41 protein-coding genes are annotated in these 53,253 nt (G+C 42.6%); 24 read left to right on the top strand and 17 right to left on the bottom strand.

Annotated elements, in window-relative coordinates:
- On the top strand, positions 1–3,887 hold a 3,887-nt coding region (locus AACV32_RS07395), incomplete at its 5' end, for an Ig-like domain-containing protein (RefSeq protein ID WP_170895714.1).
- Between the two features lie 60 nt (positions 3,888–3,947).
- Here the strand turns inward: AACV32_RS07395 and AACV32_RS07390 are convergent.
- On the bottom strand, positions 3,948–5,141 hold the full coding sequence (locus tag AACV32_RS07390; protein ID WP_170895713.1) for a class I SAM-dependent methyltransferase: 1,194 nt from the start codon (positions 5,139–5,141) through the stop codon (positions 3,948–3,950).
- Between the two features lie 219 nt (positions 5,142–5,360).
- Here AACV32_RS07390 and yccX point away from each other — a divergent pair, with 219 nt between their 5' ends.
- Positions 5,361–5,639, top strand: a complete 279-nt coding sequence (yccX, locus tag AACV32_RS07385; RefSeq protein ID WP_170895712.1) for an acylphosphatase — start codon at positions 5,361–5,363, stop codon at positions 5,637–5,639.
- A gap of 55 nt (positions 5,640–5,694) precedes the next feature.
- Here yccX and AACV32_RS07380 read toward each other — a convergent pair whose 3' ends face one another.
- From AACV32_RS07380 to AACV32_RS07355, 6 genes are all read right to left on the bottom strand, one after another.
- Positions 5,695–6,024 carry a TusE/DsrC/DsvC family sulfur relay protein gene (locus AACV32_RS07380; RefSeq protein WP_047689503.1) on the bottom strand — a complete coding sequence of 110 codons (330 nt, stop codon included), beginning with the start codon at positions 6,022–6,024 and terminating at the stop codon, positions 5,695–5,697.
- A 126-nt stretch (positions 6,025–6,150) separates the two neighbouring features.
- The gene (locus AACV32_RS07375) at positions 6,151–6,819 is read right to left on the bottom strand and encodes a Bax inhibitor-1 family protein (protein ID WP_010318447.1); all 669 of its coding nucleotides are present in this window, start codon (positions 6,817–6,819) and stop codon (positions 6,151–6,153) included.
- Between the two features lie 204 nt (positions 6,820–7,023).
- Positions 7,024–7,791, bottom strand: coding sequence for an amino acid ABC transporter ATP-binding protein (locus AACV32_RS07370; protein ID WP_013856933.1), 768 nt, complete (start codon positions 7,789–7,791; stop codon positions 7,024–7,026).
- Positions 7,792–7,811: 20 nt separating this feature from the next.
- Positions 7,812–8,909, bottom strand: coding sequence for an amino acid ABC transporter permease (locus AACV32_RS07365; protein ID WP_026028006.1), 1,098 nt, complete (start codon positions 8,907–8,909; stop codon positions 7,812–7,814).
- A 1-nt stretch (position 8,910) separates the two neighbouring features.
- Entirely contained in the window at positions 8,911–10,116 is a 1,206-nt protein-coding gene (locus AACV32_RS07360) for an amino acid ABC transporter permease (protein ID WP_017044681.1), read from the bottom strand.
- A gap of 69 nt (positions 10,117–10,185) precedes the next feature.
- Entirely contained in the window at positions 10,186–11,214 is a 1,029-nt protein-coding gene (locus tag AACV32_RS07355; protein WP_026027113.1) for an amino acid ABC transporter substrate-binding protein, read from the bottom strand.
- A gap of 457 nt (positions 11,215–11,671) precedes the next feature.
- Here AACV32_RS07355 and AACV32_RS07350 point away from each other — a divergent pair, with 457 nt between their 5' ends.
- Both AACV32_RS07350 and AACV32_RS07345 read left to right on the top strand, forming a co-directional pair.
- Complete coding sequence (locus AACV32_RS07350) at positions 11,672–12,592, top strand: precorrin-2 dehydrogenase/sirohydrochlorin ferrochelatase family protein (protein WP_017049814.1); 921 nt, start codon at positions 11,672–11,674, stop codon at positions 12,590–12,592.
- A gap of 92 nt (positions 12,593–12,684) precedes the next feature.
- Entirely contained in the window at positions 12,685–14,640 is a 1,956-nt protein-coding gene (locus AACV32_RS07345; protein ID WP_170895711.1) for a tetratricopeptide repeat-containing diguanylate cyclase, read from the top strand.
- A gap of 49 nt (positions 14,641–14,689) precedes the next feature.
- Here the strand turns inward: AACV32_RS07345 and AACV32_RS07340 are convergent, their stop codons facing one another.
- The gene (locus tag AACV32_RS07340) at positions 14,690–15,172 is read right to left on the bottom strand and encodes a YajQ family cyclic di-GMP-binding protein (protein ID WP_010319065.1); all 483 of its coding nucleotides are present in this window, start codon (positions 15,170–15,172) and stop codon (positions 14,690–14,692) included.
- 27 nt (positions 15,173–15,199) lie between these two features.
- The gene (locus AACV32_RS07335) at positions 15,200–16,261 is read right to left on the bottom strand and encodes a 3-deoxy-7-phosphoheptulonate synthase (RefSeq protein ID WP_026028005.1); all 1,062 of its coding nucleotides are present in this window, start codon (positions 16,259–16,261) and stop codon (positions 15,200–15,202) included.
- Between the two features lie 206 nt (positions 16,262–16,467).
- On the opposite strand from AACV32_RS07335, the gene AACV32_RS07330 reads away from it, so the two are divergent.
- On the top strand, positions 16,468–17,358 hold the full coding sequence (locus AACV32_RS07330; protein WP_010319067.1) for a putative PEP-binding protein: 891 nt from the start codon (positions 16,468–16,470) through the stop codon (positions 17,356–17,358).
- Positions 17,359–17,477: 119 nt separating this feature from the next.
- The gene (locus AACV32_RS07325; RefSeq protein ID WP_026028837.1) at positions 17,478–17,957 is read left to right on the top strand and encodes a DUF4442 domain-containing protein; all 480 of its coding nucleotides are present in this window, start codon (positions 17,478–17,480) and stop codon (positions 17,955–17,957) included.
- Positions 17,958–17,971: 14 nt separating this feature from the next.
- Here the strand turns inward: AACV32_RS07325 and AACV32_RS07320 are convergent, their stop codons facing one another.
- Positions 17,972–19,324, bottom strand: a complete 1,353-nt coding sequence (locus AACV32_RS07320; protein WP_017044687.1) for a hypothetical protein — start codon at positions 19,322–19,324, stop codon at positions 17,972–17,974.
- Between the two features lie 98 nt (positions 19,325–19,422).
- On the opposite strand from AACV32_RS07320, the gene AACV32_RS07315 reads away from it, so the two are divergent.
- Positions 19,423–20,256: a CvfB family protein gene (locus AACV32_RS07315; RefSeq protein ID WP_013856923.1), complete on the top strand. Its 834-nt coding sequence runs from the start codon at positions 19,423–19,425 to the stop codon at positions 20,254–20,256.
- A gap of 204 nt (positions 20,257–20,460) precedes the next feature.
- Here the strand turns inward: AACV32_RS07315 and rsmF are convergent, their stop codons facing one another.
- From rsmF to AACV32_RS07295, 4 genes are all read right to left on the bottom strand, one after another.
- Entirely contained in the window at positions 20,461–21,882 is a 1,422-nt protein-coding gene (gene rsmF, locus AACV32_RS07310; protein WP_199485558.1) for a 16S rRNA (cytosine(1407)-C(5))-methyltransferase RsmF, read from the bottom strand.
- Positions 21,883–21,994: 112 nt separating this feature from the next.
- Positions 21,995–24,634 (bottom strand): MlaD family protein, encoded by a 2,640-nt coding sequence (locus AACV32_RS07305; RefSeq protein ID WP_170895710.1) that lies wholly within the window; start codon positions 24,632–24,634, stop codon positions 21,995–21,997.
- Positions 24,627–25,886 carry a paraquat-inducible protein A gene (locus AACV32_RS07300; RefSeq protein WP_013856919.1) on the bottom strand — a complete coding sequence of 420 codons (1,260 nt, stop codon included), beginning with the start codon at positions 25,884–25,886 and terminating at the stop codon, positions 24,627–24,629. The genes AACV32_RS07305 and AACV32_RS07300 overlap by 8 nt, the downstream gene beginning before the upstream one ends.
- 31 nt (positions 25,887–25,917) lie before the next feature.
- Entirely contained in the window at positions 25,918–27,714 is a 1,797-nt protein-coding gene (locus AACV32_RS07295) for an ABC transporter ATP-binding protein (protein WP_013856918.1), read from the bottom strand.
- Positions 27,715–27,805: 91 nt separating this feature from the next.
- Between AACV32_RS07295 and AACV32_RS07290 the strand changes: the two genes are divergently transcribed.
- The 14 genes from AACV32_RS07290 (at position 27,806) to rmf (ending at position 48,752) form a co-directional block, all read left to right on the top strand.
- Positions 27,806–28,279, top strand: coding sequence for a GAF domain-containing protein (locus AACV32_RS07290; RefSeq protein WP_017041971.1), 474 nt, complete (start codon positions 27,806–27,808; stop codon positions 28,277–28,279).
- A gap of 99 nt (positions 28,280–28,378) precedes the next feature.
- Positions 28,379–29,008: an RNA chaperone ProQ gene (gene proQ / locus AACV32_RS07285; protein WP_017044692.1), complete on the top strand. Its 630-nt coding sequence runs from the start codon at positions 28,379–28,381 to the stop codon at positions 29,006–29,008.
- A gap of 17 nt (positions 29,009–29,025) precedes the next feature.
- Complete coding sequence (gene prc / locus AACV32_RS07280) at positions 29,026–31,020, top strand: carboxy terminal-processing peptidase (protein WP_017044693.1); 1,995 nt, start codon at positions 29,026–29,028, stop codon at positions 31,018–31,020.
- A 141-nt stretch (positions 31,021–31,161) separates the two neighbouring features.
- A complete protein-coding gene (locus AACV32_RS07275) occupies positions 31,162–31,845 on the top strand; it encodes a hypothetical protein (RefSeq protein WP_013856914.1) in 684 nt (227 codons plus the stop codon).
- A gap of 210 nt (positions 31,846–32,055) precedes the next feature.
- Positions 32,056–34,662 carry an aminopeptidase N gene (gene pepN / locus AACV32_RS07270; RefSeq protein WP_170895709.1) on the top strand — a complete coding sequence of 869 codons (2,607 nt, stop codon included), beginning with the start codon at positions 32,056–32,058 and terminating at the stop codon, positions 34,660–34,662.
- Positions 34,663–34,727: 65 nt separating this feature from the next.
- Positions 34,728–34,946, top strand: coding sequence for a DUF2835 domain-containing protein (locus AACV32_RS07265; RefSeq protein ID WP_088728837.1), 219 nt, complete (start codon positions 34,728–34,730; stop codon positions 34,944–34,946).
- A gap of 182 nt (positions 34,947–35,128) precedes the next feature.
- A complete protein-coding gene (locus tag AACV32_RS07260; RefSeq protein ID WP_017044697.1) occupies positions 35,129–39,970 on the top strand; it encodes an NAD-glutamate dehydrogenase in 4,842 nt (1,613 codons plus the stop codon).
- A gap of 45 nt (positions 39,971–40,015) precedes the next feature.
- Complete coding sequence (gene pyrD / locus AACV32_RS07255; protein ID WP_013856910.1) at positions 40,016–41,026, top strand: quinone-dependent dihydroorotate dehydrogenase; 1,011 nt, start codon at positions 40,016–40,018, stop codon at positions 41,024–41,026.
- Positions 41,027–41,215: 189 nt separating this feature from the next.
- Positions 41,216–41,758 (top strand): cell division protein ZapC, encoded by a 543-nt coding sequence (locus tag AACV32_RS07250; protein WP_010320557.1) that lies wholly within the window; start codon positions 41,216–41,218, stop codon positions 41,756–41,758.
- Positions 41,759–42,234: 476 nt separating this feature from the next.
- Positions 42,235–44,364: a bifunctional 23S rRNA (guanine(2069)-N(7))-methyltransferase RlmK/23S rRNA (guanine(2445)-N(2))-methyltransferase RlmL gene (gene rlmKL / locus AACV32_RS07245; RefSeq protein WP_170895708.1), complete on the top strand. Its 2,130-nt coding sequence runs from the start codon at positions 42,235–42,237 to the stop codon at positions 44,362–44,364.
- Positions 44,365–44,367: 3 nt separating this feature from the next.
- The gene (locus AACV32_RS07240) at positions 44,368–44,616 is read left to right on the top strand and encodes a glutaredoxin family protein (RefSeq protein ID WP_013856908.1); all 249 of its coding nucleotides are present in this window, start codon (positions 44,368–44,370) and stop codon (positions 44,614–44,616) included.
- Positions 44,594–46,510 (top strand): ABC transporter ATP-binding protein, encoded by a 1,917-nt coding sequence (locus AACV32_RS07235; protein WP_094127630.1) that lies wholly within the window; start codon positions 44,594–44,596, stop codon positions 46,508–46,510. The genes AACV32_RS07240 and AACV32_RS07235 overlap by 23 nt, the downstream gene beginning before the upstream one ends.
- Before the next feature lie 9 nt (positions 46,511–46,519).
- Complete coding sequence (locus tag AACV32_RS07230; RefSeq protein ID WP_170895707.1) at positions 46,520–48,409, top strand: DUF3466 family protein; 1,890 nt, start codon at positions 46,520–46,522, stop codon at positions 48,407–48,409.
- Positions 48,410–48,578: 169 nt separating this feature from the next.
- Positions 48,579–48,752, top strand: coding sequence for a ribosome modulation factor (gene rmf / locus AACV32_RS07225; protein WP_010320553.1), 174 nt, complete (start codon positions 48,579–48,581; stop codon positions 48,750–48,752).
- Between the two features lie 136 nt (positions 48,753–48,888).
- Here the strand turns inward: rmf and fabA are convergent, their stop codons facing one another.
- Together fabA and AACV32_RS07215 are read right to left on the bottom strand one after the other, a co-directional pair.
- The gene (gene fabA / locus AACV32_RS07220; protein ID WP_013856904.1) at positions 48,889–49,407 is read right to left on the bottom strand and encodes a bifunctional 3-hydroxydecanoyl-ACP dehydratase/trans-2-decenoyl-ACP isomerase; all 519 of its coding nucleotides are present in this window, start codon (positions 49,405–49,407) and stop codon (positions 48,889–48,891) included.
- Positions 49,408–49,478: 71 nt separating this feature from the next.
- Positions 49,479–51,122, bottom strand: a complete 1,644-nt coding sequence (locus AACV32_RS07215; protein WP_017044702.1) for a S16 family serine protease — start codon at positions 51,120–51,122, stop codon at positions 49,479–49,481.
- Positions 51,123–51,286: 164 nt separating this feature from the next.
- Between AACV32_RS07215 and matP the strand changes: the two genes are divergently transcribed.
- From matP to AACV32_RS07200, 3 genes are all read left to right on the top strand, one after another.
- Positions 51,287–51,736, top strand: coding sequence for a macrodomain Ter protein MatP (matP, locus tag AACV32_RS07210; protein WP_026027109.1), 450 nt, complete (start codon positions 51,287–51,289; stop codon positions 51,734–51,736).
- A 13-nt stretch (positions 51,737–51,749) separates the two neighbouring features.
- The gene (locus tag AACV32_RS07205) at positions 51,750–52,067 is read left to right on the top strand and encodes a DUF3634 family protein (RefSeq protein ID WP_094165508.1); all 318 of its coding nucleotides are present in this window, start codon (positions 51,750–51,752) and stop codon (positions 52,065–52,067) included.
- A 128-nt stretch (positions 52,068–52,195) separates the two neighbouring features.
- Entirely contained in the window at positions 52,196–52,531 is a 336-nt protein-coding gene (locus AACV32_RS07200; protein WP_096036355.1) for a hypothetical protein, read from the top strand.
- A gap of 527 nt (positions 52,532–53,058) precedes the next feature.
- Here the strand turns inward: AACV32_RS07200 and AACV32_RS07195 are convergent.
- On the bottom strand, positions 53,059–53,253 hold a 195-nt coding region (locus tag AACV32_RS07195; RefSeq protein ID WP_170895706.1), incomplete at its 5' end, for a transposase.

Here is a 53,253-nt window from a genome sequence, read left to right as displayed (position 1 = left end):
CCTTCAATGCTGATGGCACCGTGACCTACACACCAAATGAGGACTACCACGGCAGCGACAGCTTCACTTACACAGTGACGACGGCGGCGGGCAATGTTGAAACGGCGACCGTGAATGTGACGGTCGGTGCGGTGGCGGACGGACCAATACTTGACATAATAAATCCTAGTACTCTCTCCGAGGAAGGCTTATCTGGTGGACTTCAAGATGATATTGGATCCTCAGATACAAGCGACGCAATTAAGGCATCTGGCAGCATCACAATTGATGATGTAGATAGCGATTCCGTAGGGATCACTCTTTCGGGCCCGGAGGGCATCACGTCGGGAGGTATGGAAGTCGTTTGGGAATGGGATGCTCAAAATCACAAGCTGATAGGTTCTACATCTGGGAGTGATTCTAAATCCGTTATTGAAATCGAACTTACTGCTCCTAATGCAAGTGGCAAGGGCGAGTGGAACTATACGGTCACTTTACTCAGCCCTGTCGACCATCCAGATGGCTCCCAAGAAGATACACTGAGTTTAGATCTCGGCGTATTTGTTTCAGATGGGCAAACCACAACGGAAAGCAAATTATCTATCATCATTGAAGACGATGCACCTAGCGACCATGCGATGGATCCAGTTGCTGCCACAGCAACTGACATCCCTGATGTGTTAACTGGCCAGTTTGATTTAACGAGTTACCGTGGTAATAGGACTACGATTGACGGTGGTCAATTTACTATTACTGCAAAAGGATTCTCTTCAGCTTTATCATCCACGTTAGTTAGTGCAAATATTAATGGTGACAGCGAAGGTATCGGCGTTAGTAGTAAGGATTCTCCGTACCATAATCTTGCTAATGAAGTTGATTTTCGTAAGTTTTCAGATGGCAGTTCTGCATCCGAAGAGTTGGTTATTAAACTCGATCCTAACACGGTAGCTTATGGTGCGAAAATTGAGTTCAGCAAAATGTTTGGCGGTGAGGGCGAAAGCGGGATTGTTGAGTTTTGGCGAGATGGAAAGCTGATTGCAACTCAAAGTTTTACCTCTGATGAAAATCGTGGAGATTACGCTAAAGACTTTTCTGTGCAGCAGGGTGGCTTTGATACGATGGTTATCAAAGCTACTGATAATGGTAACTCGTTCAATCACAAAGATAATAGTGACTTTACCGTTAAAAATATCGAGTTTCTTGGTTCGGATGCGCCGCAGCCAATTGCTTATGGTTCTGGTGTCGTTGAACCGCAATGGGGGGCCGATGGCCGAGGTGCACTGCAATTAGTTGGCCTGGATGAATCTGCGACACTCAAAACGGTTACTGGCTCTGACATTACTGTTGGGTTAGTAGGAGCAAATACTCTTACTGGTAAAGATGCAGAAGGGCATTTAGTCTTCAAACTCGAGTTTACACCGACAACGGGAAAATGGGAGTTTTACCAGTATCAAAATATACAATCGCCGTTAGGTGATGGAGACATTGATTTCCAAGTGAAAGTTACTGATGCCGATGGTGACAGTGCTGTGCTTGGTTTTGCGGTTAAGCCTGTGTCTCCACCGGTTATTGGTGAATTGACGCTCAATGTTTCTGAAGAAGGATTACAAGGCGGTATAGTAGATGACGAATCCGTCACTGGTTCACAAGACACGACTAACCAAGCTTCAGTTGATGGTCAGTTAAGTCTTTCCAACGTTACTCAATTGTCCATTGGTCTACCGAGTGATCGATACACATCTAATGGTGTCGCGATCACTTGGTCATTATCGCCAGATAAACAGATGCTCACTGGTTCTGCAAATGGTAATAAGGTTGTCGAGTTTGCGTTAGATGATCAAGGTAAAGTAAATAGTGTGTTACATGCACCTATCGATCATCCAGATAAGGCAGGTGAAGATCATTTAGCTATCGAGATCCCACTTGAAGCGAAAAATGCGGCAGGAGCAATCGGTACTGGTGTTGTTACTCTCGTCATTGAAGATGATGCGCCGTTAGCAAGAGACATTTTGCATGTCTTAGAATCAGAGACTAAACAAGGCGCCAATGTTCAGTTGATTTTAGACGTGTCGGGTTCTATGGCTTGGGAGGCTGGCAACGGTAAAACTCGTCTTCAAGTGATGAAAGAATCAGCGGTACAGTTATTAGATCAATATCAAGCTATTGGTCAGACTCAGGTCCAATTACTGTTATTTAATGCAACAGCTTCTCCTTACCATAATGGTTCTTCTTACTGGATGACGGTTGAACAAGCCAAAAACTACATAATGGGCCTAACGGCTTCTGGAGGTACAGATTATGATCACGCTATTGAATTGGCACAGAATCAATGGTCTGGTCTCGGTTATGGTGAGCCATTAAGTGGCGCTAGCAATGTGAGTTATTTCTTATCTGATGGTGTACCCGAAGGATACGATTGGAAAAATGGTGTGAAAAACTTTAACACCATAGAGAAAGATGAGCTTGATAGTTGGGTTAGTCATTTACAAGAAAACAAAATCACCTCTCTTGCTTATGGTATGGGGAATAATGTTCCGCAAGGAGAATTAGATAAGGTTGCTTATGATGGCCATTTAAATGTAGATACAGGCTCTATAGTAGTGTCTGACGTGACTCAGCTTCCCCCTATTTTATTACAATCTGTCATTCAACCTATCGGCGGGAATATTCTTGTACCTGTTGATGGTTATGGGATGGGAGCTGATGGGGGAGTGATAGCGAGTATTACTATCAGCGATGTTACCTATTTATTCGATGGCCAATCGATATCAGTTATGGGGACATCTTCATCTCTGACCCATAGTTTTGATCCTACAACCAATACTTTGTCAATTTATATTAATGATAAACACTCATTAATTATTGATTTGGATGATGGCAGTTACCAGTTCTTTGGGGCAACTATTTCATCGGATACCCAATTGGTTTTCGACTATACATTAAAAGATAACGATGGGGATACAAGCTCAAGTTCACTAACATTTGTTGTTGGGCACGACATTAAAGCTGAAGGAAATAGCATTGATTCGATACAGCTATACGATACCACTACGTCAAATCAAAAAGTGCAGTGGTCAACATCGGGTGCCGGTTCATCGTCGGTGACTTATCACGATCATGTTGAAAAAGGTTTAGTCGTGGATGTAGGCGATGGTGGTGATTATGTCTATCTCGGAAAAGGAGATGACATTATTTATCTTGGTGATACTCATGTTGACGGCTTGGATAATCATACACAGGCTCATCTAAAAGAGATGGCGGCTTCCGATCTTTTGGATCGTTTTGGGACTGGGCTTGATGGCTCTTGGCTACAAGATGCCAATAACGAAGACAGCGCACTCAATATCCCGGGAGCTAGTAATGCTTACGTCGATATAACTCATGGCGGTGGTGGCGATGATCGTATATTCGGCCAAGGAGGTACAGATCTCCTCTTTGGAGGCTCGGGTAATGACCATATCTACGGTGGCGAAGGGAACGATGGCCTTCGCGGTGGTACTGGTAATGATATTCTAGATGGTGGTGCTGGGAATGATGTTCTAATTGGCGGCTTAGGCAATGATATCCTTACTGGTGGTGATGGTGCAGATATCTTTAAATGGGTTGAGATGGAAACCGCGACTGACCGCGTTACTGACTTCCATCGTTCGGAAGGGGATTCGTTAGATTTCTCTGATTTGTTCGAAGACATGTCCAAAGACGAGATCACAGTATTACTTGATGGGCTGAGTAGTGCAGATCATCAAGGTGTTGTGGACGATGTATCTATCCGTGTTACAGGAAATGAACATGAATCGCACCTAACGATTGTCAAGTCGGGTCAAACATTGACCGTGGACTTTGATGGTGCGTCAGCTGCGGATATCACCAGTAGCTTGATGGATAACCTAAACCATTTAAAGGACTAAAATAACGAAAACCGGAGCTTGATAAGAGCTCCGGTTTTTCTTGCTGTCTATAAATACGGCTTACAAGACCTTACAAGCGAACCCTTTTAGATAAAACCCTTCAGGGTAGGCTGAATCTGTCAAGTGGTCAGCGGCTTGCTCGAACCTTTCAACAAATTTAACGCTGCGACCTGCATCAAGCGCCGCGTCCGCAATGATTTTTTGGAAGAGATCTGTGCCCATAAGGCCAGAGCATGAATAAGTGAGTAAAGTGCCACCGGGTTTTAAAATTTGCATTGCCAACATATTGATGTCTTTATAACCATTTGCACCAGAGGTCAGGTTATTTTTACTCGATACGAACTTAGGCGGATCCATAATCACCACATCAAACAGCGTTCCTTGATCACGGTATTCTCGCAATAATTTGAAAACATCGGCATTTAAAAATACCGCGCGTTTTTTGGCGATATCGAATTGATTGATCTCTGCATTGTATTTGGCGGTATCTAATGCAGGTTGTGAGACGTCGGCATTAATTACACGTTTGGCACCGCCTTTAAGAGCATACAAACCGAAGCCTCCGGTATAACAAAAGCAGTTAAGGACATCTTTATCCTTCACATATTTTATTGATTTCTGGCGGCTGTCACGTTGGTCTAGGTAAAAGCCTGTTTTGTGTCCACCAACAATATCGACGCTAATTTTTACGTCATTTTCTTCGATAATGACTGATTTTGGCGGCTCATCGCCATGCAGCACGCCTATGCGCTCTTCCAAACCTTCTTTTTTACGAACGGCAACATCTGAACGTTCGTAAACATGGCACTCTGGGAAAACGATTGTCAGCGCTTTAACAATATTCGTTTTATGGTATTCAGCCCCTGCGCTAAGCAGTTGGCATACTAGATAATCTTGATACTTATCGATAGTAATACCTGGCAACCCATCTGATTCTGCTGCAATCAGCCTAAAGCCTGTAAGACCATCTCGTTCAATAATCTCCTGGCGAACTAACAGTGCATCTTCGAGCCGTTTCACAAAAAAATCGACATTGATCTCCTGCTTCTCAAAGCTCCAGACGCGAGCTCGAATTTGAGAAGTAGGAGAATAGGCTGCTTTTGCTAACCACTGATTATCATGAGTATAAACGTCGACGGTCTCTCCAAGGCTAGGCTCACCTTCTACCTTGCTGATCCCTCGGGAAAAAACCCATGGATGTTTACGGCGCAAAGATTTTTCACGGCCTTTGACTAGATAGATTGCAGCTGTCATACATTACTCGATGAATATTCAAAATGGGGGCGTATTTTCATAGAAAAGGTAATGGAAAGCAAACAAAGAGCGAGCGTCATACGTAAATAAAGGAAATTGTTTGGGGAGAGTGTCTATGGGATGTACATCAAATTAACCCATTGTCATTTCTTTCATTATAGTGAACGACGCATTTTAGTAGATAAATGATTGAGTATTTAAACATAGAGAGAGATTCAAATGGCTCAACAGTGCGACAAGTTTATCGTGACAGGCAGGGTCCAAGAGGTTGGTTTTCGTTATCACACCGCTCATCAAGGACTAAAGCTAGGCTTAACAGGCTATGCTAAAAATTTACATAACGGCGAGGTTGAAGTCATCGCCATTGGGAATAGTGAAAATTTGGAGCAGTTTTATCAGTGGCTTCAACAAGGCCCCAAAACGGCGAAAGTAATGTCGGTGTCGCGTGAATCACTTCTTTCTTATACTGAAAAATATAGCGGATTCGAAATACTTTAAAAGTAGCACCGCTTTGTGCTTTGTATGGTTAAGTTGCTTGGAGCTTAGTTTCGCACTACAAGCATTTGGCAGGTTTTGGTAACCCAGCAAGTTTAGTTGCTTGTTTGGCAGGGCCTTTTTTAAAGAGTTTGAACAGATATTTACTATTGCCTTTTTCCGGACCATGCGCTTTTTCCATCGCTTTGACTAACATACGCACTGCGGGTGAAGTATTAAACTCTTCATAAAAGTGGCGCACGAACCAAATGACTTCTAGATGAGCGTCTGTTAACTCGATATCTTCCTGACTGGCCAGTGTCTGGATCATTCCTTCTTCCCATTGGGTATGGTCTAGGAGGTAACCCTGAGCATCAGTTTCGACGGTTTTACCATTGTATTCAAACATCTTTATTACTCGATTAAAAATCCGCGTTTAGGGTAGCGTAGTGAATGTGTGATCTCAACTGTTTAGAAAGCAAAAAGCCCGCAAGCTGTGGCTTGCGGGCTCGTTTGGACAAAATGTCGACGTAAATTAGTCGTCGTTCATAATGCCTAAAATAGCCAATAAGCTTGTGAACAAGTTCAGAATATTTAGATACATTGAGATGGTAGCACTAATGTAGTTTGTCTCTTCACCTCGTACGATGCGGCTTGTGTCAAATAGGATAAAACCAGAAAACACGAGCGCCGCGATGCTGCTGATCGCAAGTTGGCCAACGGTAGAACCAACAAAAATATTAATAATCGCCGCAACGATGACAATAATGAGGCCTGCCATTAAAAAACTTCTCATGAACGAAAAGTCTTTTTTAGTCGTAATGGTATAAGCGGATAAGCCCATAAAAACAAGGCCAGTAAGACCGAGTGCCTGAGCAATAATGCTAGAGCCATTCGGGATTGCCGCATAGTGATTAAGCATTGGGCCCAGAGCTCCGCCCATTAATGTGGTGAACACAAATGTCCACACTATACCAGAAGAAGAATTAATGGCTTTAGGCATCACGAAAAATAGAATACCGATTGCTCCCAACTGCATAGCGAGTGCCATGAATGGTGAAATCTGCATTGCCATTGTTGCCATCGCAGCAATAGCACTGGTGATAAGAGTCATTGAAAGCAAGAAGTAAGTATTCTTCAAGACTTTATTAGTTTGTAGTGTGCTCTCTAAGCTAGCTGAGCGAGTAAACATAGGGCTGTTCATAATCTTCCTCGTAAGGGTTTATGTTTGTTTGTACATTTATGGGGCTGAATGAGCTAAAAAGCAAGCCCTGTATCGTATTTGTTTTGTGTAAATTTTAATAAAAATAGTCACTTAGATGTTAAAGAATGTGTAACACCATGTGTCTATGCTCATAAACAAAGAGAGAGGTGATGTTCACCTCTCTCTTTGTTGGTCGTTAATCCATTAATGATGGAGAATTTGAGAGAGAAAATTGCGCGTTCTATCGGATTGAGGATTTTCAAAAAATTCAACAGGGTTATTTTCTTCAATGATCTCACCAGCATCCATGAAAATAACGCGATCGGCCACTTCTTTAGCAAAGCCCATCTCATGGGTAACACAAAGCATCGTCATGCCTTCTCCTGCGAGTTCAACCATAACATCTAATACTTCCCGTACCATTTCCGGGTCAAGTGCAGATGTTGGTTCATCAAATAACATAATCTGTGGGTTCATGCACAATGAGCGTGCAATCGCAACTCGTTGCTGCTGACCGCCAGAAAGTTGACCGGGATATTTGTCGGCTTGATCAGGAATCTTTACGCGTTCCAAATACTTCATCGCAACCGCTTCAGCTTCTCCTTTAGGCATCTTTTTTACCCAAATTGGAGCGAGTGTACAGTTTTCTAACACGGTTAAATGTGGAAAAAGATTGAAATGTTGGAAGCACATACCGACCTCGCGTCGCACGGCTTCGATATTTTTAAGATCTTCCGTCAGTTCGTTTCCCGCGACGACGATTTGTCCTTTTTGGTGCTCTTCCAAGCGGTTAATACAGCGAATCATGGTCGATTTTCCTGAGCCTGAAGGGCCACAAATAACGATCTTTTCGCCTTTTTTAACGGTAAGATTGATATTCTTTAGTACATGAAATTCACCGTACCATTTATTCATATCATTAATCTGAATCATGATTTCTTCAGAAGGTGCGAGGTTGCGTTGCTGCGTCATAATACGTCCTTGATTTGTAGTTATCGTTTGTGACCAGTATGGAGTTTGTTTTCAAGCCATATCGAATATCTAGACATAGAAAAGCAGAACACCCAGAACACTAACGCGACAAATATATAACTTTCAGTAGAAAAGCCTAACCAATCCGGATCGGTATTGGCAGCTTGTCCAATACCGAGCACGTCAAACATCCCGATAATGAGTACTAAGCTGGTATCTTTAAATAGGCCAATGAAGGTATTAACGATAGATGGGATCGTGATCTTCAGTGCTTGCGGCAAAATAATCAAACCGACTTTTTTCCAGTAACTTAAACCTAACGCATCGGCGGCTTCGTATTGACCTTTAGGTATCGCTTGTAAACCACCACGAACCACTTCTGCCATATAAGCCGAACTGAACATGACCACCCCAATTAATGCTCTAACCAATTTATCCGTTTCCGAGCCTTGCGAGAGGAACAGAGGCAGCATAACGGATGCCATAAACAAAACTGTAATCAGTGGCACACCTCTCCAAACCTCGATGTAAACGGTACATAGGCTGCGAATAATGGGCATCTCGGAACGCCGGCCCAACGCCAGTACAACGCCAATCGGTAACGAGACAACAATCCCAACTAAGGCAATAATCAGCGTAACTAATAAGCCTCCCCACTTATGCGTTTCAACCACTTCTAGGCCGAAAAAGCCGCCATAGAGTAACGCCGCGATAAGAAATGGGTAGATGTTGACAAAAAACAACCAAATCCACGTTTTTTTCGGTGTATTTTCATAGGCGAGCAACGCACTAAAAATAGCAAGAGTGAAATAGAAGAGGCGAGGTCGCCATAGCTCAGCTTCTGGATAAAATCCATACATAAACTGATCCCAGCGTACGCTAATAAACACCCAACACGCCCCCTCACGAGTGCAATCACTACGTTGTGTACCTACCCAATCTGCATTAATAATCGCCCAATCGACAGTATGCCAAACAAGCCAGAAGGCGAAATACCCTAAGATCAGTGTAACGATGGAATTGAGTGCGTTATTAAAAAGATTTTTGCGCAGCCACCCAATGAAGCCAACGGTATTGGCTGGCGGTGGCAAGTTAGGTTGAAACTGATGTACTTTCATCTTATCTCTCCACCAAAGCAACTTTACGGTTATAGATATTCATTAATGCCGATGTCGTCAAACTGAGAGTGAGGTAAACACCCATGGTCATCGCAATAATTTCAATCGCTTGACCCGTTTGATTGAGCGTTGTGCCGGCAAAAACAGAAACCAAATCAGGGTAGCCAATCGCCATCGCTAATGATGAGTTTTTGGTCAAGTTCAGATATTGGCTGGTGAGTGGTGGAATGATGATGCGTAGCGCTTGAGGAATGACCACGAGTTTTAATGTTTTTGAACGAGATAATCCTAATGACATTGCTGCTTCGGATTGACCATGGCTCACCGCATTAATGCCAGAACGGACAATTTCGGCAATAAATGCGGCCGTATAAATACTCAGTGCAATCAGCAGTGCGGCTAACTCAGGGATAATACTGATGCCACCTTGGAAGTTGAACCCTTGCAGTTGTGGATACTCTGCTGACACTGGACGGCCCATAGCAAAGTACACAATGACAGGAAGTAGGATGCACAAGATAGCCGCAATTCTACCCATAGGCGTCTGCTGACCTGTTAAACGCTGTTTGTTTCGAGCCCAAATGCCAATAATTAAGGTGGTTAGTAAGCCAGCAAGAAAGGCAATAAAGATAAATGTGCTGCCACTTTCGAAAATGGGAGCGGGGAAGAACAGACCACGTACATTGAGAAAAATAGAATCCCCTAACTGCATGCTTTGCCTAGGCGATGGTAGAGCCTGTAACACGGCAAAATACCAAAAGAAAATTTGCAGTAATAAAGGAATATTACGGAAGATTTCTATATACACAGCAGCAAGTCGACTGACTAACCAGTTGGAAGAGAGACGAGCAATACCGATAAAAAAACCTAAAAGGGTGGCAAATACAACGCCTAAAAAAGAAACTAGCGCGGTATTGAGTAAACCTATGATAAAAGTTCGCCCATAACTAAAGGTTTCATTGTATTCGATCAAAGTAAGGCCAATCCCAAAGCCAGCTTCTTGATCTAGGAAGTCAAACCCCGTGGCAATGCCTCGAGAGCTTAAGTTAGAAAGTGCATTGGTCACAATGGTGTAAAAGAAAAAAACCAGAACGAGAACAGCAATAATTTGAAAGGCGACTGAACGAAAAGTAGGATTGTAGAACAAATTTGCGCTTTTAGCCGAGGGAGCTCCTGAGCTAGCCGCAATAGTTTTAGTAGGTTTCATACAACTATAACCTCAAATCCATTTTTCCAAAAAGGCGGTTAAAACCGCCTATTTGGGATTGTGTGACTATTAACGAAGTGGTGGAGCGTACATAAAGCCGCCAGCATTCCACAACGCATTTGCACCTCGTGCGATTTGTAGTGGAGAACCTTTACCTACAGTGCGTTCAAAACTTTCACCATAGTTACCGACTTGTTTTACAATTTGGTATCCCCAATCATCGCGAATGCCCAAACCTTTACCTTTAGGACCGTCCAGGCCAAGTATGCGTTTGATATTAGGATCGCTAGATTTAAGCATTTCATCTGCATTTTTTGAGGTAATACCGTACTCTTCTGCGTTAACCATCGCATTGAGAGTCCATTTCGCCACGTTAAACCACTTGTCATCATCTTGACGAACAACGGGCCCAAGTGGTTCTTTAGAAATGATTTCAGGTAATACAACCGCGACGTTAGGATCAGTTAAGTTCAAACGTAGCGCATACAAACCGGATTGGTCGGTTGTTAGGGCATCGCAACGGCCCGCGTCAAAACCTTTTGAGGTTTGCGCTGCTGTATCGAATACCACAGGTTTGTATTTCATGCCTGTGTTGCGGAAGTAGTCCGCCAAGTTCAACTCAGTAGTTGTACCGGATTGGACACAAACCGATGCCCCATCAAGCTCTTTTGCACTTTTCACTCCTAGGTCTTTTTTCACCATGAACCCTTGACCGTCATAATAGTTTACGCCGACAAAATTAAGGCCGAGTGCTGCGTCGCGTTGGAGCGTCCAGGTTGTATTGCGCGAAAGAACATCGATTTCACCTGATTGTAGGGCGGTAAACCGTTCTTTTGCTGTGAGTGGAACATATTTTACTTTCGATTTGTCACCAAGAACTGCTGCGGCAAGTGCCTGGCAATATTCAACATCAATGCCTTCCCATTCCCCTTTTGAGTTCGGGTTGGAAAAGCCTGGTAGACCAGTGCTCACACCACAAGTAATAAAACCTTGCGAAAGTACTTTATCTAAAGTGCTATCTGCTGCTGAAGCTGTCGTCGCCATCATGGCAGTAGAAGCTGCTACAACAGAAGCAAGAACAGTGAGTTTATTCGCCATTTGTATCCTTCCTGTATGATCCATGTTAAACCAGGTGACACCTGATACAACGTACTAAAAATGTTGTTGTGTAGCTTTCCAAGTTGTATTTGCATGCAATCGCACATTTACAAATCAACCGTTTATAAGCGTAGGTAATGATTTGTATTTTCTCAAATTAGTAATTTGAAAGATTTTTGATTAGATTCACAAACCTAAGCTGCAGCTAGAATGAACAAATGTTACAAGATTGTAAATAGTGCAACCATGTTCAATAGTGGGGCAACAGAATAGAAGCAGTATATTTCTCTTTTAACGTAAAATTAACAATTGTGTCATTAGTATGTTGTCAGGATTTTCAACTGTCTAATGGCAAAAATTTGGTTGATAATTATTTGGCTGCATTTAATTAGTGTCGCAGATGCCCTATTTTTGGTAGCATCAAGCGAATAGTTATCTAGATTATTCATGGAATGAAATGCAGTATTTTCCTCTGTTTTTGAATTTATTGGGCAAACCAGTGCTGGTTGTGGGTGGGGGCGAAGTCGCCTGTCGAAAAGTAGAAGCACTGATTCGAGCTGGGGCTCAAGTCACCGTCGTGTCACCTAAAATTGAACGTTATCTTTTAGAACTGGTAGAGCAGAATCGTTGCCAATGGGTTCAAAACTTTTATTCATCAGAACTATTAACGAAAGAATACTGGCAGGTATGGGCCACAACGGATAATCCGTCGCTTAACCACCAAGTGCATAAAGATGCAAAAAAGACAGGTGTTTTGGTCAATGTTGTCGATGATCAACCATACTGTGATTTTATCACGCCATCGATGGTCAACCGTGGGCGAATTCAGATCGCAATATCCAGTGGTGGTGCATCACCAGTGTTGGTGAGAAATATTCGAGAAACATTGGAAGCAGTTCTTCCGCAAAATCTCTCGTTGCTTGCTGATTTCGCTGCCTCCAAGAGAAATTCAATTAAACAATCACTCAATTCTGTCAGTGCTAGAAGAAAGTTTTGGGAAGCCTTTTTAAGTGATTCCAAAACAGAAAATGCAGTAAGCCGTGAAGAATTAGAGCGTTTATACCAACAAGCTCTCTTAGTGCCTATAGAAGAATCAGCACAATGTACATGGATAAGCTGTGGCGATGATGTTGAAATGCTGCCGATTAAAGCGCTACGTTACATGCAAAGGGCAGAGGTGGTTTTTTATGAACAACATTCTCCTTTTGAATTGATTGATCTTGTTCGCCGTGATGCTGAAAGGGAAAGTTTTAAGAATGCCGCGCAACTTGCAGAAAAGCTTGAGCAAGCAAAGTCTGATCGCAAAAGAATATGTATTTTGTTACCTAGAAACAGAGCAGAGTACGCTTTGCTTGTGGGGAAAGACTTAATGTTGTAAAAATAGTGCCATAGGTTATTGTTTTATCGGATTATGTTGCAGACCGAGCCTGATAAAACGAAGATGACTCAAAACTGAAGAGCTTATGTACTATGTATAAATCGATGCCACGTTCGTTCAAATCCTTCCTTGTGGTTAGCATTGTGAGTTTGGTTTCTATTTTTATGTCGTTACAATGCCACTCAAAGTTGCAAGAAGCTGAGTTCTGTGCAGATGATTATTTGAGCTGTAATATTAACAAAAGCGATGCCTCATTTCTCAATTTATATTATGATTCTTTTGAGCGTCCTGAAGTTATCAAAAGCTCTTTTACGGATTGGCGACAGTGGTGGTCACCTCAGGCAAAAGCTCTCTATATATTTTCACAAAATAATTTAATACAATTTGCGGGAATTACTCCTCTAGTTACTGAGGAAGCATTGGCTATTGGTCGTCAATACAATATAGACTGGATTATTGCGGAGGCTTATTTTTATGAAGCACAGGAATTATATTCATCACAACAATTAATTCAATCTGAATCCTTACTCAATGATGTTCTAGAGATGGTTGAGCGTATTGGATATAATGGGTTGAAAGGGCGAGTTTATAATTTATTGGGTAATATTTCATTTGATCAAACCAACTTAAAGAAAGCCTTAAAATATTATCAAATTGCTTATCAATTATTTGATAGGAATAAATATGCTATACAAATGTGCATAATTCTAAACAATATATCGACTGTGTATATTCATACGGAGGATTGGAAAAACGCTGATATATATAGTAAGAGATCTTTGAAAGTATACCAGAATCATAATTTCTCTAACTCACTCACCGAAGCTATTTTATATACTAATGCCAGTGTGATAGATACAGCGTTAGGACGTGAAGAATCTCAGCAGCGCAATGTTGAACTTGCTTTTGATAGAGCGATGAAAACAGGTTCTAAACAGTTGCAGTTTAAGACTATGGTTAACTTAGCCGATAATTTATTAAATCAAGGTGAGACAGAAGATGCCTTAGATATTATGATTCGATGTTTATCTCTTGCTAGGGAAGAGTCTAATCCCTTATTTACCGCATACTGTCAAGAGAGTTTAGCGGAAGTCTACCTTGCAAAAACTCAGTTAGAATTGGCTATCTTGAGCGCCAAAGAAGCGGTAGGAATTTATACAGATCACAATAATGTGCCAAGGATAATATATGCTACTGATATTATTTCAAAAATTTATGAACAAAAAGGTCGGTATGATGAAGCATTGTTTGAATATAAGAAAATGGCAACATTAGAAAAAAAACTTATCCTTCAGTCTAGAGAAAAAGAGGCATTGAGTCTAAAAAATCAATTTGACAGAAAACTCGACGAACAAGAATTATTGCTATTAAGTGCTAAGAACGATATACAGAAGCTGCAGATACAAGCTCAGGAATTTAGGGAGTGGTTGTATTTTTTGTTATTTATTATTATTAGCTTTTTATCTTTAATTAGTTATCGGAAGTATAAAAAATTTAAAATCAAACACTCAACTTTACAGCAGGATCATGCAAAGTTAGAAGTTGAATCTACACATGACCCACTCACGGATTTGTATAACCGAAGATATCTTGATACTTGGTTTTCTTATCAGGAAGAAACAACTAATAATAAACCACATTTATTAGCCATAATTGATGTCGACTATTTCAAAAAAATAAATGATCAGTATGGTCATGAAGCGGGGGATGAAGTGTTAAGGGAATTATCTACCATTCTGAAACAGCAGCTTCGACCTGAAGATCTACTTATGAGGTGGGGAGGTGAAGAGTTTGTGATGATCATTAGTGCACCAGAAGCTCATATTAAAGAAGTCTTGGAGAGAATTCGTGCTCAAGTCGAACAAACATCATTTTACTGGGCAGGGCAGCGGGTTCCTGTAACTGTTTCCATTGGAGCAATTGCTGAGAAGTCGGTGTCTAAGTTGGCGTTGTCGTGGCAGAGTGCAATGGAGAGTGCAGACCAAGCGTTATACCAAGCGAAGTCAGAAGGAAGGAATCGATTCATTGTAAATGACAGTTATCAGTGATTGAAAAGCCACCTAATGAGGTGGCTTTGGTATTTTATTCGTGGTGCTGTTAGTCTCGGAAATTGTCATACTGGAATGGCTGGCCCATATCCGATTCACGCATTAGAGCGATCACTGATTGTAAATCATCTCTCTTTTTACCCGTTACTCTTACTTTTTCACCTTGAATGGATGCTTGGACTTTGAGCTTGGCATCCTTAATGGCTTTTACCACTTTCTTTGAGGTTAACGGGTCCAGTCCTTGTTTAAATTGGACATCTTTAAACCAGCGTTTGCCGGAATGTACGGAATCTTTCGCTTCCATCGCTTTGGCATCAACACCTCGTTTCGCGAGGTTGCCACGTAAAATATCCATCATTTGACCCAATTGAAAATCATCTTCTGCAGACAGTTTTACAACTTCATCTTTGAGTTCAAATCCAGCTTCTACATTACGAAAATCAAAACGAGTAGAAAGCTCTCGGTTTGCATTATCGACAGCATTACGAAGTTCAACAGTATCGACTTCTGAAACGATATCAAAAGAAGGCATGGTGTTTCCTTATCTATTGCTTAGTATTTACTTTAAGTTACGGCGGTCAGTGATCGCTTGTGCCAGCATATCCAGCATAGTTGCTGTGTCATCCCATCCTAAGCATGGATCGGTAATCGATTGACCATAGGTGAGGTTCTTTAAGTCATGCATTGGCTGATTACCTTCGATAATGAAGCTTTCAGCCATAATTCCAGCAACGAAATCCTTACCTGTACGTATTTGTGTGCAGATGTCGGCCGTTACATCTATCTGTTTTCTATGCTGCTTTTGGCAATTCGCGTGGCTAAAATCTACGATGAGGCGCGGGGCTAAGCCGAATTCGATCAGTTGCTCGCAGGCTGCAGATACGGAGTCAGCGTCATAGTTTGTCCCTGTATCACCACCGCGTAAAATAACATGGCCAAAGGGGTTACCACTGGTACGATAAACGGTCATACGGCCATTTTTATCCGGTGAGTAAAAGTAATGTGATGCTTGGGCCGCTCGAATGGCATCAATAGCAATTTTGATGTTGCCATTCGTGCCATTTTTAAAACCGACAGGGCATGACAGCGCAGACGCCATTTCTCGGTGTATCTGAGATTCCGTAGTACGTGCACCAATAGCTCCCCACGTGATGAGATCTGCGATGTATTGCCCGGTGATCATGTCTAAAAATTCAGTCGCAGTAGCAAGGCCTAGCTTGTTGATATCTAATAATAATTTCCGTGCTTTATTGAGCCCTGTTTCCAGTGCATATGAACCATCCAGATTGGGATCCGTAATCAAACCTTTCCAGCCCACAACGGTGCGTGGTTTCTCGAAATAGGTACGCATGACGATAAACAGTTCATTTTTATATTGGTCTTGGATCGCACTCAAACGTTGAGCGTAATCCATTGCGGCTTCAGTGTCGTGTACTGAACACGGACCGACAATGACTAACAAGCGATCATCGTGACCAGTCAGAATATTTTCAATTTGACGGCGTGAGTTTGCGATGCGCTCTGCTACGTCGTCTGTGATCGGATGCGCATTTCCAAGCTCTGCCGGAGTCGGCATTGGGCCCAAGGCTTGAGTTCTTAATTCATCTGTTTTTAATGGCATGGTAAAGCCTGTACTCTTATTGCGAAGCGGTAAAGATAACGGAATTGGCAATAGGAATAAACTCCAAAACGGAAAACTTATTGCTTATCATCCGCAAGATGAAATTTTATTCATAAATTTGTCATAAATATTTACTTTTACTTGAATTAATACTCGGCTATGGGTATTTTCCTGAGCAAGATAATTAAAAATGTAGGGAGTAATGAATGAGTTTGGCACAACATGATACGATCCACCCTCAGTTGATCTTAGGTGATGCCCTTCCAGCGGCAATTGAATCAAGTGGAAATGCCCAGCATTTGTATGTATCGCTGTCCGACATTATTTTAGATTCGTTGTTTTATCATCCTTCGATTGAGCAACATTTTGCGAATCTAACTGAACTTGAGCAAGGCTCTTTGCAATCCATTCTTGATGACAAAGCGGTGGCGGAGCATTTTACGTCAACCATTGTTGATAGAGTCGTGGCAGCGGTTCAAAAAAATCACACTACGATTCGTGTCTGTTTGAGTGATGCAGATAGTTACACTTATAAAGCGTTGATCGGTGGAAGTGTTGAAACGGATGAAATTAACCCAGCGATGGGAGTGCGTGGCGTATCGCGTTTTTCTTCCAACCAGTATGCAAAAGCGTTTAGTTATGAATGCGCTGTGATCAAGGCATTGCGCAAGCAAGGATTGAACATCGAAATTGTGGTGCCATTTGTTCGAACATTAAGTGATGCGGCTACGATCATTGACCGACTGGCAGAGCAGTCTTTACCTCGGAGTTTAGATGGTTTGAAAGTGCTTTATTCTTGCGATGTTCCATCAGCGGCATTGTTGGCAGAGCGTTTGATGCACTATTTTGATGGTGTGGTCATCAACATCGATAACTTAACACAATACACCTTAGGCATTGATAAAGAGAATCCCGAACTTTCCCATTTGTTTAATCCAGAGAGTGAGGCGGTCATCACGTTGCTCGATTTAGCATCAAAAGCGGCACGTCATGCGAATAAGCCGATTTTGGTCGTCACCCAAGCACTAGCAAGTTATCCAAAGCTGCAGGAGCACTTAGCTGAAAGTGTTCAGGCTGATGTTGTGGTAAAAATGTAATGATCTGATTTGGGCGCAGAATAGCTGCGCTCAACCCTAACTTTTTGTAACAACTTATTGACATTTCACAGCGTATACCTTGAACTGGTCCGACAACCATATTGAAAAGGTCAAGCCTCATGCTCTCCCCATTAACAAAAGCGAATCTTTACTTAAATCTGTTTGGTTTTTTAAAAGTGCCATTGATTTGGTCCTGCAGGCCAAAGATTTTAGTGTTAAACGAACACTCTGTAGAAATTCGAATTCCACTTAAACGTCGCAATAAAAATCATTTAAATAGTATGTATTTTGGTGTGTTAGCCGTTGGTGCAGACGTAGCGGGCGGTTTTATGGCAATGCATAAAGCACAACAGCGTGGCTCCAAAGTATCGTTGGCGTTTAAAGCGGTTAGTGCGGAGTTTTTAAAAAGGCCGGAGGCGGATGTTCATTTTCATTGCCATGATGGCCAGCTAATAGACAGTATGCTTGATGAAACTATCGCGACCGGAGAGCGGGTCAATCAGACAGTAAAGATCATTGCAACCTGTCCTTCGCTGCATGGTGACGAGCCTATGGCGGAGTTTCATCTTACTTTATCGTTAAAGCGTATTGGTAAATAAGGCCGAATTAGAGACTACTCGCTTAATTCTATCGGTTCAATGTCGACAATCTTATTTCTATTTAAAACAATTTTCCAACGGTAGTAGCGGGGCTCTTCTTTATGGTTATCTTCTTTGATAATCAAGTTGAGCAAGTGCCGTTTTTCTACGGTTTCTCGACTCACTTGACCACCACTTAACTGATAAATGCGATTAGAGCCTTTGTCCATCAAACGGGTAATCGGGCGTAGGTCAATGTGTAAAGTTTCGCGTGTTTCCTCATAGCCACTCATGAAGCGTGAGGTTGACATGGCCGTTTCTGAGCGATAGTGAAGTACCTGTTCCTCCCTTTGAACAATGCGTTTCTTTCGAATTGTTTTGATTCGGTCTGGTAATTTACTCAGGTTGGTATAATCAAGCCATTCAATTTTGTAACCTACAGATTTTCCGGTCGTTGGGTCTATGTAACGACGCTTCCATTTAGGTTTTCCTTTACGGATCCAGCGCCACAGCATATCGCGTAAGTCATCTTTAAAGATCTCGCGTAATGCATAAACAAACGACATAGCGATGATAAAAGAGGCGGTGATTTCCCCCCAATAGTCGCGAGCTGTAATGGCGATGACGGTGACAAACAGCATTACAAGCCCAGTCGCGATGCCTTTTACGGCACGCTTCATGTTATTACCTAAAGAAGTGACGTGTTCATTAAGCACAATGGGATGCTCGATTAAACGGCGTAGTAGGCGCATCTTGTTACTCAGCCGAGTGATGTCTTCCCCTGCCTTTGCCGAGTTGTAATTGTTAAGTTTACGATGTGCCTGTTCTTTTTCAACCAGTGTAATTAGACGCTCTTTGATGGTTTTATATTCACCATCGCGGTTCATGTGTGCGACTAGGGAAAGAAACTTTTGCTCAGTATACCAAGATAAATAGTTATCAATATTGGCGTAATAGCGTTTTAAGCTCTCTTCATAAGGAATGCTGCGGCGCAATCTTTTCAAAATATCTAAAGAGAGTTCAATGACACTATCAACTTCATCTGATGTGACGGTGTCACTCGTTGTATTGAGTTGTACTACAGCTTTATCTAGAGCGATAACATACTGATAAGCAAATAAACTCAAACTGACTCGATACTGAGTAGAAGAGAGATGGCCTCGTTGTGCAAGCCGGCTGTGCACTAAGGGCAGTAACGTTTTATCACTGTAATACGCACGCTCTTGGTGGATGAAGCTATAGTAAAAGTCAGATTCAGGAAGTATTTCGGGTGTTAGACCTAAATCACCGGGAATGAATAGGTAAATGTCTAGATCAAGTTCTTTGCTCTGAGACATGGCATGTGAAATTTTAAGCGTGATGGTATCTTGCTTATCGACATTAACCAAAGAAAGCTCCTGAAAAAATGCTTATTTTTCCCTTGAATGCAGGAAAGGATAACAGAGATCACGTATAATCTCTGCAAAATTGAGGTGAGACATAGTAAATGATTAACGTTGGTCAAATAAACAGTTTAGAAGTCGTAAAGATTGCTGATTTCGGCGTATTTTTGGATGCTGAAGATTTTGGAACCACTTTACTGCCTAAACGATTTACCCCAGATGGGGTTGAATTGGGGCAGAAAATAGACGTATTTTTGTATTTCGATTCAGACAATCAACTTGCCGCGACGACTGAAAAACCGATTGCAAAAGTAGGCGAGTGGGGATTGATGAAAGTTCAGGGTGTGAATAGCACTGGTGTTTTTGTTGATTGGGGTCTGAAGGGTAAAGATTTATTGGTGCCTTACAGCGAACAGCGTGCTCGTTTTAAAGAAGGACAAATGATTTTAGTGTATGTCTACACCGATAAGGCTTCCGGCCGCATCGTAGGCACAACAAAATTCAACAAGTGGCTGGACAAAACCCCTGCAAACTATACGCAGAATCAGCAAGTTGATCTATTAATTGCAGAACACTCAGAACTCGGATACAAGGCCATCATCAATGGCGAGCACTGGGGGATGATTTTCCCATCAGATGTGTTTGGTAAGTTGTTTATTGGTAAGACCTTAAAAGGCTACATCAAAAATATCCGTGAAGATGGAAAAATTGACCTAGCTCTGCAAAAAATTGGCGTAGCAAAAATGGATGAGTTAAGCACTAAGATCATAGAGTTACTTGAGAAAAAGGGTGGTTTTCTTCCATTAAGTGATAAATCGACACCAGAAGCTATTTTTTCGATGTTCCGTACCAGTAAGGGAACCTTCAAGAAGAGTATTGGTGGTTTGTACAAGCAGGGAAAAATTACCATTGGGGAAGATGGAATTCATCTTGTATAGCTGAGGCGTTCACCTCCTGTTGTAATCTATTTTCCTTGACGATAAAAAAAGGCCCAAAACTTTTCCGTTTTTGGGCCTAGGGGAGTGGCTCATTTGAGCCTACGCTAATCATTAAAATAGTCATACTTATGCTTCCCTGTAAGTATAGTTATTATCGCTAGAAGTGCGCGTGTTTTCTAGATTTTTGTCCTATTTTGGGGCACGTTAAAACAAATTTTTATCTTTAACGAGTTCTCTTGGTAAACCATTTTTTATGCGGTTGCCTACCCATTTCCCTAGGCCAATCACATCGTTACCGAGTTTAACCAGCACTTCGCCAGTGCCAGTTTGTAGTGCTGGTCTGACATCTCTGCCCATGTACCAATCTCGCGCTTCTTCAATCGATAGTGTGATGCAGTTTGATTCGTTACCAGTCGCTAACGATGTAGCGACTTGATGTTGCCAGCGATAACCTTTTTTATGTGTTTCAGCGATTTTTATCCCCATGCGAGAGAAGCGGAATTTGCCGAGCATAGGTTCCAGTGCGTTTGGAAATAACCATACATCATTCTCACGTAGCCAGACACTGGTATCATCGGGGATCACAACTTCAAACGTTTTCATGAGTTGATCCGCGATCTCTTGTGTGAGTTTAAGGTTGGCTTTCGCAAAAGGAAATTGACCTAAACGTTTGTTGACTTCAGGGTGGGGTACAGAGCTAAGTTTACGGATTTTTGCAACAAAAAAACCTTCACAATCATAAGTTTGAGGGAATATATGCAAGAACCCTTCGTCTGTAATAGCTGCTTTTGCATCCTCAAACAATGAAATAAGGGAAACAAATTCAACTGATTGTGGATATTTTTCTTGTAGATGCAAGCACACTTGTTGGTTCTCTTCTGTACTCAATGTACAGGTTGAGTAGACCATCACACCGCCGGGCTTTAAAGCTTGAAACGCACTTTCAATCAAATCTTTTTGTGTTGTGGAAATCGACAATACAGATTCTTTACTCCAGTTTTTCATCGCATCAGGATCTTTACGGATGGTACCTTCTCCTGAGCATGGAGCATCTATTAACACCGCATCAAATTGTTCCGGTAACCAACCGCCAAAGACTCGACCATCAAAATTGCTCAGTGCACTGTTGCGTACACCGCAGCGTTCGATATTAGCATGCAGCACTTTAACACGGCTGGCTGAAAATTCGTTGGCGACTAATACGCCTTCATTTTCCATACACGCCGCAATTTGCGTTGTTTTTGAACCCGGAGCCGCCGCCATGTCGAGTACTGAATTGAACGATTCATCGCCAGTGAAAAGAGCGGACACTGGCATCATAGAACTGGCTTCTTGAATGTAAAAAAGCCCTGCCATATGTTCGGCGGTATTACCTAAAGGTACGACAGACTCATCGGCTTCAATCCAAAAACCCGTATTACACCAAGGCACTGGTGATAAAGCCCACCCTTTTTCTACGGCGCGTTGACAAAAACTATCGACAGAGATTTTTAGCGTGTTGACTCGAATACTTTTACGCAAAGGACGCTGGCAAGCTGCAATAAAATCACTCATCGTTAGATGTGTGGGCAGTATCGCTTCAATTGTCGCAAGAAAAGGTTCAGGTAGGGTTATATTGGCGTGCAAAGCAGTATCTCGTCTGGGAGTTGAGGCCGGATTATATAAGAATCGTGATGAGATCAAAATAATAAAAAATGCAGCCGATCAGCTGCATTTTATAAGAATCAAGGTTAACCCTTTAAGGTTTTGGTATGGCTGTTCGCCATTGGCGCCATTCTGGTTTGGCTTCAGGATATAAGTAAAATGCTTGGCCTTGTTTAGCTATAGGCTGTAGCTGTTTTTGCTCTGGAGTGGCAAATGTAATTCCGCCTTTCATGATGCTATCTAACGTGCCTGCTTTTATATTTGCACCAGATAAACCGATGGATACATCGACGCCAGAAGTGTTCCAAAATACGCTATTGCTGCGAACCAGATAAGCGAACTCTTTTTGGATTTCAATGGTAAACATGACGCGGTCTGCAAAGTCTCCTAGAGCAACATGGGTTACTTTGCCCACTTCCATTTCACGGTAGAGAACCGGGCTATCTTCAGTCACTGATCCTCGTGTTTCACTTTGTAAGGTGAATTCAATACCGAGTGCTTGTTGTGGCTGTTTTTCTAGTTCAAATTGATACTGCACATCGCCAAACCCAGGTTGGACCTCAATGCTGGAACTGAGTAAGTTTTGCAGATTTTCAACACCATTGAAGCCAATCTTAGTTTTCGCTACCCAAAAGTGAGAGCCATTTCTGGCAATGCCTAATGCGTAGCTAGGCTCAATTCTCGCTTGGAGTGTAACTTGGTTTGTCTTGAAATTAGGTGTTACAGAAACAACCTCTCCCACAGTGATATTGTTATATTTGATGGATGTTCCTAGCGTAACGCCAAAGGATGAATCGGCCGTTAAGATGATTTCTTGGCCCGCCTTACGTGCTTGATCGTAGCTGTCATAGAGCTTCCACAAATTCTGATCTTTGTTATCAATACCTTGCAACGAATCAAATGCAATGCCTCCTTGAATTAAAGTTTTTAAAGGAGCGGCTTTGACTTTTACGCTTGCAAGTGTTGCATTAATTTCGACGCCAGAACGGTTCCAAAAAACAGTTTGATTCGTAATCAGATGGCGATATTGATTCTCTATTTTGACCTCGATTTTTACACCTTCTTTAGTGAGCTTAAAGCCAAAAACACTGCCTACTTGAAGATTACGGTATAGGAGCGGGCTGCCCGGATTGATGGGAGGAAGCTCGTCGGCAAAAAGAGTCAGTGTCTGTGAGCCGCTTTGATTATATTTTGCAAGCTCAGCTAAGGATTTACTTTGATATAGCGGGTACTCATTACTCGCATTTTCAGCGCCTTCGCTGATGAAACTGATTGAGCCGGCGAGCAGTTGTTTGGCAGGAGGGATCGAAACATTAAGGCCTGATTCGGTGAGCTCTGCGGTGGCCGAGCCTGTAATGTAAAAACGATTCTGTGAGCGTATGAGTGATGTGTACTCTTCATCAATCAGCGTATTGAGCACAACACTGTCTTGCTGCAACTTTACGTCAATTACTGAACCTACCGCGATGCCTCGATACAAAATCTGGCTGCCCACATTTAAGCCATATGAGCTTTCAGCTGTAAGTTTGATAGCAATTGATTTTGCTTGTGACTGATTAAATTCAAATTGGCGAATAGCAGTGAAACTTCTGGCCTTTTCGCCCTTGCCAGGAATGAGTGTCAAGTAATTCCCTTTGATCAAATTACCGATGTTCTCAACTCCAGAGAGTGAGACTTTGGCCTCTTCCAACACAAAACGGCTTCCCGAATTGAGCATATCGCTAAAAGCCGGTTGGATAGCAGCAGAGGCGATGATCTGTTGGTGACTTTTACTGAGCTGCAATTCAGTGATTTGACCGACTTCTATTCCTCGGTAAATGATGGGGGCACCAGTTTGGTTAATATTATGCTGATCGGGTAGGGTGATTTTCACAGGGATACCACGTCCTGCGGTTTTTAAATCGCGATAGAGACTAAATTGGGTATTTTGTTCAACAGGCTCCCCACCGTCCGGTGAATCGACGGCAATTGAACCACCGATTAATGCACTTAAACTTTCTAAGCGGACGTCAACACCTTCAAAGCCAATGCTTGCACCAACACCGCTGACATTCCAAAAACGGCTTTCATTTGTAATAATGTGGCGATACTCGTCTTTTATCGAGGCTTGAATGAGTACCGACTTTGCATCGTCATCGAGTTTGTAGTTAAACACTTCACCAATCGGAATTTTTTTATAGACGATTTGTGAGCCAACAGAAATACCTCCGAGATCGCGAGCCTTTAGAGAAATGATAAGCCCTTGACTAGGCAGTAGATCAGAAGGTGCACCATCTAAAGCACTAAACACTTTATCGTGTTCAGCTGAACTATTTTCGTTACCCGGTTGAATCGCAATATAGTTTCCTGAAACCAACGCATCTAAACCTGAAACGCCAGATAAACTGGCCGTTGGCTTCACTAACCAAAAGCGGGTATTGTCATTGAGTAACTGAGTAGCTTCTGGATAAATATCGGCTTCCACATAGATGTTTTCTAATCCTTCGGACAGTTTAATATCTCTTACCATGCCGACTTCGAGCCCTTGGTAGCGAATTGTTGTTCGCCCTGCGACTAAGCCTTGTGCGTCCGAAAAATAGATCTGGATTCGTTCGCCAGCATCGTGAATGGCTTTAACGACTAACCAACCTGCGAGCGCCATGGTGAGTATGGGCAGTATCCACAAAGGTGAGATGCCCCTGTTTCGCTTAACATCGGGAGTGTATGAGGGCTGGCTTGAAATTTGTTTACTCATGTGAAGGCTCGTTTTGGTCTGCGATTTCTGGGTAATTATCCCAGATGAGTCTTGGGTCCATACTTTCCGTGGCGAGCATGGTGAGTACAACCACCAAGCCAAAGGCAACGGCTCCATAACCGGGAGTGAAGTCGAGAATTTGACCGCGATCAACCAGTGTCAACATAATTGAGATGACAAACAGATCCATTACCGACCATTTGCCGATCCATTTAATCGCGAAATAAATGTTCATTCTCTGACGGTGGTAAACCGTTCGCTTAAATTTAATCGCCAGTAATAGATAGGTCAGGCCGAATATTTTTACAATAGGCACGATTATACTGGCCACAAAAATGATGATTGCAATTCCGACCATACCACTATTAATCAGTGACGCAACACCAGAGAAAATGGTGTCTTCTAATCGCTGTCCGTTGGTAATTAAAATCGATATTGGAATCAGGTTCGCGGGGAAAATAGCGACACTTGCTGCAATTAAATAGGCCCAAGTTCGTTGTATCGAGTTGGGTTTCCGGTGATATAATTTTTGCGCGCAACGCACGCAGTGCGTATTTTCTGGTTGTGAAAGATGGCAATGGTGGCAATGCACCTCTTTACGCTCGAAGGCATATTGATTCTCTGGCTGCCACGCTTGCCAATAGCGCCTTACGCTAACTCGAGTCGCTAGCAATACGGTTGCCAGTTGCAGCAAAACTAAACCATACAACCCCACACCGATAAAAATGTCGGAATAATCTTGAAGTTTAAAACAAGATACCGCCACGCTGACTAAAAAAACATCGAGCATTACCCATGCTTTTAATCGCTGAATAATGATCAGTGAGCCACGCAGTAGATGAAACCATCGATAACGCAAGGCGATATGAGCGGTCACTACGGAACCACACACTAAAAGTGGCGCAATAGAGCTGCAAAATAGCACCAATAAAGCGAGCGCTCCAAAGCCCTCTTCAGCCAGCGCAAAGACACCGGATGGCAAGGTGGCGGGGATCATCACCCCAACCAAGCGAATACTGATGAATTCAAAAAAATGAGAGGGGATAAACAGTAACAAGCAAGTGATGGCGACGGCTAAATCCCCAGATAAAGAGGGAGATCCACCGCGGTACAGTTGGGTACCGCAGCGTGGACAATAGGCACTTTTTCCATGCTCAACCTCGACGAGATCAACGGCCAATTCACAGCCGTGACACAACCTCACGCCGTTAGGTGATTGTGGATGTTGAATAAGCGCTGAATGTTGAGACAAACAATCATCCTAATTTATTGTTACCCAATCACTAAACGTACGATTGGAGATTTCCATAAAGGGTCTGATATAACCCATCTTGCTCGACTAATTCTCGATGCGTACCCATTTGGCTAACTTGACCATCTTCCAGCACGTAAATTATATCGGCTTGTTTCACTGCCGAAAGGCGGTGCGCAACAATTAAAGTAGTTCGACCTTTCAAAAATCCAGTCAGAGCATTGTGCAATGCCGCTTCAGTTACCGTATCTAACGCGGATGTTGCTTCATCCAAAATAACAAATTTAGGATTGCTCAGTACCATCCGAGCGATGGCTAAACGTTGACGTTGTCCGCCCGACAAGCGAATACCATTTCGGCCAACTAGCGTTTCTAAACCGTCACTGAGATTCGCAGTCACATCATCCAGTTGTGCAATATGCAGCGCTTGCCATAATTCCTCTTCTGCATATTGACCGCCGAGGGTCAAATTATGCCTTAAGGTGTCGTTGAATAGTATAGGTTGTTGTAATACCACGGCAATGTTATCGCGAATAATATCAAAACTTATCTCTTCAGTGGTCGCACCATTAAAACGGATCTGCCCGGAATTGGGCTGATACACACCAATTAACAGTTGGATCAACGTGGATTTCCCACCACCACTTGCGCCAACCAACGCAACTTTTTTACCCGCCGGAATCGTGAGCGAGAGATCGTTGAGCACACTCTTTTCACTATCGTAGGCAAAATTAACGTGAGAAACCTCAACATCGACCTGGCGGTTATCTGTGAATGGGTTAATTTTGCAAATAGGGCGAGGCTCTTCCTCCAGTGCAAGCAGATCATTAATGCGATGAAAGGCCGCCTTTGCACTGTACCAAGAAAATTGAATACTCAGCAGCTCTTGCACTGGGCCTAACATAAACCACAAATAACCGAAAACGGCGAAAATTTGCCCTATGGTCAAGTCGCTAAAAACCACCATCAGCATCGCGACCGCTCTAAATAGCTCAAAACCAAGTAAAAATAGGAGAAATGAGACGCGCCCTGCAGCCTCTGATTGCCATGCATATTTGTCTGCATTCTCTCGGACTTGGTTGGCTTGCTGCTTAAGTTCATTGAGAAACTCTCGCTCTTTATTAGCGGCACGCAATTGATAAATGCCATCTAATGTTTCGACTAGCCGATTTTGAAAGCGTTCATACGCTTGGTTTTCTCGCTTTTTCAGATGCTTAACTTTGCTTCCGAGTTTACGTGAAAAGTAAATCACAATCGGGTTGACCAATAAAATAAACAGCCCTAAACGCCACTCAAGCCAGAGTAGAACACCTGCTGTGCCTAACACGGTCAGTAGGCTGATGATAAATTTACTGAGTGTGCTGCCTATGAATTGATCAATGGTTTCGATGTCGGTGATTAAGTGAGCATTAATACCACCACTGCCTTTGGTTTCGTACTGCCTGATACTGATCCGTCCTAATTTATCAATCATTTTGCAGCGCATTTGGTAAGTGATGGTTTTGGACACCAAAGTAAATTGACGGCTTTGAAGTATGTTGAGCGCTTGGCTGACGCTACGCATCAAGACCACTAGCAATAACGTGAGTGCAATATAGCCTGTTGGGTTTTGCATCGATGTCGGTAGAATAGTATTCATCATCGCCAAACCAGAAGCGGGTTTATTCAGCAGAACTTCGTCGACCATTAATGGCATTAATAGTGGAATAGGGACACTAACCAGCGTTGCAATAACCGCGATCGCATTGGCAAATAGAAGTGTAGGTCGATGTTTTTTTACTTGTTTTATTACCCAAGAGCGGCTAATAGTGTCATTGGAATTAGTCATTATGATGAGAATGCATCCTATTTATCGTGTGAGAAATTGTACGCTGTTCAAAAATAGATGTCTTCCGTTTTCAAAAGGTCGTTGAGTTTATATGAACATAGAAGAATACCGCCGTCTTACCAAGCAGGCGGTGGCACTGGTTGAATCTGAAACGGATTTAATCGCTAATCTTGCCAATTTGAGCGCCTTATTTAACATGGAGCTTGAAGATCTTAACTGGGTGGGTTTTTACCTAATAAAAGAAGAGCAACTGGTTCTCGGTCCCTTTCAAGGAAAACCAGCTTGTGTACGCATCCCCTTAGGAAAAGGTGTGTGTGGTACTGCGGCGGCGACTAACCGTATACAACGTGTTTATGATGTCCATGAGTTTGCTGGTCACATTGCTTGCGATGCTGCGAGCAATTCTGAGTTGGTGGTGCCATTTTCTATCAATGGCCAAGTGGTGGGAGTATTGGATATTGATAGCCCAACAATTGGCCGTTTTTCTGAAATTGATGAGAAAGGGATGGCAGAATTAATGATTGAGATAGAAAAGCTGCTCAATTCACACGCTAACAAGGCATAAATTGGTCATTGCCTGTGGTTTTTCGCATTTAGGTCACTATAATACCGAACATATTTATCTTAATGCCTCGCGGAAAGACCGCATAAACCAGGAATCCTCATGGAAAACACTGAAAAGTTAAAAAACAGCAAAGAAGTTATTGCGTACATTGCTGAATGTTTCCCTAAGTGCTTTACTTTAGAAGGTGAAGCAAAGCCTTTGAAAATTGGTATTTTTCAAGATCTTGCTGAACGCCTAAACGAAGACTCAAAAGTAAGTAAAACACAGCTGCGTGCTGCGTTAAGACAATACACGTCGTCATGGCGTTATCTACATGGTGTTAAACTAGGTGCAACTCGTGTTGACCTTGATGGCAACCCATGTGGAGAGTTAGAAGAAGAACATGTAGAGCACGCACAAGCAGCATTGGCAGAAAGTAAAGCTCGAGTACAGGCTCGTCGTAAAGAGCAAGGACAAAAAGCACGCGAAGAGGCAAAAGCGAAGCAACCAAAAGCGAAAAAGCCTCAAGCACAAGCTCGTCGTCCTCAAGCGAAAGCGCCAAAAGCTGAAAAACCTGTCGAGACGCGCGCTTTAAATGCTGATGAAATGATCACTGGCAAACAAGTGAACGTAAACATGGGTAAAGGAAACATGGCTGCGACCATTGTTGAAGTTAATAAGGAAGATGTGCGCGTTCAACTTGTCAACGGCCTACAAATGGTTGTGAAAGCGGAGCACTTGCGCGCATAAAGGAGAAATTCCTACGCATGAAATGCCGTTCAAAATTAACGTTGATCGCTGCTGGCCTATGGCTAGCAGCGTCATCCGTTCAGGCCTTAGAAGCCACTCTTAGCAAAGAAGATTTACCTCTTCTTGCCCCAGAAATGCAGCATGAAACGGCGAGTAAGCGTGTGACTTCCCGTTTTACTCGTTCTCATTACAAACACTTCAACTTGAATGACGATTTCTCGCAAGCTATCTTCAATCGTTATCTCGAACTGCTCGACTACAACCGCAATATCTTTACTCAGAGCGATATTGATTCCTTTCATACGTGGTCGACACAACTTGATGATCAACTCAAGGCTGGCAATAACCAAATTGCATTTGATGTTTATAACTTATCAATGCAAAAGCGCTTTGAGCGTTTTCAATATGCGCTTTCTCTGCTCGACAAAGAAATTACATTTGAAGCCGATGAATCGATGGAACTTGATCGCTCAAAAGCAGCTTGGCCGAAAGATAAAACCGAGCTCGATAAGTTATGGCAGCAACGTGTCAAATATGATGCACTGAACTTAAAGCTTACGGGTAAAGAGTGGCCGGAAATTAAAGAAACGCTAGGCAAGCGTTATAATAACGCGATCAAACGTCTGTCTCAGACCCACAGCGAAGATGTATTTCAGCTTTATATGAATGCTTTTGCGCGTGAAGTTGATCCGCATACTAGTTATCTCTCTCCACGTAATGCCGAGCAGTTCCAATCAGAAATGAATCTTTCACTGGAAGGGATTGGTGCTGTACTGCAAATGACCGACGACTACACCATCATTCGTTCGTTAGTTGCGGGTGGTCCTGCCTCAAATAGCAAGCAGTTGGGTGAAGGCGATCGTATCATTGGTGTGGGCCAAGATGGCAAAGAGATGGTTGATGTTATCGGCTGGCGTCTAGATGATGTCGTACAACTGATCAAAGGCCCGAAAGGCACTAAGGTGAAGTTGCAAGTTTTGCCGGAAGGTAAAGACGCTAAAAGTCACGTTGTCACTATTGTTCGAGACAAAATTCGTTTAGAAGATCGAGCGGTTAAATCAAAAATCATCGAGAAAAATGGCAAGAAAATCGGCGTGCTTGAAGTCCCTAGCTTCTATGTCGGTTTAGCGCAAGACACGGACAAATTGCTGACTGAACTGAAGCAGAAAAAAGTGGATGGCGTGATCGTCGATTTACGTAATAACGGTGGGGGTGCATTAACGGAAGCGACGGCATTATCCGGCTTATTTATTGAAAGCGGCCCGGTTGTGCAAGTTCGCGATAGCTATGGACGAGTAAACGTTAATAGTGACACGGATGGAAAAATCAGTTATCAGGGTCCTATGACGGTATTGGTGAATCGCTACAGCGCATCAGCCTCAGAAATTTTTGCAGCGGCAATGCAAGATTATGGACGAGCGATCATTGTTGGCGAAAACTCATTCGGTAAGGGAACGGTTCAACAGCATCGCTCGTTGAATCATATCTACGACTTGTTTGATAAAGAATTAGGCTACGTTCAATATACGATTCAGAAATTTTATCGTATTGATGGTGGTAGTACGCAGAATAAAGGTGTTGTGCCTGATATTGCGTTACCCACTGCGATTGAAGCAAAAGATACCGGTGAGAGCGTTGAACCTAATGCACTTCCTTGGGATCAAATTGAGCGAGCTAAATACGACAAGTTACAAGCTAATGAAAAACTGATTGCTAAGTTATCTGCGCAGCATCAAGCTCGTATTGCCAACGATATGGAGTTCGGTTTCATTAACGAGGATATTGCAAAGTATAAAGCAGAGAAAGATGACAACACAATTTCTCTCAATGAATCTGTGCGTAAGCAAGAGAGTGACAAGGCAGATGAATTGCGTTTGGCGCGGATTAACATGCGACAAGCCGCCAATGGTTTGAAGCCCTATAAAACCTTGCAAGATGTGCCTAAAGATTATGAAGCTCCAGATGTTTATTTAGAAGAAGCAGTGGCGATCACTGTTGATATGCTAAATTAGCAACCAGTAGCAATGAAAAGCGAGCCTTAGTGCTCGCTTTTTTGATCTTATTTAAACCAAATAAATAACGTGATACAGATCAAACATTTCGCTTTATCGTACAACCGGTTCTAAGCTTAAGAAAAAAGCGAGGAGCGTGTTATGAAATGGATAAGCATCATTTTTACCTGCATTGTTCTTATCAGCACCAGTGCGGCACAAAGTCAAAGTAGTGGTACGCAGACTCATCAAGACTTAACTCAGTTTGATCTCCCTTTTTTACTTGGTGATTGGTACCTACTTAACCCCAATCCTGACACTTCTTCCGATGATTTTCGTTCTATTAAACTGACCTTGGAATCGAATTATCGTTTCAAGATCGATATTCAAAAGAAAAATTATAATGTGGAGCACTGGGAGGGTGAATTTGACGCCAGCGATAACAGCTTGATTTTGGGGCTTAATTCATCGCAACCTCAAGTTTATCAATACCAAGTGAACCACAACATGCTCAACTTAAACGGCATTATGTTCACTAAAGCTTTACCAAATGCGTTGGCAGGGGTGTGGTCTAGCAAACGGATATTTGGTGAAGATGCGATAGCAACCGACATTAACCAACTTGATCTCGTTTTACAGCCGGATTTTGTATTTATGTTCAGAGTAAGTGGTGCTAATGGTAACGAATCGATCCATAAAGGGGTGTACTACACAGAAGGTGATCATTTGGTGCTCCTTTATGAAGACGGAGAACATGATACCCGCTATACGCTTGTTAGCGATATGTTAACTTTAGAAGTGGAGAATGGTTCCATGTCGGCTGTTTTAGCGCGAGTAAATCCGTAGTCTTGCAATCTTCTATCATAAGAAAGGCAATGAGTGAAATCTGTTGATATATGGGTAAATTGTCAGCGAAATAACGGGGTATTTGTCTAAAATGCCTCGTTTTTCGGTTTGAGGGGTTGTTATTAATGATAACAAGCCTTAGATCTATAGCCATCTTACTGAATGTTTATCAAAAACGTCACATTTCACTCCGTCAACAAGGATTCCGACATGGCTCATACACCTCAAGCCAAGTATCGCAAAGATTATCAATCTCCATCACATACCATTACGGATCTCGAATTAACATTCGATCTCTTTGATAGCAACACCACAGTGACTGCCGTTTCTCACGTTAAGCAGCAAAAAGAGAATAACCAATTGGTGCTGGATGGTGAAAACCTTGAGCTGAAATCGCTCAAAGTGAATGGCACCGAATGGCAAGATTTTCAGCTGCTTGAAAGCGGGCTCTCGATCTCATCATTACCTCAAGAGTTTGAATTGGAGATCGTGACACTGATTAACCCTGAAGCGAATACTGCACTAGAAGGGTTATACAAATCGGGTGGTGCGTTCTGTACGCAGTGTGAAGCGGAAGGTTTCCGTCGCATCACTTACTTCCTCGATCGTCCAGACGTTCTTGCAAAATACACAACGACCGTGATTGCTGACAAAAAAGATTACCCATTTTTATTAAGTAACGGTAACCGTATCGAACATGGCGATCTCGCAGAAGGGCGTCATTGGGTGAAGTGGCAAGATCCACATCCAAAACCTGCTTACTTATTTGCTCTCGTTGCGGGTGATTTTGACGTATTACGTGATCAATATAAAACCAAGTCTGGTCGCGATGTTGCCCTCGAGATTTTTGTTGATAAAGGTAACCTCGACCGCGCTTCTCATGCGATGACATCACTTATCAACGCAATGAAGTGGGACGAAGAACGCTTCGGTTTAGAGTATGATCTCGACATCTACATGATCGTTGCCGTTGACTTTTTCAACATGGGTGCGATGGAGAATAAAGGGCTCAACATTTTTAATTCTAAGTTTGTGTTAGCCAATGAAAAAACCGCTACTGATACTGATTATTTAGGTATTGAAGCGGTGATTGGCCACGAATATTTCCATAACTGGACTGGTAACCGCGTCACTTGTCGTGATTGGTTCCAATTAAGCTTAAAAGAAGGCCTAACGGTATTCCGTGACCAAGAATTTTCGTCTGATTTAGGGTCGAGAGCGGTGAATCGCATTAATAATGTGCGCATTATTCGCGGGCCACAATTTGCGGAAGATGCCAGCCCAATGTCACACTCAATTCGTCCCGATAAAGTGATAGAAATGAATAACTTCTATACATTAACTGTCTATGAAAAGGGCAGTGAAGTGATTCGTATGATGCATACGTTATTGGGTGAAACGAATTTCCAAAAAGGAATGAAGCTCTATTTTGAGCGTCATGATGGCACTGCCGCTACCTGCGAAGATTTTGTAGCAGCGATGGAAGATGCTTCAGGCGTCGATCTTACCCAATTCCGTTTATGGTATAGCCAATCTGGTACACCGATTGTTTCAGTGAGCACTGAATATGACGCACAACAGAAAACCTATGCCTTAACCGTAGAGCAAACAACCGAACCAACGCACGAGCAAAAAGAGAAAGCAGCGCTGCATATTCCTTTTGATGTTGAGTTATACACCGCTCATGGTGATGTAATTGAGTTACAATGTAACGGAAAGCGAATCTCTAATGTACTGAACGTAACACAGGCCAAGCAGACCTTCGTGTTTGAAAATGTGCCAGAGAAACCGATCCCTTCCTTGTTGCGCGAATTTTCAGCACCAGTGAAACTGGAGTATGACTACAGTGATGATGAGCTTATCTTCTTGATGGTCAATGCTCGTAACGAATTTGCTCGCTGGGATGCAGGCCAAATGTTGTTAGCCAAATATATCCGTAGCAATGTGTTTGGAGTGCAGTCGGGTAAGGCGGCGGATTTGCCAGAATCGGTAGTTGATGCATTCCGTGGTGTGTTACTTAGTGAGGCTCTAGAGCCTGCTTTTATTGCGGAAATGCTCTCATTACCTAGCCATAATGAGGTTTCAGGTTGGTATAAACGTGTGGATGTTGATGCCATAGCGACCGTACTTAAAGCGATGAAAGTACAGCTTGCTAACGCATTGCAAGACGAGCTCAATGCGGTTTACCACAGTTTAAAACAGACAGCATACAGCATTGAACACAGTGCAATTGGTGAACGAGCATTGCGCAATACTTGCCTTGCTTATTTAGCTTATACCGACCAAGGCAATGATTTGGTGCTGGCTCAGTATCACAGCGCCAACAACATGACTGACACCATCGCCGCTATGAGCGCTGCGAATAGTGCACAGCTTATGTGCCGTCAAGCACTGATGGATGATTACAGCAATAAATGGAAACACGATGGATTGGTGATGGATAAATGGTTTGCACTGCAAGGGACTAACCCCGCGCCAAGTGTTTTGGATACCATTCAACAAACCATGAAACATGAAGCATTTAGCTTAAAAAATCCAAATCGTACTCGCAGTTTAATTGGTTCATTCCTCAGCGCAAACCCAGTTAATTTCCATGCAAAATCGGGTGAGGGATACCGTTTTGCAGGGCAGATACTGCGTGAACTCAATGATAGTAACCCCCAAGTTGCGTCGCGTTTAATTGATCCTTTACTTAAATTCAGGCTCTACGATGAAACTCGTCAAGCAATGATGAAATCGGAGTTGGAGACTTTGAAGTCAATGGATAATTTAGCTCGGGATCTCTTTGAAAAAGTAACAAAAGCGCTCGAATCTTAAGGATCTTAACTCTACTAAGAGCGAGGTGATAGATATGTCTCCTCGCTCTATTTTGGTTAACGGCTATGAAGCAATACTATTTTACTCTCAATATTTCTTATCAAACTTACTTAGCGCACTATTCTGGTGTAGCAAGCTCTGTACACGTCTACACAGATCAAGGTTTACGCCTTCAGCTACCCGCATCTCGATTTCGTCCATTTCTTAGCCAAATTGGAGTAAAAGGTCGATTTCGGCTGACAACTGACCAAAATAACAAGTTTGTAAAGTTAGAAACTCTGTGAGCTGCTGATTTTCTAGATATTTAAATAGGAATCTTAATCACATTCTCAAACATTTCACCTCAGACCTGCCCTAAAACTGTTAACTATTTGTCAATAAAGCTTTTACAATAAAGCAAGCATTACCAATGGTAAGCGCTATGCTTACCGCATACCCTACAAAAATAATAATCTTGGAGTCTACTATGACTGCGCGTGAAACTTTAGTGCCAGTTCTGCTTGAAAAAGTGTACAAACTGATTCAAGACAAACTCGATCTTGCTCATCAACCGCTCGTGACCCAACTTGCTCAACATCTATTTAGTAACATTTCGAAAGATGATCTGACTGAACGTAATGAATCTGACTTATATGGTGCAATAGTTAGCCTATGGCACCATATTAACGAGAAAAACCCAGAGGAGCGTTCAGTGCGGGTATTTAACCCGACAGTAAGCCGCCAAGGTTGGCAGTCAACGCACACGATTGTTGAAATAGTAATCCCTGATAGTCCGTTTCTTGTGGACTCCATTAAAATGGCGCTCAGCCGTTTGGATTTATCGTCACACCTCATGCTCAATGGTCCAACGCAAATCTCGCGCACCGATAACGGTGTTATTACTTCGGTAAACCAAGGTGAGGGTGTTCTGCAATCTCTTTTTCATATTGAAGTCGACCGCCTTAGCAGCAAAGAAGCGATGACACAGTTGAAAAATGAGTTGCTTAGTATTCTGAGCGATACAGCTTTAGTGGTGCAAGACTGGCAACCAATGTCAGAAAAACTGGTGCAAGTGATTGCGCAATTGGAGACACAAAAAGAGTTCATTCCTGTAGAAAGTGATCGTTACGAAGAAACCATCAAATTCTTAAAGTGGATGGGAAATCATAATTTCACTTTCATGGGGTACAAAGAGTACGACCTCGTGACGGTCGAAGGCGATACTGAACTGAGACCAACAGCAGAAAAAGGGTTAGGTTTATTTTCTGATTCAAAACGTGTGCGCAGCGTAAAATTATCTGACTTTCCTGATTCTGCGCGCCTTGAAGCCAAAAAGCCTTTTTTATTGATTGTCACTAAAGGCAATACCCAATCACGTATCCACCGCCCAGCTTATACCGATTATATCGGCGTTAAAAAGTTCGACAAGGCAGGTAAAGTGATCGGTGAACATCGTTTCACTGGTCTATATACCTCGGCGGTGTATAACCAAAGTGTCGAAACTATTCCGCTGATCCGCGAAAAAGTAGAACGTATCCTAAAAGCCAGCGGTTATCGTGCAGGCTCGTATTCCTATAAAGCGCTGCACAATATTCTAGAAAACTATCCTCGTGATGAGTTACTGCAAGCACGTGAAGAAGAGATGTTAGAAGTGGGGATGGGCGTAGTGCAAATGCAAGATAGGGATTTGCTGCGTCTGTTTGTTCGTAAAGACCCGTTTGGTCGTTTCTTCAGCTGCATGGTCTATGTGACCAAAGAGCGCTATAACACCGAGCTTCGCCGCCAAACGCAACGAATTTTCAAACAGTACTTTGGTTGTGAGCAAGATGTTGAGTTCACCACTTATTTTTCAGAAAGCCCATTGGCAAGAACACACTACATCGTACGTGTTGATAATAACAACATGGATGTCGATGTAAAAACGGTAGAGCAAAATTTAATGGAAGCATCATCAACTTGGGATGATCGTTTATCAGATGCGATCGTAGCAAACTTTGGAGAGAGTAAAGGGCTGCCATTATCGAAAGAATACATGCGTGCATTCCCTCGCTCTTACAAAGAAGACATGATGCCGGGTTCAGCGGTGGATGATATCCAGCGATTGGAAGCCTTAGATGAAGAGCACAAACTCGGCATGTTGTTCTATCGCCCACAAGAAGAAGCGGCCGATTCAAAAGCGGTGCGGTTAAAACTCTATCACCGTGACGAGCCAATCCATCTTTCTGATGTGATGCCGATGTTGGAAAACTTAGGGCTGAGGGTGATCGGAGAGTCACCTTATGAAGTACGCAAGTTAAATGGTCAAACGTATTGGATCTTAGATTTCTCAATGCTGCATAAGAGCGATAAGAGTGTCGATCTTCGAGAAGCGAGAGATCGTTTTCAACAAGCATTTGCGGCTATTTGGGCTGGTGAATTAGAGAGTGATGGCTTCAACCGACTAGTACTCGGTGCTTCATTAACGGGGCGCGAAGTCTCGATTCTTCGTGCTTATGCGCGTTACATGCGCCAAGTGGGTTTCCCATTCAGTCAACAATATATTGAAGATACACTCAGCCATTATCCAGATGTAGCAAAAGGGCTGGTGGAACTATTCTTAAAGCGGTTTGATCCTAAACACAAAGGGGCTCAAAAAGGGCAAACGGATCTTATTAACGCTATTACTGAAGAGTTAGATCGTGTTGATAGCTTGGATGATGATCGTATTATTCGTCGTTATATGGAGATGATCAGTGCAACGATCCGTACTAACTACTTCCAGCTGGATGAAAACAATCAGATCAAACCTTGGCTTTCTTTAAAAATGAAACCGAAAGAGATTTCTGAAATTCCAGCTCCTGTGCCGGCTTTCGAAATCTTCGTTTATGCGCCTGATATTGAAGGTGTTCATTTACGTGGTGGTAAAGTAGCACGTGGCGGATTACGTTGGTCTGATCGCCAAGAAGATTTCCGTACCGAGATTCTAGGGTTAGTGAAAGCGCAACAGGTAAAAAATACCGTTATTGTTCCTGTGGGAGCAAAAGGTGGTTTTGTGTGTAAGAAACAGCACATGTTTACCACGCGTGATGAGATCTTTGCCGAGGGACAACGCTGCTATAAACGTTTTATTCGTGCATTACTCGATGTTTCCGACAATATTATTGAAGGTGAAGTCGTTCCACCTAAAAATGTCGTTCGTCATGATGAAGATGACCCTTACTTAGTTGTAGCCGCGGATAAAGGGACAGCAACATTTTCCGATTTGGCTAACTCAGTGTCAGCAGAATACAATTTCTGGCTAGGTGACGCTTTTGCTTCTGGTGGTTCAAATGGTTACGACCATAAAGCCATGGGGATTACAGCAAAAGGGGGATGGGAGTCAGTCAAGCGCCACTTCCGTGAAATGGGCATTAATTGCCAAACCACAGATTTCACAGCGATTGGCATCGGCGATATGGCTGGAGATGTGTTCGGTAATGGCATGCTGCTGTCTAAACACATCTGTTTGCAAGCAGCGTTTAACCATTTGCATATTTTCATCGATCCAACACCAAATTCAGCAAAAAGTTGGGAAGAGCGCAATCGCTTATTCAACACGCCACGATCTAGCTGGGAAGATTACAACGCAAAGTTGATCTCAAAAGGTGGTGGCATCTTCTCTCGCAAAGCGAAATCGATCACCTTAACGCCTGAAATTCAAAAAATGATCGGCACTAAGAAGGCTTCTGTTGCGCCTAATGAGCTGATTAAAATGATCTTGAAAATGGAAGTGGATCTTCTGTGGAACGGAGGCATCGGCACCTATGTTAAATCATCGAAAGAGAGCCATTCTGATGTAGGTGACCGTGCTAACGATGCTCTAAGAATTGATGGACGCGATCTTCGTACAAAAGTGATCGGTGAAGGTGGTAACTTAGGTATGACTCAACTTGGACGTGTTGAGTATGCATTAACTGGTGGTCGTGTTAATACCGACTTTGTTGATAACGTTGGTGGCGTCGATTGCTCGGATAATGAAGTTAATATTAAGATCTTCTTGAATGGCTTGGTGGCGAATGGTGATCTTACCGTCAAACAACGTAATCAGATCTTAGAGTCGATGGAAGACGAAGTAGGAGGCATCGTTATTGAAGATGCTTACGCTCAATCTGAAGCTATTTCTGTCACTGAGCAACAGGGTGTATCGTTAGTTAAAGAGCAAATTCGTTTCATCCATGCTATGGAAAAAGCAGGGCATCTTGACCGAGCATTGGAATACATTCCAGATGATGAAACTTTGCTTGAGCGTGAGAAGCAGGGATTTGCATTAACCCGTCCGGAGCTATCGGTATTAGTGGCATACGGCAAAATGGTGTTGAAAGAGGAATTGGCTTGTGAAGAGATTTCACACGATGAATTCCATTCACAGCAGTTGATCAACTATTTCCCTACTGAGTTACGTCGTAATTATTCTCAGCACATGCAACAGCATCCACTTCGTGCAGAGATCATTGCTACGGCTCTGGCCAATCAGATGGTGAACGAAATGGGATGTAATTTCGTGACCCGTCTGCAAGAAGAGACTGGTGCGAATGTTGTCGATATTGCCAATGCTTACACTGCGGCAAGAGAAATCTATGGTTTAGGCCGTGTTCTTGAGCAGGTTCGTTTACTCGACAATAAAGCAGAAGCCGATGCACAGTACGATGTGATTTTCTTAGTACGCCGAACCTTACGCCGCTTATCTCGTTGGTTGCTGCGTAATCGTTCAGGCAAACAATCGGTCAAAGATTTGATTGCGCTTTATCAAACTGACGTCAATGCCGTTTCCGCTGAACTAGACAATATGCTCGTTGCTGAAGAGGTTGCAGAGCATAATGCCATGGCTCAAGTCTGGATTGATAAAGGCATTAACTCAGAACTGGCGAACTACGTTGCTCGTTTATCAAGCCTGTACTCAGCACTGGATATATCCACAGTGGCTCGTGATAAAGGTAAGACCGTTGCTCAGACAGCTAAGCTTTACTTTAACTTGGGTGATCGTTTATCACTGCACTGGTTCTTGAAACAGATTAACGGCCAAGCGGTGGATAACAACTGGCAAGCACTAGCTCGCGCTGCATTCCGTGAAGATTTAGACTGGCAGCAGCGTCAACTCACTGCGCAAGTATTGAATTGTACTTGTGCGCCAGAAGAACTCGATGTAATGAAAGCACTGGATGAATGGATTGCTAGTAATGAAGTGTCCTTAATGCGCTGGGAGAGTATCCTCAACGAATTTAAAGTTGGTGCAGTACATGAATTTGCAAAATTCTCAGTAGCATTAAGAGAATTAGTACTTTTAAATTTGAATTGTGCGGCAAATGAGTAAATAATAACGCCCCGTTTATACGGGGCTTTTTATTTCGGAGGCACAATGCTCTACCGCTTAGCCAGGACTGGCTTTTTTCAACTTGATGCCGAAAAGGCACATGATCTCGCCATTGAAAACTTTAAACGTTTCACAGGCACTCCTCTTGATCTCTTCTATCGTCAACACTTACCCAATCGCCCAGTCGAATGCATGGGTTTAACTTTTAAAAACCCTGTAGGTTTGGCCGCTGGCCTAGATAAAAATGGGGAATGCATAGAAGCTTTTGGTGCAATGGGGTTTGGTTTTGTCGAAGTTGGTACCGTGACTCCACGTCCTCAATCTGGTAACGATAAACCGCGTTTATTTCGTTTGATCCAAGCGGAAGGTATTATCAATCGAATGGGCTTTAACAACTTAGGTGTCGACAACCTAGTTGAGAACGTTAAGAAAGCTAAATATGACGGCATTATCGGTATCAACATTGGAAAGAATAAAGATACACCGATTGAAAATGGGGCAGATGACTATCTTATTTGTATGGAGAAAGTCTACCCATATGCTGGTTACATAGCAGTGAACATTTCATCCCCCAACACTCCTGGGTTACGAACGTTACAATATGGTGAGGCATTGGATGATTTGCTTGCCGTACTGAAAGCGAAGCAATCTGAATTGGCTAAGCTGCATAATAAATACGTTCCGTTAACATTAAAGATCGCTCCCGATCTTTCTGATGACGAACTTAAACAAATTTGCCAATCGTTACTCAAGCATAATATTGATGGCGTTATCGCGACTAATACCACATTGGATCGGTCGCTGGTGGAAGGTATGAAATTCGCGAATGAAGCGGGTGGGTTAAGTGGCCGTCCTGTTCAATCAAGAAGTACTGAAGTGATTAAGTGCTTGTACCAAGAGTTGGGTGATAAGCTGCCCATTATTGGAGTGGGTGGTATTGATTCTTGTATCGCTGCAAAAGAAAAAATGTTGGCGGGCGCGAAACTAGTACAAGTCTATTCAGGATTCATTTACCACGGCCCAGGTTTAGTGAGAGATATTGTCAAGAACCTGTAAATAAGTGCGATTTAAAGGTATTTACTCAGAAAAATAAAAAGTGACTGGGTCAAAGTAAGAGGGAATGAGTTATTCATTTCCTCTTTTTTTTTATATTTCTGTTCTTAAAATTACATTCAATAGCTGGCAAAGGTAATTAAGCGTTTTACCTAATAGTTTGATAATTCATTAAAATTAGAGAGTGGAACGATGCTTAAACCAAGTGACAAATGGAGTTGGTATTATTCAGATAGCGAAAGCTGCCTGATGTTGTACCTTGGTGATGAGATGGTTTTTAAGACCAATCTTTACCGTAATCTGCTCGTCGATTGTGCTTTTGCTGAGAATCATTTTTCAGTCGATGATGCGAGTGCTTTCCAAACCTACAAAGAGCAAATTGCCTATTTAGGTTTAAGTGAGCCAAGACAAGCCGAATTAGCACTCTATTGTGTTGCCGCTAAGCGTTTTCATAAACCTGTCCAGCCTAAAAGTTGGTTTTTTGATCATCAAGGCTACGGTTTTGAACCGAGTGAAGGTGACATTGTTCGGTTGGTCAACGGCTACAGCCAAGGTTATTTCATCGTACTTGAGGTAGGGGACTGCGCTAGTCTTTGCGCCTTAGTCGATTTGGATGCGTTCATACTGAATGGTTCCAAACAGCTGGAATTCGGACAGGTCATTAAGGTTATGCATGACCGTATGGCTTGCGCCAATCATATTTTGCTCGAAGAGCACGTTGCTCTTGTGAGTTAACTTTTCCCTAATAGCACAACGTTTCGTTCCTTTGTTTCATTTCCCATCGGCTTAATAGCCGATTTTTTTTGCCTAGAGCTTTTCCCCAACTCAATCCTATCCGTCTGAATTCGATCTTAAATGTGAGATTTGTTCAGGATTCTGATGTTTTTTTCTTCAAAAGTGACGTTATAAACAGTGTCTACATTGCTAGAAATGACCGACATATTCCCATTTTTAGCTCATTTGTAATTAATTTACACTACAAAAATCAATCTGGTATAGTCCAATTATGCGGTGAATAAATACTCACTTATCCCGTAGGCCTTGCTATATCTAGTGAGATGTTTTTGCAATGCTCGAAGCTTGTCTATTTGTAAAATTGGCGAGTAGTTAAGCAATTGAATGGTTGAGAAGGTGAAAGAGACACTTTGTTTTACTCAAGCGTGGGATTGTCAGGTATAATGCGTGGTCATTTTTATCAGTAAAAGAGCAGTATGAATCAATATCTAGCGGTTACCTCAAACGGTCTTGAGAACCTATTAGTTGAAGAACTAACCAAATTAGGGATTACGGACGCAAAACCCGTGCAGGCCGGGGTAAAATTTAAAGCGTCGAAAGAGCAGATTTATCGCTGTTGTTTGTGGAGCCGTCTAGCATCAAGATTTGTTCGCGTCCTCTCTGAATTTACCTGCCAAAATGATATGGATCTTTACTTGTCAGCAAGTTCAGTGAACTGGGTTAATCATTTTCATAGTTCGAAAAAGTTTGTTGTCGACTTCAACGGCACAAATAACGAAATCCGCAACAGTCAGTACGGCGCGATGAAAGTAAAGGATGCGGTTGTCGACTGTTTCACCAAAAAGAACTTACCGCGCCCTTCGATCGATAAAGATCATGCAGATCTTCGTGTCCATGTACGCTTGCATAAAGATAAAGCCATTTTAGGGATTGATATGGTGGGCGGTGGTTTACATCAGCGCGGTTACCGTACCGAAGCGGGGCGAGCACCACTTCGTGAAACATTAGCAGCGGCTATTATTTTGCGTAGTGGATGGAGTGAAGCGAAGCCACTGCTCGACCCAATGTGTGGTTCTGGTACTTTGCTCATTGAGGCGGCCATGATAGCTGCTGGTATGGCCCCCAGTCTCAAGCGTCCAAAGTGGAGTTTCGAAGCTTTAGAGGATTTTGATGCAGAACTGTGGGCGCAAATAAAATCAGAGGCCAATGTTCAAGCAAGACGTGGTGTCAAGAAGGTTGACTGTAAGTTCTTTGGTTTTGATAACGATGCACGAGTGCTGCAGACCGCGAAAGATAACGCTCGCCGCGCAGGGGTTGAAGAACTGATTACCTTCCAGCTAGGTGATGCGGCACTGATCAAACGTCCTGAAGGGTTTGAGGATGGTGTGGTTATCTGTAATCCACCCTATGGTGAACGTTTAGGTACACATCCTGGTTTGATTGCTTTATACACGGCATTTGGTGGTCAATTAAAGGCTGAATTTGGCGGTTGCCAAGCGTCGATTTTCTCAAGCTCTGACGAATTACTCAGTTGTTTGCGTATGCGCGCTGAAAAGCAGTTTAAGTTAAATAACGGTGCGTTACCTTGTCACCAAAAGAACTACTCAATTTCATTGCGCACGGTAGAACCGGGAGCGTCTATTTCTCAAGAATCGGTGATCGCTCCTGATTTTTCGAATCGTTTAAAGAAAAATATTGCGAAAATTGGTAAGTGGGCGAAACGTGAATCACTAGATTGCTATCGTATTTATGATGCTGATTTGCCTGAATACAATGTTGCGATCGATGTTTATCTCGACCACCTAGTGATCCAAGAATACGCCGCACCTAAGGATATTCTAGAAGAAAAGGCGAAACGCCGTTTAACAGATATCATTCGTGCCGCGATTCAAGTCACCGGAACAGAAGCAAATAAAGTGGTACTCAAAGTTCGTGAAAAACAGAAAGGGCGCTCTCAATATCAAAAATTAGGGCAAATTTCTGAGACAATGGAAGTGAACGAGTATGGCGTTAAACTGATTGTCAATTTACATGATTATCTCGATACGGGTTTATTCCTTGATCATAAATTGACGCGCCGTCGCTTAGGGCAAATGGCAAAGGGTAAAGATTTCCTCAATCTATTTGCTTACACCGGCTCTGCAACCGTTCATGTTGCTTGCGGTGGAGCAAAATCAACCATGACGGTTGATATGTCTAAAACCTATTTAGAATGGGCTAAAGACAACTTAAAGCTCAACGGTCAAGTTGGACACCAGCATCGCTTTGAACAAGCCGACTGTGTGCAATGGTTAGAGACTGCAAAAGAACAATTTGATTTGATATTTATCGATCCGCCGACATTCTCAAATTCCAAACGTATGGAACACACATTTGATGTACAACGCGATCATATTAAGTTGATGGAAAATTTAAAACGTATCCTACGTCCAGAAGGTACGATTGTGTTTTCAAACAATAAACGACATTTTAAAATGGATTTAGAAGCGCTAGCTGAGCTTGGTTTAGTTGCTCAAAATATTTCAGCGCAAACATTGCCACTGGATTTTGAACGCAATAAGCAGATCCACAACTGCTGGACCATTTCCCATGCACGCAGTGAATAGGGAATGAAGTTGTTCACGCTTTACAGTACTGAAGGATGCCATCTCTGTGAGATGGCATTTCAGCTTGTTCAGCAGGCAAACATTGCTGAACAAGTACAACTTGTTGATATTGCATTTGATGATGCGCTCTTCTCTCGTTACGGGGTCACCATTCCGGTTCTTAAATACCAAGAATCCGAACTGAGCTGGCCCTTTGACCAACAAACATTACTTCATTGGTTAGAAAATAATGGCATTAATTACCATCCATAACGGTCAATTAGCATTTGGTGACCACCCATTACTCGATCATGCAGATTTCGCATTGCAAGAAAATGAACGAGTTTGTCTCGTCGGCCGGAACGGTGCAGGCAAGTCGACTATGATGAAAGTTCTTGCGAGAGAAATCATCATGGACGACGGAAAAATGCAGATAGAACAAGATGTTGTTGTTTCTCGATTAGAACAAGATCCGCCTAGAGATGAAGCCGGCACCGTTTTTGATTATGTTGCTGGTGGATTAGCGGAAGTTGGTGAGTATCTAAAGATCTATCAAGATCTTTTGGATCTCATCGTTGTCGATCCAAGTGAAAGTAATATCAATAAGTTATCTCGCATTCAAGAGCAGCTAGAGCATACAGGGGCATGGCGTTTTGAAGAACGTATTCAAAATGTTCTGGCGGCGTTGAAACTGGATGGCCACACCAAACTAACGGATTTATCCGGTGGATGGCAGCGTAAAGCGGCTCTTGCAAGAGCACTAGTGTGTGATCCTGATGTCCTTTTGCTTGATGAACCGACTAACCACCTTGATGTAACCACCATCGAATGGCTCGAAGGCTTTTTGAAAGATTTTAGAGGCTCGATCATCTTTGTATCGCATGACCGGACGTTCATCCACTCAATGGCGACACGCATTGTTGATCTTGACCGCGGCAAGCTCAGCTCGTTTCCTGGTGATTATGATCAGTACCTTGTCGCCAAGGAAGAAGCCTTGCGCGTAGAAGAGATGCAAAATGCCGAGTTTGATAAGAAATTGGCCCAAGAAGAAGTTTGGATTCGCCAAGGCATCAAAGCGCGTCGTACTCGTAACGAAGGGCGTGTAAGAGCACTCAAGAAGCTAAGAGAAGAGCGTAATGATCGCCGTGAGGTACAGGGCAAAGCAAACTTGCAAATCGATGACGCTGCGCGTTCAGGAAAAATTGTCTTCGAAGCGAAGGATATTAGCTATAGCATTGATGGCAAAAACATTGTCTCGAACTTCAGTTTCAATATCATGCGTGGTGATCGCATTGCACTTATTGGCCCTAACGGATGCGGTAAAAGTACGCTGCTGAAACTGCTGTTGGGTGATTTACAACCTCAGAGTGGCAAATTACATTGCGGTACCAAACTTGAAGTTGCTTATTTTGATCAGTACCGTGAGATCCTCGATCCTGAGAAGTCGGTAATTGACAACTTAGCTGACGGAAAACAAGAAGTGATGGTGGCTGGGCGCCCACGGCACGCATTAAGCTACTTACAAGATTTCTTGTTTGCCCCTAAACGTGCGAGAACGCCTGTAAAAGCGCTATCTGGTGGTGAGAAAAACAGACTGTTGCTTGCTCGTATCTTCCTCAAACCGAATAATTTATTGATTTTGGATGAACCAACCAACGATTTAGATATCGAAACTTTGGAACTTTTAGAAGATTTGCTTGCCAATTACCAAGGCACATTGCTGCTTGTCAGCCACGATCGTCAATTTGTTGATAATACTGTAACAACGAGTTGGATTTTTGAAGGCGATGGCAAAATTGAAGAATTTGTTGGAGGTTATCACGATGCTCAGCAACAAAGAGCTCAGGTTTTGCAGTCACGAGTTGCTGAAAATGTCAGCAATAAAGAAAAAGTGGTTGAGGAAACTCTCAAAACAGCGCCAATTAAGACAAAACCTAAAAAGTTATCTTATAAACTGCAGCGAGAAATGGATGAGTTGCCCGCAATGTTAGAGCAACTTGAGAATGATATTGAAATGCTTCAACAGCAAGTGAACGATCCTGAGTTTTTCATGCAATCAGCAGATAAAACACAGCCCGTTTTAGATAAGTTAACTGCGAAAGAGCAGGAGCTTGAAATTGCTTTCGAGCGCTGGGAAGAGCTCGAAGCAATGCAACAGGAAAGTTAGAGATTATTAATGAGTAGTAAAACATTTAAAATCACCGTAATTGCGGCCAGTATTCTGGCTGCCACTCAAGCTCATGCTGCACTTTACCAAATTGTCGAAGTGACACCCAGTAACGTATCAGCTAATGAATATTATGGAAGGGCAATACAAAAAGATACGGTTTCATCGCATCCATTAGGCTGTTTTACGGCCGGAAATAGCTGTAATACTTTTGCGTTTGGTGGCGATACGCTCAATGGTTCTGATGGCATTTCCTATCGTGATGAAGTGCCATTCAAAATGGATAATCGTTTTGTTTATCAGGATATTGATGATCTCAAAAGCTATTGCTCTAACGAACTCGGTTATTCTACTTGTGACGCATGGGCTGATAAGCAGTGGCACGGTTTTGAGTACAACAATGTTGAAACTGGCGGTTTGAAGCGTGAGCGTGATGCTTGGGATAATGGTAGTTATCTAAAAAATGCAGCGGCCTTTGTTAATTCATCGCAAGTTGTTTTGACTTTTGGCTCTATTGCAAATACTCAGAATACCGTTTTAACTGGGTTAGACGGTACTTATGCTTTTGGTATTACGAGCAGCGGTTACACACAGTCTGGGAGTAATTACGCTCTAGGCTACCGTCAACGTGGTTTTTATAATGGCAATATTTTAAATCCACCAACAGACACCACAATTGTCAAAGACACAAATAATAAAATTGTTGAAAAAATGGGTCGGACGTTCGCTTATGATGTATTCAATGATGGTACCCATAATTTCGTGGTTGGTAGTGCATCAGTTAGCCCTTATTTAACGGGTAATGGTGATGATGATAACAAAGACTACAATGGCGATGTTAACACTTGTGTGAGTGATGGTCTCGATCCACAGTTAACTCGTCAGTGTCAAAATTTTGCATTTGCAACGCAAGCTTATATGTGGGATACAGCATCTACATCGACGAGTTACCGCGTAACAGGGTGGGTCGGTGATGTTGAAGCAAACCGTAGCGGATACTCTGCACAAGCAAGTGTAAGAGGCGCTGCTATTCCTACATCTGGCAGTTACGCTAACAAGCCGGTTATGGCTGGTTTTAATACCTATCGCGATGATAATGTTTTTAGAATGCAAGCAACAGTATTCTATCCTAATGCAAGTTACGACGTAACAACTTCTAAGCATGATATGTGGAGTAGTAAGGTTATTACTGGCACAGAACTGAAAGTGGATGGAGATGTGATTTACTCCAACTCATTAGCGACAGATATTAATAACCATTTAATCGTGATCGGTGAAACAAAACGTCGAGGCGATAAACCTGAAAGCGGCGCAGCAGCAAACCGTATTTTCGTGGCAGATGTTAATAGCGGAACGCCTGTAGCTAACTATCTATCAGGTGGAATTTTCTTTACTGGTGCTGGCGGTGAAGCGAAAGCGATCAACAATTTCAATGAAATTGTCGGTCAAATCGATGCAGAAAAAGGTCGTGAAGATGGAGGCAAACAACGTCGTCATCGTGGCTTTATCTATCCTTTCAACGGTACAGGGAGTAATGCAGCAAGAATGGCATTGTTCCAGAACCAAGGTTGGTGGTTAGATGATCTAACCAACGGTGGGGCTTACTCACAACATAATAACCAGTTCCGTATTTTTGAAGCCTCAGATATCAACGATGATGGTGTGATTGCAGCAAGTGCATTTAAATGTACTGGTGGCTATGACGATTTCTCCCATAACTCATACTGTACTTCTGGAAGTGAAAGCGTTGTCGCGATTAAACTGATCCCGATTGCTGGCGCGGCGGCTAGCGATATTGAAGTCCGCAGCACGGCACTTCCACCCGTTGAACGTAAAGGCGGTAGTATGGGGTGGATTACTCTGACACTACTTGCTCTCTTTGGGTTCCGCAGAAAATAATTAAATAGTGTAAAGAATGGCGCAAGTTCACAATTTAGAATCTGCGCCTTTTTTGTAACTTGAGAAAGTCGAATTTTTGAGCAATTCTTAATTGTGGCGTAACAGATATGCCATGTAGATTTAATAGTTGTATGTAAGACACAAGTTACTGTATGAGGACTACACTATGATGAAGAGACAAAAGCGTGATCGCCTTGAAAGAGCACAGTCTCATGGGTATAAAGCTGGCTTAAACGGACGTTCCGTAGAGGCTTGCCCTTATCAACAAACGGACGCTCGTTCATATTGGCTAGGTGGTTGGCGCGATGCCAGAGATGACAAACAAGCTGGTCTCTACAAATAAACTCCCACATACATGCAAAAGGATTTAAGCCCCGGAAGGGGCTTTTTAGTATTCAAGCCACTCTAAGGCACTATAACTAAGTGTTTTGATGAGAAAAAAGCGACTCTATGAGTCGCTTATGAATAGTTTAACGTCATTAAAAAGCAGAAGTATCTTGGAAAAGACCTACTTTTAAATCCTTTGCAACGTAAATCTCTTTGCCATCGACAAGAACGCGACCATCAGCTAGGCCCATTACAAGTTTACGGTTAACAACCCGTTTCATCGTGATTTCGTAAGTTACTTTTTTTGCTGTTGGTAGGATCTGACCTGTGAACTTAACTTCACCAACACCTAATGCCCGGCCTTTTCCTTTGCCACCAACCCAGCCAAGGAAGAAACCAACCAATTGCCACATCGCATCTAAACCTAAACAGCCAGGCATTACAGGATCGCCAGGGAAATGGCAATCGAAGAACCATAGATCAGGAGTAATATCTAACTCAGCAAGAATAAGGCCTTTACCATACTCGCCCTCGGTTTCTGACATTTTGGTGATGCGGTCCATCATCAACATATTTGGCGCTGGCAATTGAGGATAGCCAGGCCCAAAAAGCTCACCTTGGCTAGAGGCTAGTAAGTCTTCACGATTATATGAATCTCGTTTATTCTGCATTATCAGTTACTCCAATTTTTGATAGGGTGCATATTAGGGAACACGTGTACGCTAAACAACTCCGATCAGTGCTACACAAACCAGTTTTTAATGCGCTCTGCAATACTGTGTGATTGGTCATGCCTTTCAAAGTTTTCAATACGTTGAGCAATTTTATTAATGATGCTTTCTTCGTCATCGCCTCTGAATGACGCACCCATAAGGATCGGTACGGCTTCATCAACTGTAGCGACTGGCCAAATATGAAATTCATCATTTTTAATGCTATTGACTACATCTTTATGAAGTGCAAGATGTTTTAGATTTGTTCTTGGTAGAATGACGCCTTGTCCACCCGTGAATCCCTGATGCTTACACACATGGTAAAAGCCTTCAATTTTTTCGTTTAGCCCGCCAACAGCTTGAACTCGCCCGAATTGATCAACCGCACCTGTCACAGCGATTTGTTGGTTAATGGGATGTTCAGATAAAGCGCTAACTAAAGAACATAACTCGGCTAGTGATGCACTGTCGCCATCCACTTCGCTGTATGATTGTTCGAAGACAACCGAGGCCGAATAGGGAAGCGGTGCGTCAAGGTTCATTGAGCTGCTTACAAAGGCTTGCATTATCATCATGCCTTTTGCATGCAAATTACCACCGAGCTCGGCTTTGCGTTCGACATCGGTAATATCACCGTCACCAAAGTGCACAACGCATGAGATACGGGCTGGTTCACCATAGGAAAGAGGATGGCCAGCAACATCGATCACCGTTAATCCATTGACTTGGCCGACTTGTTCGCCTTGAGTTTCGATAATGACTTGTCCATCAAGTATATCGTCGAGTGCTCGTTGCTGCAGATAAGACTCTCGATAATAGCGTTTGTCTAAGGCACTTTCGATATGAGATTTAGTAATCGGATACTGATTTGACTCTAAGGCCGCTTCTTCTATGAGTGTTCTGTGCCATATTACACATAACGGTGTGTAATGTTGATCTTCCGTGAAACGGGCACCTGCGGTCATAAGAGCAGGAATGGCATCTTCAGTCAGTGTAGGGAGTTGGTATTCTTCAGATATCCAACGTAAATAAGCGAGATAGGTCAATATCGATTGTTCATCAATTTTCAGGTCCAACTCTAATTCGGTGTAGAAACAAAAGCTTGAGCGGACGTCTGCATCCAAATAGTCGACATCGGCTAACTGGTTCCTATCACCTAAAATGATCAGTTTGACCTCATATCTTTTAGAGATTGGTGAGGGGTGTGGTGATTTAGCATCACAATTAATGGGGCTTACATCTTCGCCTAATACTGCCGCTTTTAATAACGGCCACATTTTAGGATTAGCCAACAGCATATTAGCGGAGATCAGGAGATAACCACCATTGGCTTTATCCAATAAGCCAGGAATTTCGCTGGTGATAAGCCCATTTTCAGCGCGGTATTGGCCAAAGATAGTCCCCATATCGAGGGACTCCGTACAAATAACGTGCGAGTTTGGCTTTATTACTTGAAGTTTTTGACTGACTAATTGACGATAGATTGAGTTATCTGGCGCGTTGATCAACATCACTCGTGTAAAACCTTTCAATTGAACAAACTGCTGAATAGCGGTTGCTAGTCTGGGCTGAGTGTCGAGTAATGTTACCGGAGATAGACTAGGGTACTGAGCTAGTTGCGAGTGGAATTGATCATACTGAGGTGTGACTGAACGCCAAATATTTTGAGTCATTGAAATCTAGTGTTTATTAAAAGAAGCCAGATTATATAGAAAAATAGCAATGTCTAACAGCTCCATTATTATGCTTGATCTTGTTCGCTTTTTTGAATCCAAAAATTGAACTCTGAACGATGGTGGGTTACGCTGTCACCCTAACTTGGCATGGATTTTACGTTATGAAATATCAACAGCTTGAAAATTTGGAATCGGGTTGGAAGTGGCAATACTTAATTAATAAGTGGAAAGATGGCGAAACAATCACTCGTTATGTAGACAAAAGCGAAGCTCTAGCTGCAATTGAACAGTTAAAAAAAATAGAGCATGAACCCAATCTGGTTCTTGGGTGGATTGATCAGCACATGTCACTTGAACTGAGTAATAAACTCAAGCAAGCAATTAGAGCCAAACGCAAGCGCCACTTTAATGCTGAGCAACTACACACCAGAAAGAAATCTATCGATCTCGATTATCGAGTGTGGGAAAAACTATCATATCGAGCCAATGAGCTTGGTTGCACTTTGTCTGACGCGATTGAATACCTGTTAAGTGAAGCATCTCGTAGCGAAAAAGCGAGTAGAACTGTCTCAAGTTTAAAAGAAGATTTAAGTAAATTACTGTCTGAATAAGAAGGAGATAAAAATGTTGTATGTCATTCTGGCTGCTGCTGCAGTTATCTTTTGGTTAGTCGCTGTTGATCGGCCTGTATTGAGAGTTAAATTCAAAGATGGTGTCATAGCACAAGTTAAAGGTCATTTCCCTCCAAGTTTTAAACATAATGTGACTGAGATTGCTGAAAAGACAGGCTTGAGCGGCGAACTAAAAGTTTACCAGCAGAGAACGGGTGTTAAGTTGGTTTTTTCTAAAGACGTACCTAAAAAAATTCAACAGCGTATTCGCAATGTTTTTCCTCATCAGGGATTTCATACAAAAGAGCAACGAACCAAGAAGTCACATTGAGTCTGCCATTCTTAAGTTACAGATTGTTTTCATTAAAAAACGAACATCGTCGAAACGATCAACTTTACACATCGTCCATTTATAACTCGCTGATATCATGATTGAAGTCTCTGTAAAGGTTCTCGACGATGAAAAAAATCTGTGTAGTTATCATTTCGTTATTGATAGTAGTTTTCTGTTCAAAGGGTTATGCCGACGATTCAGAAAGTAATCCTGTCGCGAAATCAATAAAACAGCAAACACTTAAAGCTCTTAAAAAATATAGATCTAAGCTTGATGGATATTGTGACGTGATGATCGAAATGAAGCATGTTCAAAGTTATGCAGAAATTGTAGGCGTTGGGACAAACGGTGATTATCAAATCTGCGCTAAAGCAAAATCTAAAATTAAGATAGGCAAAAAATTTAAATATAAAGTTCCAGAGAAATACATACGGATACAAATCAATGCAGCAGAGTTATGAGTAAGGTGTGATTTCACTGTGAAATGGAAATTTGGATGTATGGTTTCAATTACTATTATGGTTAACAAATCAGAGTGCGTATTATGGTTATGAGTTATGTTGAGGGTTTGCCTCTGGCCTGAGAGCAGTCAAGGGTGGGCGAAAGACTTGGCAATATCCGGTCAGTGCAACGCTGGCCGTGATGACTAGGATAGAGAATCGCTTTACCATCGAAGCCCGTAATATAATTCGCACTCATCCCACCAAATGACATACCTACCGGTTCAGTACGTCAAAAATGACATGCCTGATTTCTGCCGCTCGCCACAGTGCGAGCTAATCTCTGATTAGTCGAGCGCGAGGAAGCGGAATTTCACCGCCCTAAATCACTTCTACGGTCACCGTATATTGCCCAATGACGACGGACGCACGACGACGAAGACTGAGGAGGAGGAGGAAGGAGAAAGCAGGGCAAGTACACTAATGCCGTTCACTTAAGGTGAGCGGCATTGTATGACCCTGTAAATAATTCTGTGTAACTGTCAGGGTTACATGTATTGAGTGAGTCGGTCTTCGAACATAATCATAAAGCGGTTTAGAGCTTGTCGCCAGTTTCTGATCGGCATCGTCCATTTCTTGGAAGCATCTCGGATAGCCAGGTAGATCACCTTTCTAGCTGATTCATCCGTTGGGAAGAGCTTGCGCTTCTTAATCGCTTTTCTAATAACGCTGTTGAGGGATTC

It is taken from the genome of Vibrio sp. B7 (assembly GCF_963888765.1).
In the GTDB taxonomy this organism is placed as follows: domain Bacteria; phylum Pseudomonadota; class Gammaproteobacteria; order Enterobacterales; family Vibrionaceae; genus Vibrio; species Vibrio anguillarum.
The sequence above is the reverse complement of the archived record's forward strand: the minus strand, read 5'-3'. Positions and strand labels throughout refer to the sequence as shown.

What these genes read in the sequence shown, in the direction of transcription:
- AACV32_RS07390 (WP_170895713.1), bottom strand. Translation starts at nt 5,141, where the DNA reads ATGACAGCTGCAATCTATCTAGTCAAAGGCCGTGAAAAATCTTTGCGC.
- yccX (WP_170895712.1), top strand. Translation starts at nt 5,361, where the DNA reads ATGGCTCAACAGTGCGACAAGTTTATCGTGACAGGCAGGGTCCAAGAG.
- AACV32_RS07380 (WP_047689503.1), bottom strand. Translation starts at nt 6,024, where the DNA reads ATGTTTGAATACAATGGTAAAACCGTCGAAACTGATGCTCAGGGTTAC.
- AACV32_RS07375 (WP_010318447.1), bottom strand. Translation starts at nt 6,819, where the DNA reads ATGAACAGCCCTATGTTTACTCGCTCAGCTAGCTTAGAGAGCACACTA.
- AACV32_RS07370 (WP_013856933.1), bottom strand. Translation starts at nt 7,791, where the DNA reads ATGACGCAGCAACGCAACCTCGCACCTTCTGAAGAAATCATGATTCAG.
- AACV32_RS07365 (WP_026028006.1), bottom strand. Translation starts at nt 8,909, where the DNA reads ATGAAAGTACATCAGTTTCAACCTAACTTGCCACCGCCAGCCAATACC.
- AACV32_RS07360 (WP_017044681.1), bottom strand. Translation starts at nt 10,116, where the DNA reads ATGAAACCTACTAAAACTATTGCGGCTAGCTCAGGAGCTCCCTCGGCT.
- AACV32_RS07355 (WP_026027113.1), bottom strand. Translation starts at nt 11,214, where the DNA reads ATGGCGAATAAACTCACTGTTCTTGCTTCTGTTGTAGCAGCTTCTACT.
- AACV32_RS07350 (WP_017049814.1), top strand. Translation starts at nt 11,672, where the DNA reads ATGCAGTATTTTCCTCTGTTTTTGAATTTATTGGGCAAACCAGTGCTG.
- AACV32_RS07345 (WP_170895711.1), top strand. Translation starts at nt 12,685, where the DNA reads ATGTATAAATCGATGCCACGTTCGTTCAAATCCTTCCTTGTGGTTAGC.
- AACV32_RS07340 (WP_010319065.1), bottom strand. Translation starts at nt 15,172, where the DNA reads ATGCCTTCTTTTGATATCGTTTCAGAAGTCGATACTGTTGAACTTCGT.
- AACV32_RS07335 (WP_026028005.1), bottom strand. Translation starts at nt 16,261, where the DNA reads ATGCCATTAAAAACAGATGAATTAAGAACTCAAGCCTTGGGCCCAATG.
- AACV32_RS07330 (WP_010319067.1), top strand. Translation starts at nt 16,468, where the DNA reads ATGAGTTTGGCACAACATGATACGATCCACCCTCAGTTGATCTTAGGT.
- AACV32_RS07325 (WP_026028837.1), top strand. Translation starts at nt 17,478, where the DNA reads ATGCTCTCCCCATTAACAAAAGCGAATCTTTACTTAAATCTGTTTGGT.
- AACV32_RS07315 (WP_013856923.1), top strand. Translation starts at nt 19,423, where the DNA reads ATGATTAACGTTGGTCAAATAAACAGTTTAGAAGTCGTAAAGATTGCT.
- AACV32_RS07305 (WP_170895710.1), bottom strand. Translation starts at nt 24,634, where the DNA reads ATGAGTAAACAAATTTCAAGCCAGCCCTCATACACTCCCGATGTTAAG.
- AACV32_RS07295 (WP_013856918.1), bottom strand. Translation starts at nt 27,714, where the DNA reads ATGACTAATTCCAATGACACTATTAGCCGCTCTTGGGTAATAAAACAA.
- AACV32_RS07290 (WP_017041971.1), top strand. Translation starts at nt 27,806, where the DNA reads ATGAACATAGAAGAATACCGCCGTCTTACCAAGCAGGCGGTGGCACTG.
- proQ (WP_017044692.1), top strand. Translation starts at nt 28,379, where the DNA reads ATGGAAAACACTGAAAAGTTAAAAAACAGCAAAGAAGTTATTGCGTAC.
- prc (WP_017044693.1), top strand. Translation starts at nt 29,026, where the DNA reads ATGAAATGCCGTTCAAAATTAACGTTGATCGCTGCTGGCCTATGGCTA.
- AACV32_RS07275 (WP_013856914.1), top strand. Translation starts at nt 31,162, where the DNA reads ATGAAATGGATAAGCATCATTTTTACCTGCATTGTTCTTATCAGCACC.
- pepN (WP_170895709.1), top strand. Translation starts at nt 32,056, where the DNA reads ATGGCTCATACACCTCAAGCCAAGTATCGCAAAGATTATCAATCTCCA.
- AACV32_RS07265 (WP_088728837.1), top strand. Translation starts at nt 34,728, where the DNA reads ATGAAGCAATACTATTTTACTCTCAATATTTCTTATCAAACTTACTTA.
- AACV32_RS07260 (WP_017044697.1), top strand. Translation starts at nt 35,129, where the DNA reads ATGACTGCGCGTGAAACTTTAGTGCCAGTTCTGCTTGAAAAAGTGTAC.
- pyrD (WP_013856910.1), top strand. Translation starts at nt 40,016, where the DNA reads ATGCTCTACCGCTTAGCCAGGACTGGCTTTTTTCAACTTGATGCCGAA.
- AACV32_RS07250 (WP_010320557.1), top strand. Translation starts at nt 41,216, where the DNA reads ATGCTTAAACCAAGTGACAAATGGAGTTGGTATTATTCAGATAGCGAA.
- rlmKL (WP_170895708.1), top strand. Translation starts at nt 42,235, where the DNA reads ATGAATCAATATCTAGCGGTTACCTCAAACGGTCTTGAGAACCTATTA.
- AACV32_RS07240 (WP_013856908.1), top strand. Translation starts at nt 44,368, where the DNA reads ATGAAGTTGTTCACGCTTTACAGTACTGAAGGATGCCATCTCTGTGAG.
- AACV32_RS07235 (WP_094127630.1), top strand. Translation starts at nt 44,594, where the DNA reads ATGGCATTAATTACCATCCATAACGGTCAATTAGCATTTGGTGACCAC.
- AACV32_RS07230 (WP_170895707.1), top strand. Translation starts at nt 46,520, where the DNA reads ATGAGTAGTAAAACATTTAAAATCACCGTAATTGCGGCCAGTATTCTG.
- rmf (WP_010320553.1), top strand. Translation starts at nt 48,579, where the DNA reads ATGAAGAGACAAAAGCGTGATCGCCTTGAAAGAGCACAGTCTCATGGG.
- fabA (WP_013856904.1), bottom strand. Translation starts at nt 49,407, where the DNA reads ATGCAGAATAAACGAGATTCATATAATCGTGAAGACTTACTAGCCTCT.
- AACV32_RS07215 (WP_017044702.1), bottom strand. Translation starts at nt 51,122, where the DNA reads ATGACTCAAAATATTTGGCGTTCAGTCACACCTCAGTATGATCAATTC.
- matP (WP_026027109.1), top strand. Translation starts at nt 51,287, where the DNA reads ATGAAATATCAACAGCTTGAAAATTTGGAATCGGGTTGGAAGTGGCAA.
- AACV32_RS07205 (WP_094165508.1), top strand. Translation starts at nt 51,750, where the DNA reads ATGTTGTATGTCATTCTGGCTGCTGCTGCAGTTATCTTTTGGTTAGTC.
- AACV32_RS07200 (WP_096036355.1), top strand. Translation starts at nt 52,196, where the DNA reads ATGAAAAAAATCTGTGTAGTTATCATTTCGTTATTGATAGTAGTTTTC.